General features: G+C 68.8%; 57 protein-coding genes and 1 pseudogene (2 of these 58 only partly in view). 22 read left to right on the forward strand and 36 right to left on the reverse strand.

The genetic code is table 11. From position 1 onward, the window contains the following. The 9 genes from EV653_RS35185 to EV653_RS35225 all read left to right on the forward strand — a co-directional run. Positions 1–386, forward strand: the 3' portion of a protein-coding gene (locus EV653_RS35185; protein WP_134109775.1) for a hypothetical protein. 166 nt of this gene lie to the left of the window's left edge; 386 of the gene's 552 nt are visible here — the last part of the coding sequence; the start codon falls outside the window, past its left edge; the stop codon is at positions 384–386. Continuing rightward, a complete protein-coding gene (locus EV653_RS35190) occupies positions 376–1626 on the forward strand; it encodes an ABC transporter substrate-binding protein (protein ID WP_134109777.1) in 1251 nt (416 codons plus the stop codon). The genes EV653_RS35185 and EV653_RS35190 overlap by 11 nt, the downstream gene beginning before the upstream one ends. Continuing rightward, the gene (locus EV653_RS35195; RefSeq protein ID WP_134109779.1) at positions 1626–3398 is read left to right on the forward strand and encodes an ABC transporter permease; all 1773 of its coding nucleotides are present in this window, start codon (positions 1626–1628) and stop codon (positions 3396–3398) included. Before EV653_RS35190 ends, EV653_RS35195 begins: the two co-directional genes overlap by 1 nt. Beyond that, positions 3395–4690 carry a hypothetical protein gene (locus tag EV653_RS35200; protein WP_134109781.1) on the forward strand — a complete coding sequence of 432 codons (1296 nt, stop codon included), beginning with the start codon at positions 3395–3397 and terminating at the stop codon, positions 4688–4690. The genes EV653_RS35195 and EV653_RS35200 overlap by 4 nt, the downstream gene beginning before the upstream one ends. A 9-nt stretch (positions 4691–4699) precedes the next feature. Beyond that, the gene (gene radA, locus EV653_RS35205) at positions 4700–6100 is read left to right on the forward strand and encodes a DNA repair protein RadA (protein WP_134109783.1); all 1401 of its coding nucleotides are present in this window, start codon (positions 4700–4702) and stop codon (positions 6098–6100) included. A gap of 133 nt (positions 6101–6233) precedes the next feature. Beyond that, the gene (locus tag EV653_RS35210; RefSeq protein WP_134109785.1) at positions 6234–7181 is read left to right on the forward strand and encodes a beta-ketoacyl-ACP synthase III; all 948 of its coding nucleotides are present in this window, start codon (positions 6234–6236) and stop codon (positions 7179–7181) included. Positions 7182–7361: 180 nt separating this feature from the next. After that, a complete protein-coding gene (gene disA / locus EV653_RS35215) occupies positions 7362–8456 on the forward strand; it encodes a DNA integrity scanning diadenylate cyclase DisA (protein ID WP_202871980.1) in 1095 nt (364 codons plus the stop codon). A 121-nt stretch (positions 8457–8577) separates the two neighbouring features. Further along, positions 8578–9150 carry a PadR family transcriptional regulator gene (locus EV653_RS35220; protein ID WP_134109787.1) on the forward strand — a complete coding sequence of 191 codons (573 nt, stop codon included), beginning with the start codon at positions 8578–8580 and terminating at the stop codon, positions 9148–9150. Further along, positions 9126–10637: a DHA2 family efflux MFS transporter permease subunit gene (locus EV653_RS35225; RefSeq protein WP_134109789.1), complete on the forward strand. Its 1512-nt coding sequence runs from the start codon at positions 9126–9128 to the stop codon at positions 10635–10637. The genes EV653_RS35220 and EV653_RS35225 overlap by 25 nt, the downstream gene beginning before the upstream one ends. On the opposite strand, the gene EV653_RS35230 is transcribed toward EV653_RS35225, so the two are convergent. Beyond that, on the reverse strand, positions 10638–11300 hold the full coding sequence (locus EV653_RS35230) for a hypothetical protein (protein ID WP_134109791.1): 663 nt from the start codon (positions 11298–11300) through the stop codon (positions 10638–10640). 24 nt (positions 11301–11324) lie between these two features. Here EV653_RS35230 and EV653_RS35235 point away from each other — a divergent pair, with 24 nt between their 5' ends. Then, positions 11325–12227, forward strand: coding sequence for an A/G-specific adenine glycosylase (locus EV653_RS35235; RefSeq protein WP_238160664.1), 903 nt, complete (start codon positions 11325–11327; stop codon positions 12225–12227). Between the two features lie 45 nt (positions 12228–12272). Here EV653_RS35235 and EV653_RS35240 read toward each other — a convergent pair whose 3' ends face one another. From EV653_RS35240 to EV653_RS35265, 6 genes are all read right to left on the reverse strand, one after another. After that, on the reverse strand, positions 12273–13220 hold the full coding sequence (locus EV653_RS35240) for a DivIVA domain-containing protein (protein ID WP_134109795.1): 948 nt from the start codon (positions 13218–13220) through the stop codon (positions 12273–12275). Between the two features lie 72 nt (positions 13221–13292). Continuing rightward, complete coding sequence (locus EV653_RS35245; protein ID WP_134109797.1) at positions 13293–15275, reverse strand: kinetoplast-associated-like protein; 1983 nt, start codon at positions 15273–15275, stop codon at positions 13293–13295. Between the two features lie 278 nt (positions 15276–15553). Then, positions 15554–18103: an ATP-dependent Clp protease ATP-binding subunit gene (locus tag EV653_RS35250; protein WP_134109799.1), complete on the reverse strand. Its 2550-nt coding sequence runs from the start codon at positions 18101–18103 to the stop codon at positions 15554–15556. Between the two features lie 341 nt (positions 18104–18444). Then, positions 18445–18774, reverse strand: a complete 330-nt coding sequence (locus EV653_RS35255) for a histone-like nucleoid-structuring protein Lsr2 (protein ID WP_134109801.1) — start codon at positions 18772–18774, stop codon at positions 18445–18447. A gap of 228 nt (positions 18775–19002) precedes the next feature. Continuing rightward, positions 19003–20523: a lysine--tRNA ligase gene (gene lysS / locus EV653_RS35260; RefSeq protein WP_134109803.1), complete on the reverse strand. Its 1521-nt coding sequence runs from the start codon at positions 20521–20523 to the stop codon at positions 19003–19005. A 9-nt stretch (positions 20524–20532) separates the two neighbouring features. After that, complete coding sequence (locus EV653_RS35265; RefSeq protein ID WP_134109805.1) at positions 20533–21756, reverse strand: MFS transporter; 1224 nt, start codon at positions 21754–21756, stop codon at positions 20533–20535. A gap of 58 nt (positions 21757–21814) precedes the next feature. Here EV653_RS35265 and EV653_RS35270 point away from each other — a divergent pair, with 58 nt between their 5' ends. From EV653_RS35270 to EV653_RS35285, 4 genes are read left to right on the forward strand one after another with little or no spacing between them, the layout of a single operon-like run. Further along, a complete protein-coding gene (locus EV653_RS35270) occupies positions 21815–22384 on the forward strand; it encodes a helix-turn-helix domain-containing protein (RefSeq protein WP_202871981.1) in 570 nt (189 codons plus the stop codon). A 56-nt stretch (positions 22385–22440) separates the two neighbouring features. Further along, positions 22441–22887, forward strand: a complete 447-nt coding sequence (locus tag EV653_RS35275) for an NfeD family protein (RefSeq protein WP_134109809.1) — start codon at positions 22441–22443, stop codon at positions 22885–22887. Then, a complete protein-coding gene (locus tag EV653_RS35280; protein WP_238160665.1) occupies positions 22875–23765 on the forward strand; it encodes an SPFH domain-containing protein in 891 nt (296 codons plus the stop codon). The genes EV653_RS35275 and EV653_RS35280 overlap by 13 nt, the downstream gene beginning before the upstream one ends. Positions 23766–23811: 46 nt before the next feature. Then, positions 23812–24471, forward strand: a complete 660-nt coding sequence (locus EV653_RS35285; RefSeq protein ID WP_134109811.1) for a DedA family protein — start codon at positions 23812–23814, stop codon at positions 24469–24471. Here the strand turns inward: EV653_RS35285 and EV653_RS35290 are convergent. Continuing rightward, positions 24457–25746 (reverse strand): hypothetical protein, encoded by a 1290-nt coding sequence (locus tag EV653_RS35290; RefSeq protein WP_238160725.1) that lies wholly within the window; start codon positions 25744–25746, stop codon positions 24457–24459. The genes EV653_RS35285 and EV653_RS35290 overlap by 15 nt on opposite strands. Positions 25747–25903: 157 nt before the next feature. Between EV653_RS35290 and EV653_RS35295 the strand changes: the two genes are divergently transcribed. After that, positions 25904–26464 carry a carboxymuconolactone decarboxylase family protein gene (locus EV653_RS35295; protein ID WP_134109814.1) on the forward strand — a complete coding sequence of 187 codons (561 nt, stop codon included), beginning with the start codon at positions 25904–25906 and terminating at the stop codon, positions 26462–26464. On the opposite strand, the gene EV653_RS35300 is transcribed toward EV653_RS35295, so the two are convergent. From EV653_RS35300 to EV653_RS35325, 6 genes are all read right to left on the reverse strand, one after another. Further along, complete coding sequence (locus tag EV653_RS35300; RefSeq protein ID WP_238160666.1) at positions 26452–27891, reverse strand: multicopper oxidase family protein; 1440 nt, start codon at positions 27889–27891, stop codon at positions 26452–26454. The genes EV653_RS35295 and EV653_RS35300 overlap by 13 nt on opposite strands. A gap of 29 nt (positions 27892–27920) precedes the next feature. Further along, positions 27921–28352 carry a hypothetical protein gene (locus tag EV653_RS35305; RefSeq protein ID WP_134109816.1) on the reverse strand — a complete coding sequence of 144 codons (432 nt, stop codon included), beginning with the start codon at positions 28350–28352 and terminating at the stop codon, positions 27921–27923. Positions 28353–28420: 68 nt separating this feature from the next. Continuing rightward, the gene (locus EV653_RS35310; protein ID WP_134109818.1) at positions 28421–29185 is read right to left on the reverse strand and encodes a type III pantothenate kinase; all 765 of its coding nucleotides are present in this window, start codon (positions 29183–29185) and stop codon (positions 28421–28423) included. Further along, a complete protein-coding gene (gene nadC, locus EV653_RS35315; RefSeq protein ID WP_134109820.1) occupies positions 29185–30039 on the reverse strand; it encodes a carboxylating nicotinate-nucleotide diphosphorylase in 855 nt (284 codons plus the stop codon). The genes EV653_RS35310 and nadC overlap by 1 nt, the downstream gene beginning before the upstream one ends. A 131-nt stretch (positions 30040–30170) precedes the next feature. After that, positions 30171–30998, reverse strand: a complete 828-nt coding sequence (panC, locus tag EV653_RS35320) for a pantoate--beta-alanine ligase (protein WP_134109822.1) — start codon at positions 30996–30998, stop codon at positions 30171–30173. Then, positions 30995–31879 carry a Rossmann-like and DUF2520 domain-containing protein gene (locus EV653_RS35325; protein WP_134109824.1) on the reverse strand — a complete coding sequence of 295 codons (885 nt, stop codon included), beginning with the start codon at positions 31877–31879 and terminating at the stop codon, positions 30995–30997. Before EV653_RS35325 ends, panC begins: the two co-directional genes overlap by 4 nt. 82 nt (positions 31880–31961) lie before the next feature. Here EV653_RS35325 and EV653_RS35330 point away from each other — a divergent pair, with 82 nt between their 5' ends. Further along, positions 31962–32516: a 2'-5' RNA ligase family protein gene (locus EV653_RS35330; RefSeq protein WP_134109826.1), complete on the forward strand. Its 555-nt coding sequence runs from the start codon at positions 31962–31964 to the stop codon at positions 32514–32516. Then, positions 32513–33148 (forward strand): annotated as a pseudogene (locus EV653_RS35335) (SAM-dependent methyltransferase); the annotation flags it as partial. The gene EV653_RS35330 and the pseudogene EV653_RS35335, both read left to right, overlap by 4 nt. A gap of 104 nt (positions 33149–33252) precedes the next feature. Here EV653_RS35335 and EV653_RS41830 read toward each other — a convergent pair. Continuing rightward, the gene (locus tag EV653_RS41830; protein WP_134109828.1) at positions 33253–34653 is read right to left on the reverse strand and encodes a PH domain-containing protein; all 1401 of its coding nucleotides are present in this window, start codon (positions 34651–34653) and stop codon (positions 33253–33255) included. Positions 34654–34664: 11 nt separating this feature from the next. Beyond that, the gene (locus EV653_RS35345) at positions 34665–35153 is read right to left on the reverse strand and encodes a PH domain-containing protein (RefSeq protein WP_134109830.1); all 489 of its coding nucleotides are present in this window, start codon (positions 35151–35153) and stop codon (positions 34665–34667) included. Between the two features lie 26 nt (positions 35154–35179). On the opposite strand from EV653_RS35345, the gene EV653_RS35350 reads away from it, so the two are divergent. Further along, complete coding sequence (locus EV653_RS35350; protein WP_134109832.1) at positions 35180–36373, forward strand: NADH-quinone oxidoreductase subunit D; 1194 nt, start codon at positions 35180–35182, stop codon at positions 36371–36373. A gap of 4 nt (positions 36374–36377) precedes the next feature. Here EV653_RS35350 and EV653_RS35355 read toward each other — a convergent pair whose 3' ends face one another. The 16 genes from EV653_RS35355 to dacB form a co-directional block, all read right to left on the reverse strand. Continuing rightward, positions 36378–37094: an NADPH-dependent F420 reductase gene (locus EV653_RS35355; protein ID WP_134109834.1), complete on the reverse strand. Its 717-nt coding sequence runs from the start codon at positions 37092–37094 to the stop codon at positions 36378–36380. A 4-nt stretch (positions 37095–37098) separates the two neighbouring features. Next, positions 37099–37881, reverse strand: a complete 783-nt coding sequence (locus tag EV653_RS35360; protein ID WP_134109836.1) for an inositol monophosphatase family protein — start codon at positions 37879–37881, stop codon at positions 37099–37101. 47 nt (positions 37882–37928) lie between these two features. Continuing rightward, the gene (locus tag EV653_RS35365; protein WP_134109837.1) at positions 37929–38321 is read right to left on the reverse strand and encodes a hypothetical protein; all 393 of its coding nucleotides are present in this window, start codon (positions 38319–38321) and stop codon (positions 37929–37931) included. A 22-nt stretch (positions 38322–38343) separates the two neighbouring features. After that, positions 38344–38700 (reverse strand): hypothetical protein, encoded by a 357-nt coding sequence (locus tag EV653_RS35370; RefSeq protein ID WP_238160667.1) that lies wholly within the window; start codon positions 38698–38700, stop codon positions 38344–38346. Positions 38701–38795: 95 nt separating this feature from the next. Beyond that, positions 38796–39314, reverse strand: a complete 519-nt coding sequence (locus tag EV653_RS35375; protein ID WP_238160668.1) for a DUF3180 domain-containing protein — start codon at positions 39312–39314, stop codon at positions 38796–38798. Between the two features lie 2 nt (positions 39315–39316). Further along, entirely contained in the window at positions 39317–39874 is a 558-nt protein-coding gene (folK, locus tag EV653_RS35380) for a 2-amino-4-hydroxy-6-hydroxymethyldihydropteridine diphosphokinase (protein ID WP_134109843.1), read from the reverse strand. After that, positions 39871–40263 (reverse strand): dihydroneopterin aldolase, encoded by a 393-nt coding sequence (folB, locus tag EV653_RS35385; protein WP_134109845.1) that lies wholly within the window; start codon positions 40261–40263, stop codon positions 39871–39873. The genes folK and folB overlap by 4 nt, the downstream gene beginning before the upstream one ends. Then, a complete protein-coding gene (locus EV653_RS35390; protein WP_238160669.1) occupies positions 40260–40736 on the reverse strand; it encodes a nuclear transport factor 2 family protein in 477 nt (158 codons plus the stop codon). The genes folB and EV653_RS35390 overlap by 4 nt, the downstream gene beginning before the upstream one ends. Beyond that, positions 40733–41530 carry a dihydropteroate synthase gene (gene folP, locus EV653_RS35395; RefSeq protein ID WP_134110962.1) on the reverse strand — a complete coding sequence of 266 codons (798 nt, stop codon included), beginning with the start codon at positions 41528–41530 and terminating at the stop codon, positions 40733–40735. The genes EV653_RS35390 and folP overlap by 4 nt, the downstream gene beginning before the upstream one ends. 103 nt (positions 41531–41633) lie before the next feature. Continuing rightward, a complete protein-coding gene (locus EV653_RS35400) occupies positions 41634–42770 on the reverse strand; it encodes a S1 family peptidase (RefSeq protein ID WP_134109847.1) in 1137 nt (378 codons plus the stop codon). Between the two features lie 133 nt (positions 42771–42903). Next, entirely contained in the window at positions 42904–43476 is a 573-nt protein-coding gene (folE, locus tag EV653_RS35405) for a GTP cyclohydrolase I FolE (protein WP_134109849.1), read from the reverse strand. Positions 43477–43545: 69 nt separating this feature from the next. Beyond that, positions 43546–45585 (reverse strand): ATP-dependent zinc metalloprotease FtsH, encoded by a 2040-nt coding sequence (gene ftsH / locus EV653_RS35410; protein WP_134109851.1) that lies wholly within the window; start codon positions 45583–45585, stop codon positions 43546–43548. 175 nt (positions 45586–45760) lie between these two features. After that, on the reverse strand, positions 45761–46312 hold the full coding sequence (gene hpt, locus EV653_RS35415; RefSeq protein ID WP_130443709.1) for a hypoxanthine phosphoribosyltransferase: 552 nt from the start codon (positions 46310–46312) through the stop codon (positions 45761–45763). A gap of 5 nt (positions 46313–46317) precedes the next feature. Then, on the reverse strand, positions 46318–47334 hold the full coding sequence (gene tilS, locus EV653_RS35420) for a tRNA lysidine(34) synthetase TilS (RefSeq protein ID WP_166679670.1): 1017 nt from the start codon (positions 47332–47334) through the stop codon (positions 46318–46320). 16 nt (positions 47335–47350) lie between these two features. Then, positions 47351–48445, reverse strand: coding sequence for a zinc-dependent metalloprotease (locus EV653_RS35425; protein WP_134109855.1), 1095 nt, complete (start codon positions 48443–48445; stop codon positions 47351–47353). A 39-nt stretch (positions 48446–48484) separates the two neighbouring features. Next, positions 48485–49843, reverse strand: a complete 1359-nt coding sequence (gene dacB, locus EV653_RS35430; protein ID WP_134109857.1) for a D-alanyl-D-alanine carboxypeptidase/D-alanyl-D-alanine endopeptidase — start codon at positions 49841–49843, stop codon at positions 48485–48487. Positions 49844–49893: 50 nt separating this feature from the next. Between dacB and EV653_RS35435 the strand changes: the two genes are divergently transcribed. Beyond that, positions 49894–50382 (forward strand): inorganic diphosphatase, encoded by a 489-nt coding sequence (locus EV653_RS35435; protein ID WP_134109859.1) that lies wholly within the window; start codon positions 49894–49896, stop codon positions 50380–50382. A 25-nt stretch (positions 50383–50407) separates the two neighbouring features. Here EV653_RS35435 and EV653_RS35440 read toward each other — a convergent pair whose 3' ends face one another. Next, the gene (locus EV653_RS35440) at positions 50408–50839 is read right to left on the reverse strand and encodes a MarR family winged helix-turn-helix transcriptional regulator (RefSeq protein WP_134109861.1); all 432 of its coding nucleotides are present in this window, start codon (positions 50837–50839) and stop codon (positions 50408–50410) included. An 87-nt stretch (positions 50840–50926) separates the two neighbouring features. On the opposite strand from EV653_RS35440, the gene EV653_RS35445 reads away from it, so the two are divergent. From EV653_RS35445 to EV653_RS35455, 3 genes are read left to right on the forward strand one after another with little or no spacing between them, the layout of a single operon-like run. Continuing rightward, complete coding sequence (locus EV653_RS35445; RefSeq protein WP_134109863.1) at positions 50927–51889, forward strand: quinone oxidoreductase family protein; 963 nt, start codon at positions 50927–50929, stop codon at positions 51887–51889. A 19-nt stretch (positions 51890–51908) separates the two neighbouring features. Beyond that, on the forward strand, positions 51909–52799 hold the full coding sequence (locus EV653_RS35450) for a LysR family transcriptional regulator (RefSeq protein ID WP_134109865.1): 891 nt from the start codon (positions 51909–51911) through the stop codon (positions 52797–52799). 46 nt (positions 52800–52845) lie between these two features. After that, entirely contained in the window at positions 52846–53553 is a 708-nt protein-coding gene (locus EV653_RS35455) for an SDR family oxidoreductase (RefSeq protein ID WP_202871982.1), read from the forward strand. Positions 53554–53566: 13 nt separating this feature from the next. Here EV653_RS35455 and EV653_RS35460 read toward each other — a convergent pair whose 3' ends face one another. From EV653_RS35460 to EV653_RS35470, 3 genes are all read right to left on the reverse strand, one after another. Further along, positions 53567–54994, reverse strand: coding sequence for a C40 family peptidase (locus EV653_RS35460; protein ID WP_134109867.1), 1428 nt, complete (start codon positions 54992–54994; stop codon positions 53567–53569). A 248-nt stretch (positions 54995–55242) separates the two neighbouring features. Continuing rightward, positions 55243–56055, reverse strand: coding sequence for an endonuclease/exonuclease/phosphatase family protein (locus EV653_RS35465; RefSeq protein ID WP_134109870.1), 813 nt, complete (start codon positions 56053–56055; stop codon positions 55243–55245). Between the two features lie 64 nt (positions 56056–56119). Further along, a protein-coding gene (locus EV653_RS35470; RefSeq protein WP_134109873.1) for a WD40/YVTN/BNR-like repeat-containing protein crosses the window boundary here: on the reverse strand, positions 56120–56288 show its final stretch. The gene runs 905 nt beyond the window's last position; 169 of the gene's 1074 nt are visible here — the last part of the coding sequence; its start codon lies off the right edge, out of view — the gene reads right to left on this strand; it ends in the stop codon at positions 56120–56122.

The raw sequence follows: 56288 nt of genomic DNA on the forward strand, positions 1-56288 counted from the left end.
GCGGACCGGTCCGGTTGGTACCCGCTGAAGGCGGGCTGCTCCCCCACCTGACCGTCCTCGGCAACGTGATGCACGGCCATCGCACCACGCATCAGGTCACCACACAGGCTGCGCGGGACGAGAGTCTCGTCAAGGTGATCGGCTGTGGTCTCGAGGACGTCCAGAACCGCTATCCGCACGAGATCACCCCAGGGCGTCGTCGGCTGGCCGGCGTGGCCCGGGCGCTCGGCGCGTACCCGCGAGCGATCGTGCTGGAGGACGCGACCGGCCTGCCTACCTGGGGATCGCTCCTGTCGATCCGTCCTAACCCTGACCTCGCCTCGGTCGCACTGCTGCTCATCACGACCAGCACGACACGCATTACCGGGTTTGACGATGCCGAGTAGCCGCAGAGCGTTCCTCGGCGCGGCTGGAGCGCTCCTGCTGACCGGGTGCTCGAGTGACGTGCTGGGACTGCGGCGTGCGGTCCGGGTGGCGGTCAGTTGGAGTGGGCAGGAGTTGCGGGCCTTTCACAAGGTCCTCGATGGTCTGGGAACGCTCGAGTACCCGGTAGAAGTCGTACCGCTCGGCGACGACATCTCCACCGCGTTCGGTGCACGCTCCACGCGACGTCCGGACATCGTCATGCTCCCGCAGCCCGGACTGGTCCCCCGTCATCTCGACGACCTCGAGCCGATGCCCGACGACCTCGCCCCACTCGGGCGGGCCCGACTCTGGGACGAGCTCCTCACACACAACGGCACGACGTACGGCGTGCCGTTCAAGACGGCGCACAAGTCGGCGGTTTGGTATCGGCCGTCGGTGTTCGAGCAGGCCGGCGTACAACCGCCTCGGTTGTGGTCGGAGTGGCTCACGGTGAACCGGACGCTGACGCAGGCGGGCATCACACCGTTGTCGCTGGCGGCAGGTGACGGCTGGGTGCTCACCGACTTCCTGGAGAACGTGCTGCTCGGTATTGCGCCCAGCGTCTACGTAGGTCTCGCGGCGGCGACCGATCCACGTCCATCGCGGCAGCCGCAGTTCGGTGCGGCACTACGGCTGTTGGGGACCATGTGGTCAGCGCCTGGAGCACTGGCGGGCGGAGTGAAGGAGTCGCTCGTCCAGCAGTTCCCAGACGCGCTGATCGAGGTGTTTGGCCATCGCAGAGCAGCCATGGTGCTGGCATCCGACTTCGCTGAGCCGGTTGTCCGCTCGTTTGCCGCAGACCCCGATGACATCGGTCTCTTCACGTTTCCCCCGATGAGTCCGGGAGCTGCAGCACCTGTAGTGGTCGGCGGCGACGTGATGGTGCTACCGAAGCCGACCAGGGACGACGCCCGCGATCTCGTACGCCGTTTGTCCGCGCCGGCCGCTGCTGACCCGTGGATCAAGGAGGGCGGCTTCCTGGTCGACGGACGGGTCTCCGGGTACACGCCTGAGCTCACTCGACTTGCCATGCAGCTGACCAAGCCCGGTGAGCAACTCCAGTTCGACCTGTCGGACCAGCTCGGTCGACTCGGCGACATCAACGGGCTGTGGCGCGTGCTGACCGACTTCCTGGTCCAGGTCGGCGGGCGCGGCGCTGCCGTCGTACCGGGGGCTGTGGACGACGCGATCAACGAGCTGCGCACGGTGGAGGAGAGCTGATGGGGCTGCAGACCAACGGCTTGTCCCTGGAGATCGTCGGCCGGGAGATCTCCGGTCGCCCGGTCCCCGGCAAACCGCGCCGGCCGGCCGGACCGTACCTGCTGGGGTTACCGGCGTTGGTGCTCAGCTGCCTGCTGCTGGTGCCGATCGGAGTGACAGTGGTGGCGGCGTTCCGAACGCCGGCCGGGTTCGGCTTCGGCAACTTCGCGGTGATGACCGACCCCGGCGCATTGCGTGCCGTAGGCAACAGTCTGCTCTGGGTGCTGGTTGCCTTCGGGATCGTGGTGATCGGGTTCTTCCTTGCCCTGTTGAGCTATCGGCTGCCCGCGGTGACGACGTTCCTGCAGCCCGCACTGGTCATTCCGTTCGCAGTGTCGGTCCTGGTGTCCGGAGCGACGTTCCGGCTGCTCTTCGACCCGACACCCGAGCGTGGGACAGTCACGGCTGTCTGGACGTGGCTGTTCGGGACGAGCCCGGTGTGGCTCGGGCCTGGTCTGTTCTGGCTCGTGCTGGTGTCCGCGTTCGGCTGGACCTGGCTGGGGTACGTCGTGTCGCTCTTCCGCGCCGGTCTGGATGCGATCCCCGATGATGTAACCAGAACCCTCACGGCAGAAGGCGTTCGGGGCTGGCGTCGCCTGCGTGCGCTGGAGATCCCGTTGCTGCGGCCGATCACCGGCGTGGTCACGCTGACGGTGGTCATCGCTGCGGTGCGGGTCTTCGACCTCATCTTGATCGTCGTACCCGGGTCGATGCAGCGGTCCGCCGACGTGCTCGGGCTGAACTGGTGGCGAGCGACCACCAGTGGTGACGACCCAGGACGTACGGCGGCGCTCGGTGTCGTGCTGTTCGCGATCGTCGCCGCGGTGGGGCTGATCGGCGTACGGGGATTGCGTCGGCGGCGATGGGCGATGCCGGTCACCGTCGTACGTCCGGACCCGTCGCTGGGGCGACCAAAGCCCCGTCGTTCCGTACGCCGGTTCGGCTGGCTCGTCGGACTCGCAGTAGCACTGGTGTGGATCTTCCCGGCCGTAGTACTCGTGATCACTGCGTTGCACTCCCCCGCGGAGGCCGGTGTGCGTGGCTGGTGGTCGGCGTCGGGGCTCGGGTTCTCGTCCTTCGCTGCAGCGGCGAATGTCGGGCTGTTCCGGGCCCTCCTGTCCACCCTGATCATCGCGAGCGCTGCTACCGCCGTGCTGCTCGTGATCGCCGTACCGACGGCCTATCTGGTCGCGTGGGGCGGTCTGCCGATGCGCGTCGGCCGGACCGTGATGGCAGTGTTCGTCGTACTCGCAGTGACACCAGTGCAGATGTACGCCGCTCCGCTGCGCGACGCGATCGACGCCGCTGGACTGGCTGGTTCCCGGATCGCACTAGCATTGGTTCACGCGGCTGCCGGTCTCCCATTCGCCGTTCTGTTGCTGCGGTCCGCCTTCGCGTCTGCCCCACCTGCGTTGGTGTCTGAGGCGCTACAAGGCCCAGTCCGGCAGAGTGCCGTACTGGCGACTGTGCAGCGGACGTACCGTCCCGCGCTGATCGCTGTCGCGGTGCTGGAGTTCGCACTGGTGTGGAACGACTTCATCGTCGGGTTCCTGATCAGCGGCCCCGGTACGACGCCGTTGTCGCTCGTGCTGTGGGGCGAGGCTCGACAATTCTCCGCATCGAGCGGACCGGTCGCGGCTGCGGCGGTCGTCGCTTCGATCGTGCCTGTGGTCCTGATGCTGTCGTTCTGGCGGACAGTGGTGCGCGGGCTGACGACAGGCAGCCGGCCATGAGCGAGCCGGAGGAGAAGGCGCCGGAGAAACAGGAGTCGCCGTACCAGACGCGCGGCTTCCGCTTCGTCATCGGCACTGTGGCATCCGCACTGCTCACCGGGCTCGCGTCGGAGATGCTCAACCAGAGCCTCGACAGCGGCGGCTGGGTGCAGTGGATCGGTCTTGGCGTGACCGTGCTGCTCGGCGCCATCACGATCATCCAGTACGGCCCGGCGATCCGGCGTTCCTGGCAGCACAGCGGCGAGAGCGCTCCCGAACTGCACACGACCGCCGAGGAGGCCGAGCAGTGGATGATCGCGCTCGGCTCCCACGCCGGCGGTATGGCGGCGGCCGAGTGGTACGCCCTCAACGAGGAGTGGCTCCGCGAACTGCTGATGGCCGAGAAGCCGCACGTCGACACCATCGACGACTTCGCTCGCATCTGCGACGCCCTCGAGGCCTGGTACGTACGACGGGCCGATCCGGATGCGCTGCTCCAGCTCAGCGACCTGTTGAGTGCCGCAGCCGAGGTGTGCGGTCGCCGTGACCTCGCCGAGCTCGCTGCGGCGCGCGCGGCAACGGCGTACCGGATGCTGGGTGACCTGGACACGGCCAGCACCCGGCTGGGCATCTCCGACAACATCGCGACCCACACTCGTACTGCGGCCGCGATGACCACGCGACGACAGGTCGAACGAGCGCTGCTGTCCCTTGCCCGCGCGGACCGCTCACCGGCCGGGAACGACCGCGACGAAGCAGTGTTGAACGCTCGCGAGCGGCTGGACGAGGCACGACTCAAGAGGCCCGGTCCGGACCTCGCGGCCGATATCGCGATCGCCGTCAATCTCGCCGTCGTACACCTGTACCAGCAGGACGCCGAGGGTGCGCTGGACCACCTGCGACCGGCCGTCGCCCGAGCAACAGCCGCGGGCGATCTGAGCGGCCAGGCGCACGCACTCGAGCTCATGGGCGTGGCCGCGTGGATGCAACGCAATCCGCACGAGGCCGTCAGCCGCTGGGATCACGCCGCCCACCTGTACGCCGAGATCGACGAACGCGAAGGCCACGCCCGCTGCCTGCAACACCTCGGCTCCGCGGAGGTCGTCGCCGGTCGGATGACCGCCGCGGTCGAACTTCTCGAGCAGAGCGCGATGCTGCGCAGAACCGAGAGCGACATCCTCGTCAAATACCTCGACGCGGCGCGGCAGACCTCCGACGTGCCGGTCGTGACCGACGATGCGCCCCGCCGTACGGCCAACTGGCTGAGGCGGCGCCTTCGGTCGTTGAAGGGATTTGTCGGACGGTCCGTTTAGGTTGGTGCCATGGCGAAGGTGGCGACACAGGCTAAGGGCAAGCCGGCGTACGCGTGCTCGGAGTGCGGGTGGACCTCCGCGCGCTGGATCGGGCGCTGTGGCGAGTGCCAGGCCTGGGGCACGGTCGCCGAGGTCGGTGCGCCGAAGGCCGCGCGGATCACGGCAGGTCCGGTGTCGTCGCCCGCGATGCCGATCGCCAAGGTGTCCGCGATCGAGGCCGAATCGCGCCCGACCGGCATCGGCGAGCTCGACCGCGTGCTCGGCGGCGGCGTCGTGCCGGGCGCGGTGATCCTGCTCGCGGGTGAGCCGGGTGTCGGCAAGTCCACGTTGCTGCTGGAGGTCGCGGCGCAATCCGCGCGCGGCGGCCAGCGGACTCTCTACGTTTCCGGCGAAGAGTCAGCGGCTCAGGTGCGCCTGCGCGCCGGCCGTACGGACGCTCTCGTCGACGAACTGTTTCTTGCGGCGGAGACCGATCTGTCCGCCGTGGTCGGGCAGATCGACGCGGTCGAGCCGGCGTTCCTGGTGATCGACTCGGTGCAGACGATGGCCCACCCCGAGGTCGACGGCGCACCGGGTGGCGTCACGCAGGTCCGCGAGGTCACCGGCGCGTTGGTCCGGCTCGCGAAGGAGCGGCACATCGCGGTCGTGCTGGTCGGCCACGTGACCAAGGACGGCGCGATCGCCGGTCCGCGGATGCTCGAGCATCTCGTCGACGTCGTGCTCGCCTTCGACGGCGACCGTCATTCGGGGTTCCGGATGGTGCGCGCGACGAAGAACCGGTTCGGCCCGTCGGACGAGGTCGGCTGCTTCGACATGGTCGACACCGGGATCGTCGAGGTCACCGACCCGACCGGGCTGTTCGTGTCCGAGCACGCCGAGCCCGTCGCCGGGACCTGTGTGACGGTGATGATGGAGGGCCGGCGCCCGCTGCTGGCCGAAGTACAGGCACTGGTCGGGCCGTCCGCGGCGCCACAACCGCGCCGGACCACCTCGGGGCTGGAGTCTTCGCGAGTCGCGATGGTGCTCGCCGTGCTTGGGAACCGGGCCGGGCTGAAGCTGACCGACAAAGAGGTGTACGTCGCGACCGTCGGGGGTGTGAAGATCACCGAGCCGGTCGCGGACCTGTCCGTCGCGATCGCGGTCGCGTCCTCGGTGATGGACAAGCCGATCCACCCCGGGCTGATCGCGATCGGCGAGGTCGGCCTGGCGGGCGAGGTCCGGCGGGTCGGCGGTCTGGAGAAGCGGCTCGCGGAGGCGGCCCGGCTCGGGTTCACCAAGGCGATCGTCCCGGCCGACATCCCGAACCGGGGCAAGGATCTCAAGCCGATGGACATCCAGAAGAAGTACGGCTTGCGTACCTTCGCCGCGCCGGACCTGCCCTCCGCGCTGATGGCTGCCGGTCTCGCCTGAGGGCTGTGTGTTCCCCGCCACAGGACGGACAGGGGATCACCAGACTCCCGGTCGGGAACGTACCCTGGGTGCGCCCCCACGCCGGGTTCATCGTCGAACCTGGGTATCACCCGGATGACTGCAGGAGCACCTGATGACCGGATCAAGAGTTGTCGCGCTCGGCCACTACCAGCCGGAACGGGTGCTCACCAACGACGAGCTCGCCACCATGGTCGAGACCAACGACGAGTGGATCCAGAGCCGGGTCGGCATCCGCGAGCGCCGGATCGCGGCCCCGGACGAGTCCGTCGACGAGATGGCCTGGCGCGCCGCCGACAAGGCGATCGCGAACGCCGGCCTGGACATCGCCGAGATCGACTACGTGGTCGTCGCCACCTGTACGGCGATCGACCGCTCGCCGAACATCGCCGCCCGCGTCGCCGCCCGGCTCGGCCTCGGCAACCCGGCCGCGATCGACCTCAACACCGCGTGCTCCGGTTTCGCGTACGCGCTGGCCACCGCCGACCAGGCGATCCGGGCCGGCGCCGCGACGAAGGCCGTCGTGATCGGCGTCGAGAAGCTCAGCGACTGGACCGACTGGACCGACCGCACGACCTGCGTGCTGATCGGCGACGGCGCCGGCGCTGCCGTCGTGGTCGCCGACGACACCGATGACACAGCCGGGATCAGCCCGGTGGTCTGGGGCTCGGTGCCGGAGATGTCGGACGCGGTCCGGATCGAGGGCCGCGAGGGCCCGTTCCAGCAGGAGGGCCTGAGCGTCTTCCGCTGGGCCACCACGCAACTGCCCGAGATCGCCCAGCAGGTCTGCGAGAAGGCCGGCCTGAAGCCCGAAGACCTCGGCGGCGTCGTCCTGCACCAGGCCAACCTGCGCATCATCGAGCCGCTCGCGAAGCGGCTCGGCGCGACCAACGCGGTGGTCGCCAAGGACGTCGTGGAGTCCGGCAACACGTCGGCCGCGAGCATCCCGATCGCCCTGTCGAAGCTGGTCGAGAAGCGCGAGATCCCGTCCGGCGCGCCGGTGCTGCTGTTCGGATTCGGCGGCGGCCTCTCGTACGCCGGACAGGTCATCCGCTGCCCCTGACGCGGCAACCGACGGACCGCCGTCCCGCGTGATCACGCGGGAATCCAGTACTGCACGGACCGGATGCACGGGCGGGTGCACGCGCAACCGCCAGTGCGGACCGCGCGACATCGCGCGCGTCCGGCCGAGCAGCAGATATCCGCACAACTGCATCCGCGTAACCGCATAGACTCAGGTTCCGTGGCACCGAACTCGGACAAGAACAGCACCGGCGCCCGCCTGCGTGCGACGCTCGCGGCGGTCGCGCCCGGCACCGAACTGCGCGAAGGCCTGGAACGGATCCTGCGCGGCCGGACGGGCGCGCTGATCGTGCTCGGCCACGACAAGGCCGTCGACGCGATCTCCACCGGCGGCTTCGAGATCGACGTCGAATTCACCGCGACCGGATTGCGCGAGCTCAGCAAGATGGACGGCGCGATCGTCCTCGACCGCGAGGCAACCCGGCTGATCCAGGCCGCCGTACACCTGATGCCGGATCCGGCGATCGTCACCCAGGAGACCGGCACCCGGCACCGGACCGCCGACCGGGTGGCACGGCAGACCGGGTTCCCGGTGATCTCGGTCTCGCAGTCGATGCACATCATCGCGCTGTACGTCGACGACCAGCGGTACGTGCTCGAGGACTCCGGCGCGATCCTGTCCCGCGCGAACCAGGCCCTCGCGACCCTCGAGCGGTACAAGCTGCGTCTGGACGAGGTGTCCGGCACACTGTCCGCGCTCGAGATCGAGGACCTGGTCACGGTCCGGGACGTCGCCGCGGTCGCGCAGCGGCTCGAGATGGTCCGCCGGATCGCCACCGAGATCGACGGGTACGTCGTAGAGCTCGGCACCGACGGCCGCCTGCTCACACTCCAGCTCAACGAGCTCGTCGCCGGGGTCGCCGGCGAACGCGAGCTGGTCGTCCGCGACTACCTCCCGCCGGCCACGGGTCGCCGGGCCAAGACGGCCGACGACGTACTGCTCGAGCTCGACGCGGTCAGCCCGACCGACCTGCTCGACATCGGCCAGGTCGCCCGCGCCCTGCAGCTCGGCGGCGCCGAACAGCTCGACGCCGCGGTCACCCCGCGCGGCTACCGGCTGCTGGCCAAGGTCCCGCGCCTGCCCGGTGCGGTGATCGACCGGCTGATCGACCACTTCGGCCACCTGCAGAAGTTGCTCGCGGCAAGCATCGACGACCTGCAGACGGTCGAGGGCGTCGGCGAGAACCGCGCCCGGACGGTCCGCGAGGGCCTGTCCCGGCTGGCCGAGTCCAGCATCCTGGAACGCTACGTCTGACCACTGAAAGTAACTCGACGCCTCCGGTTCGTGAAAGAACCGGAGGCGTCTTGCGTTTCGGCGTGGATCGGCTAATACTCCACATGGAACATTTGGCGCGGAACAATCCAGCTGGAGGATCATGGCCGACCTCACCCCGCTGGCGATCTCGGTGCTGGCGTTGCTCGAGGAGAAGCCGATGCACGCCTACGAGATGTACCAACTGCTCGTCAGCCGGCATAACCACCGGATCGTGAAGGTCCGGCCCGGTTCGCTCTACCACACGGTCGAGCGGCTGGCCGGGCAGGAGTACGTCCGTGCGATCGGCACCGATCGGGCCGGGAACCGCCCTGAGCGGACGACGTACGAGCTCACCCCGGCCGGTCGGGACGCGATGGTCCGCCGGGTCGAGAGCGGTATCGAGACCTTCGTCTACGAGTACCCGGTCTTCCCGGTGTTCCTGGCCGAGGCGCACAACCTCGACGCCGAGGACGCCGTACTGCGGTTCCGCCGCCGGATCGAGGAGATGGACTTCTGGCTGGCCGACGTGGACAAGGCGATGGCCGCCGCCAAGGCCCGCGACGTACCGGAGCCGTACTGGCTGGCCGGCACCTATGTCCGAGCACAGGTCGCGGCGGAACGCGACTGGCTCACCACCATCATCGAACGTATCGAGAGCAAGGACCTGGAATGGCAACCGGACAAGACGCAGTGAGGCCCGAGGTGCGGCCGTGGCCCGCACTGTGGGCGTTGGTGCTCGGCTTCTTCATGATCCTGGTCGACTCGACCATCGTCTCGGTCGCGACACCGGCGATCCTCGAGGACTTCGGGTCGGACGTCGGCACCGTCGTCTGGGTGACGAGCGCCTACCTGCTGGCGTACGCCGTGCCGCTGCTGATCACCGGACGCCTCGGCGACCGGGTCGGCCCGAAGAAGATCTACCTGACCGGACTGGCGTTGTTCACGCTCGCGTCGGTCTGGTGCGGGCTGACCAACTCGATCGAGATGCTGATCGTGGCCCGCGTCTTCCAGGGTCTCGGCGCCTCGATGATGACGCCGCAGACGATGGCCGTCATCACCCGGATCTTCCCGCCGGACCAGCGCGGCCGGGCGATGAGCCTGTGGGGCGCGACCGCCGGCGTCGCGACGCTGGTCGGCCCGATCCTCGGCGGCGTGCTCGTCGACGGGCTCGGCTGGCAGTGGATCTTCTTCATCAACGCGCCGGTCGGCGTGGTCGGCTTCTTCCTGGCGCTGCGGCTGGTGCCGGACCTGCCGACGCACCGGCACAAGTTCGACCTGATCGGCGTCGCACTGAGCGCGGTCGGCCTGTTCCTGCTGGTGTTCGGCATCCAGGAGGGGCAGAAGTACGACTGGGGTCAGATCAAGGGCCCGATCACGGTGTGGTCGCTGATCATCTCCGGCCTCGTCGTGCTGGCGATCTTCATCTTCTGGCAGTCCCGCAATCGCGGCGAGCCGTTGCTGCCGCTGGGGCTGTTCAAGGACCGCAACTTCTCGCTGGCGAACGTCGCGATCACCACTGTCGGGTTCGCGATCACCGCGATGGCATTCCCGCTGATGCTGTACGCACAGGCGGTCCGCGGGCTGTCGCCGACCAGGTCGGCGCTGCTGCTGGTGCCGATGGCGGTCATCTCCGGTGCGCTCGCGCCGTTCGTCGGCCGGCTGGTCGACCGCACGCCGCCGCGGTTCATCGCCGGGTTCGGGCTGCTGTGCTGCTCGGTGTCGATGTTCTGGCTGAGCCAGGTGATCGAGCCCGACGTCGCGATCTGGGAGCTGCTGCTGCCGATCGCACTGCTTGGTGTGGCCAACGGTTTCATGTGGGCGCCGATCGGCACGACCGCGACCCGGAACCTGCCGCTGCACCAGGCGGGCGCCGGCGCGGGCGTCTACAACACGACACGTCAGGTCGGCGCGGTGCTGGGCAGTGCGAGCATCGCCGCACTGATGGAGGCGCTGCTGGCACACAACCTGCCTCCGCTGCCAGGTGGTGCCGCGGCTGGTGAGGGGTTCACGGGCAAGCTGCCGGAGGCGGTGCGCCAGGGGTTCAGCGACTCAATGGCGCAGTCGCTGCTGCTGCCGGCCGCAGTACTGCTGATCGGGTTGGTTGCGGCGCTGCTGTTCGTGGCGCCGTCGCACCTGCAGAAGAAGACCGAAGGCGCGACTCAGCAGACCAAGGTGGTCTGATCAGACGACCTGGAAGGCCTGTGCGCTCGACAGGTGGCCGTCGTACTCGGCTTTGACGACGTACGTTCCGGGCTTGGCGACCGGTTGACCCGGTAGACAGCCGGGCCCGGAGCGGTGCCCGTTCCACGGCACCGTGACGGCAGCCTGCTTGCCCTTGGCAACGACCAGCGTGGCGGTCTGGATCACCTTGCTGCATTGACTGGTGCTCCAGATCAGGTCCTTGCCCGACGTGACGGTCACGGTCAGCGTGTCGTTGCTGATCGTTGCCTTGCACCCGTCGTCGTCCGGGGTCAGCTGGACCACGAAGTTCAGCGCTGAGCCGGAGACGATCTTCCGGTTGCCCGGCAGCGCGTCGATCCGTACGTCGGAGCCTTTGCAGGCCAGGTCCGCGGGTGGCGTGGTCTTCGTCGGCTCCGGAGTAGGCGTCCGCGTCGGCGTTGTACTCGGTGAGGTACTCGGTGAGGTACTCGGGGCCGAGGCCGGCGGGGCGCCGGACGGGTTCGGCTGCGGGTCGGTCGCGGCGGTGTTCTGCGCGTCGCCGTCGCCGGAGAAGAGCCGGGAGATCAGAAAGACCAGCACGACTACGACCGCGAGCACCAGTCCCCGGCGGAACCAGTACACGCTGGCGGGCAGGTGCCCGACCGGACGGAGCAGGCTGCTCATGAAGCGCACTCTAATATCGGGCCTGTGCTCGACCAGTCAGGCTCGCCGTCACTCGCCGCCACCGCTCTGCACGAACCGGTGCTGAGTTGGTACGACGCGAATGCGCGCGTGCTCCCGTGGCGGGAGCCGAGCGCGGGGGCGTGGGCGGTGATGGTCAGTGAGTTCATGCTGCAGCAGACGCCGGTGAACCGGGTGCTGCCGGCGTACCGGAGCTGGTTGGAGCGGTGGCCGAAGCCGGTGGACCTGGCCGCAGCGGCCCCTGGTGAGGCTGTAAGGGCCTGGGACCGGCTCGGGTACCCCAGGCGCGCCCTGCGGCTGCACGCGGCGGCTCAGGCGATTGTGGAGCGTCACGGCGGTGAGGTGCCGGACGACCACGCCGCACTCCTCGCACTGCCGGGCGTCGGGACGTACACGGCCGCTGCGATCGCGTCGTTCGCCTTCGGCCAGCGTCATGCCGTCGTCGACACGAACGTCCGCCGGGTCCTCGCCCGAGCCCTGACCGGTGTCGCCCAGCCGAGCATCTCCCCCACCGCCGCAGATCAGCGTCTGGCGGCCAGCGCACTCCCTGCTGACGAGCCGACGGCCGCCCGCTGGGCCGTCGCCTCGATGGAGCTGGGCGCACTCATCTGCACCGCGCGTACGCCGCGCTGCGCCGACTGCCCGATCCGCTCGCAGTGCGCCTGGGTCCGCGCCGGCAGCCCGCCGTACGACGGCCCGCCGCGCCGCGGCCAGACGTACGAAGGCACCGATCGCCAAGCCCGCGGCCGGCTCCTCGCCGTACTGCGGGCAGCGTCGGCGCCGGTGCCCAAGGACCAGCTGGACGCCTCCTGGCCGGATGCCGTGCAGCGCGAACGTGCGCTGGACGGATTGGTTGCCGACGGCCTCGTCGAACCGCTCGCCCGTAAGCGTTACCGGCTACCCGAATAGCAAGAGGCCGGCTCGACGACTCGAGCCGGCCTCTTAGGTATCGCTTCAGTTCTTCTTGCTGCCTGCGGCTTCTTCTTCGTCGTCGGCCAGCAGGTCGAGCGGCATCGCCGGGCTGCCGGACAGCGTCGCCAGCATCTGGCGGACGTTGGTCAGCTGCGCGTTGATGCTGTCGCGACGCTGGGTCGCGGCGGCGAGCTCACGCTCGGACTCGGCGCGGATGCGCTCGGCCTTGTCCTTCGCGGCGGCGACGATCTCCTGGGCCTGCCGGTTGGCGTCGGCCAGCTGCTGCTGCGACAACCGCTCGGCCTCCGAACGCGACCTGTCGGCCTCCCGCTGCACCTGGGCGGCGCGGTCGGTGACGGCGGCCAGCTGCTGCTCGGCCAGCGCGGTGCGAGCAGCGAACTCCTGCTCGACCTTGCCCCGGCGCTCGGCCAGGGTGGTCTCGAAGGCGGCCGCGGCCTGAGCGGACTTGGCCCGCTCCTGCTCGTACAGCGCCTGGGCCTCGCTGCGGCGCGCGGTGGCGTCGCGCTCGGCCTCGTCGCGCATGTCGTCGGCCTGGGTCCGGGCCTCTTCGAGGATCCGGGCGGCCTCGGCGTCGACCTCGCTCTTCCAGTCCAGGGAGTACTGCTCGGCCTCCTTGCGGACCTTCTTCGCGTGCGCCTCACCGTCGGCGACGATCGCCTCCGCATCGGTGCGGGCGCGGGTCACCAGGTCACGGGCCTCGTCGTCGGCCAGCGACAGGATCTTCGCGACGCGCTCACCGAACTCGGTGAAGGTGGGCGTGCGGTCCTTGGAGTCCTCCTGGGCGGAGATGACGGCCGCTTCCGCTGCGTCCGTGCGGGACTGCAGCTCCTGCACATGACGCTGCAGCTGCTCCGACTGCTGCTGCAGCGCAGTCAGAGAGGTGGTCAGCTCACGGATGTGCTGGTCCACCTGGGCAGGCTCGTAGCCACGCAGAACGGTACGGAACGGGGTTGGGCTTTCACTGCTCATGTTTTCCGATGCTCACTTCGATGGGTGGGTGGATCACACATTGTCACTGACGAGGATCTGACTGTCACGTCCTCATCCTGATTCCCCCGTGGAACCCTCACTGGAGGACATTCCACCACCTGGGCGGAACCCCGGTACAGCGAGTGCCTCGATCACACCCGAAAGCTGGGTGAGCTCCTTGGTGATCTCATCACGGCGCTGGTTCAACGCCGCGACCCTCGCCTCGGCTTCGGCGAGAAGTTTTCGGGCCTGTGCGCGCAGACTATCGGCGTGGTCGCGCGCCTGCGCCTCGAGCTGCTGGGCTTCGCCCCGCGACCTGCGGATCAGCTCGTGCGACTGACGCTGTGCCTCGGCCAGGTCGTTGGCCGCGCGCTCGCGCAGATGCTGGGTCGCGGCCTCTGCCTCGGCCTCACGACGGTTGGCCCGCTCGATGATCTCGCGGGCGTCGTTCGCGGCCGCGGCCTTCAGCCGGTCGGCCCGGGCCTGCGCCTGGGCGGTGACCTTCTCGGCCTCCTGCTTGGCGGCGGCCAGCGTCGCCTCGGCCTGCTCGCCGGCGGAGTACAGCGTCGTCTCGGCGAGCGCGGTGAGCTCGGCGTTCTCCTTGGCGATCGCGTCCTGGGTCTGCTTCAGGCGGCTGGTCGAGCGGCCGACGACGCGGCGCAGATGCGCACGCTTGCGCCGCATCAGCTCGGTCGCGTCGGCGGCGGCCGCGGCGCGGATCGCCTCCGCTTCCTTCTCCGCGGCGCCGATCAGGTCGTCGACGGTCTTCTTGCTCCACAGCGTCTGCTTCTCGGCCTCGGCCATCGCCGCCTCGGCCGCCTTGTTCGCGTCCTCGACGATCCGCTGCGCCTCGGCGGACGCGGTCCGCCGGTCGGCTTCGATCGAGTCGACGACGAGCTTGGCCTGGGCCCTCGCGTCGGCCATCAGCCGCTCGTTACCGGCCTCGGCCTCGGCCTTGCGCTCGGCGATCTCGGCGACGGCCTCGGCCCGCAGCTTGTCGATCTCCAGCGAGATCGCGGCCAGCTTGGCCCGCTCGGTCTCCTCCAGCTCCGCGGTACGGCGCTCGAGCTCGGTCCGGTTCTCGCCGCGCAGCCGCTCGATCTCGGCATGCGCCTCGCCGATCTCGCGACGGGCCTTCTCCCGGGCCGCCTCGACCTCGCGCTCGACCGCGGCCCGCAGCTCGGCCGCCTCGGACTCGGCCCGGGCGATCAGGGCGGCCTCGTTGCGCGCGGCGGCCTGCGATACCAGCCCGGCCTGCTCGCCGGCGTCGGAGACCAGTTGCTGCGCTTCCTTGCCGGCCCGCTCGACGGTGGCCTGCGCCGACTCCCGGGCGAGCTGGGCCTCTTCGAGCAGCTCGTCGGCCTCTTCCTTCAGCCGAGCTGCTTCGCTCTCGGCAGCCGCGATCCGGCGCTGCGCAGCGGCCTGCGACTCGGCCCGCAACTGGTCGGCGCTCGCCTGGCTCTCCAGCTGCAGCTTCTCGGCCGCTGCCTCCGACTCGGACCGGCGCTTCGCGACCTCGTCGGCGACGGCGGCGCGGAGCTGCTCGGCGGCAGACTTCGACTCGGTCTTCAACCGCTCCGCGAACGCGGTGGCCTCGGACCGGACCCGCTCGGCTTCGGCGTTCGCATCGGTGGTCAGCTTGTCGGCCCCGGCGGCGGCATCCTGTCGGACCCGATCGGCTTCGGCGGTGGACTCGGCGCGCAGCCGGTCGGCGGCTTCCTCGGCCTCGGAGCGGATCCGCTCGGCCTCGGCCTCGGAGTCCGTACGGAGTTGCTCGGCGGCCCGCTCCGCGTCGTTCAGGACCCGCTGGGCGGCCGTCATCGCGTCGGTCCGGAGCTTCCGGGCGGCGGCCTCGGCCTCGGCCTTCAGGCGCTCGCTCTCGGCGCGGATCCGGGTGGCCTCTTCGCGGGCCAGGTCGTTCTCGTGCTCGGCCTGCTCGCGCAACGTGTCGGCGATCCGCTGGGCCCGCTCGAGCACGCCACCGGCCTGCCGCACGCCAAAGGAACCGGTGTCAGCGACCGGTTCCTGGGTCAGGGGCAGACGCGGAGCGTCCATGCGACGAGATGATTCCATCCCCGGCCCCCTTTCCGACAGTCCGGGTCCGAACAGCGTGCTCACAGGGTTACAACGCGGTAGACAGGCGGTAGGTAACTGCTTCATCAGCAGTTGCGCGATCTTCCCATCGATACGTTGGCGGGCGCGACCCACTCCCGTATCGAACTGGTCACGCTCCGCAGGACGATACGACCAATCAGTAGCCTCCGCGCAAATCGAGCGTGTCGCCGGACATGCAGAAGGCCCCGCCGGAGCGGGGCCTTCTGGGTTGGCGTTTGTTACGAGTCCTGGACGCCGGAAGCCGGACCGGTGCCGCCGCCGGCGGTCAGGTCGGTCAGCTCCAGGTCGGACGCCGAGGACTTCTCGTTGCCCTTGAAGGTGAAGAACTCGGTCACGCCGTCGTCGTTGACCTTGCCCTCCGGGATCGCGTCGACCAGGACGATCTGGCCGGGACGCAGTTCCCCGAACAGGATCTTCTCGGCCAGCACGTCCTCGATGTCACGCTGCAGAGCGCGACGCAACGGACGGGCGCCCAGCACCGGGTCGAAACCACGCTCGGCGGCCAGCTTCTTGGCTGCCGGGGTGAGCTCGATCCCCATGTCCTTGTCCTTCAGCCGCTGCTCGATCTGAGCCACCATCAGGTCCACGATCCGGACGATGTCGTCCATCGTGTGCTGGTGGAAGACCACGATCTCGTCGACACGGTTCAGGAACTCGGGCCGGAAATGCTGCTTGAGCTCCTCGGTGACCTTCGCCTTCATCTTCTCGTACGAGCCGCTGACGTCGTTCGCCTGGGAGAAGCCGAGGCTCACCGACTTGGCGATGTCCTTGGTGCCCAGGTTCGTGGTCATGATGATCACGGTGTTCTTGAAGTCGACCACGCGGCCCTGGGCGTCGGTCAGACGACCCTCGTCCAGGATCTGCAGCAACGAGTTGAAGATATCCGGGTGGGCCTTCTCCACCTCGTCGAACAGCACCACGGAGAACGGCTTGCGGCGGACCTTCTCGGTCAGCTGGCCACCCTCTTCGTAGCCGACGTACCCGGGAGGCGAACCGAACAGCCGGGAGGCCGTGTGCTTCTCCGAGTACTCCGACATGTCGAGGCTGATCAGCGCGTTCTCGTCGCCGAACAGGAACTCGGTCAGTGCCTTCGACAGCTCGGTCTTACCGACACCGGACGGGCCGGCGAAGATGAACGAGCCGCTCGGGCGACGCGGGTCCTTCAGCCCGGCGCGGGTCCGCCGGATCGAACGGGACAGCGCCTTGACCGCGTCCTCCTGGCCGATGTAGCGCTTGTGGAGTTCCTTCTCCATGTCGAGCAGCCGGGACGACTCTTCCTCGGTCAGCTTGAACACGGGGATGCCCGTCGCGGTGCTCAGCACCTCGGCGATCAGCTCCTCGTCGACCTCGGCGACGACATCCATGTCGCCGGCCTTCCACTGCTTCTCCCGCTCGGACTTCGCGTTGATGAGCTTCTTCTCGTCGTCACGCAGCCGCGCGGCGCGCTCGAAGTCCTGCGCGTCGATCGCCGACTCCTTCTCCCGGCGAACGGTCGCGATCTTCTCGTCGAACTCGCGCAGGTCCGGCGGAGCCGTCATCCGGCGGATCCGCAACCGGGCCCCGGCCTCGTCGATCAGGTCGATCGCCTTGTCCGGCAGGAACCGGTCCGAGATGTAGCGGTCGGCCATCTGCGCGGCGTTCACCAGCGCGGCATCGGTGATCGTCACCCGGTGGTGCGCCTCGTACCGGTCGCGGAGGCCCTTGAGGATCTCGATCGTGTGGGCGATCGAGGGCTCGGCCACCTGGATCGGCTGGAACCGGCGCTCGAGCGCGGCGTCCTTCTCGACGTACTTGCGGTACTCGTCGAGGGTGGTCGCGCCGATCGTCTGCAGCTCACCACGGGCGAGCATCGGCTTCAGGATGCTCGCGGCGTCGATCGCGCCCTCGGCCGCGCCGGCCCCGACGAGGGTGTGGATCTCGTCGATGAACAGCACGATGTCGCCGCGGGTGCGGATCTCCTTGAGCACCTTCTTCAGGCGTTCCTCGAAGTCACCGCGGTAGCGCGAACCGGCTACCAGGGCGCCCAGGTCGAGGGAGTAGATCTGCTTGTCCTTCAGCGTCTCCGGGACGTCACCACGGACGATCTGCTGGGCCAGACCTTCCACGATGGCGGTCTTGCCGACACCCGGCTCACCGATCAGGACAGGGTTGTTCTTGGTCCGCCGGGACAGCACCTGCATGACCCGCTCGATCTCGGTCTCGCGCCCGATCACCGGGTCGAGCTTCGCCTCACGAGCGGACTGGGTGTAGTTCCGGCCGAACTGGTCGAGCACCAGGGAGCTGCTGGGGGCGCCCTCGGTGGGCGCGCCGGCAGTCGAGGTCTCCTTGCCCTGGTAACCGCTCAGCAGCTGGATGACCTGCTGCCGGACCTTGTTCAGGTCCGCACCGAGCTTGACCAGGACCTGCGCGGCGACACCCTCACCCTCGCGGATGAGGCCGAGCAGGATGTGCTCGGTGCCGATGTAGTTGTGGCCCAGCTGCAGGGCCTCGCGCAGGGAGAGCTCCAGCACCTTCTTGGCGCGGGGGGTGAACGGGATGTGCCCGCTCGGGGCCTGCTGCCCCTGGCCGATGATCTCCTCGACCTGGGAACGAACGGCCTCGAGCGAGATACCCAGGCTCTCGAGAGCCTTGGCGGCGACCCCTTCACCCTCGTGGATCAGGCCGAGCAGGATGTGCTCGGTCCCGATGTAGTTGTGGCTGAGCATCCTGGCCTCTTCCTGAGCCAGGACGACTACCCGACGGGCGCGGTCCGTAAATCGTTCAAACATCGCCAAAGCGCTCCTTGCCTCAGAGGAGTCGGACGTGCCGTGGTGGCCGACCCCCGTACATGCATGCTAGTCCCCGGTGCCGACAGGCTCGCTCTCGGCGAACATCCGATCACGCGTCCGTCGACTTCCCGGGTGGCATCACAAGGGGACAACCGCACTGATCACCAGCGTGTTCCCGCGTGGACCCGATCAGACAGCATGTTCGCCACCAGCGAATTTCCCCAACTAGCTGCCCGGTCAGTCATCAGCCCCGACACGCCGTGTCCCACTCTGTGAAACAACCGGAATGCGGACGGTCCCGGCGCCCAATGAAGGGGGCCGGGACCGGCGGTCCGGAAAAGTTACTTGGCTTCGTTGTACGCCGCGCGCACCTCGGCGGAGATCCGGCCCCGCTCGCTGACCTCGTAGCCGTTCTCCTTGGCCCAGGCCCGGATGTCGGCGGAGTCCGACGCCGAGCGGCCGCGGCCCCGCGTGCGGCCCGCGCCACCGCGGCGGCCGGAGACCCGGCGCCCCGAGCCGACATAGGCGGCCAGTGCGTCACGCAGTTTCGCGGCGTTCTTCTTGGACAGGTCGATCTCGTACGTCGTTCCGTCCAGCCCGAAGGTGACGGTCTCGTCGGCCTTACCGCCGTCGAGATCGTCCTCGAGAACCACCTGAACCCTTTGCGCCATCGATGACAACCTTTCCGCGCCCGCCATCGGGCACAATCCCCCTGCCGAATTGTTTGCACCTGATTTGTACCGCACAAACCGGGTTCGTGTCATTCATCGACGCCGCGCAGCGATCGTAACTATGAGTATTCAACCCGTCCGAAACCGGCTGGACCAGAATCAATTGACCCCGGATTTGCCGAACGAGTCCGTTGTGCTATGCAACGATCTGCGGGGGGATTCGGAGCGTCATTCCGGCCGCAGCAACGGGAAGAGAATCGTCTCCCGGATACCGGTCCCGGTGAGAAGCATCACCAAGCGGTCCAGGCCCATCCCCATGCCACCGGCCGGCGGCATCCCGAATTCCATCGCCCGGAGGAAGTCCTCGTCCAGCTCCATCGCTTCCGGATCGCCGGCCGCGGCCAGCAACGACTGCGACACCAGGCGATCGCGCTGGATCACCGGGTCGTTCAGCTCGGAGTACGCCACCCCGAGCTCGACCCCGTTGAAGAACAGGTCCCAGGCCTCGACCAGGCCCGGAATTTCCCGGTGCGGCTTGGCCAGCGGCCGCGCCGACTCCGGATAGTCGCGGACAAAGGTGGGCTGGATCAGCGTGTGCTCGCAGAGCTTCTCGAACAAGTCGACCGCGATCTCACCGGCATTCCGGCCCGGCTGCAGCTCGACGTCGTGCTGCTCGGCCAACTTGGTCAGAGTGGCCAGGTCGGTGGTCACGTCGACGCTCTCGCCGACGGCTTCGGAGAGCAACCCGAAAAGCGTCGCGTGCTGGAACGGCTGCTCGATGTCGATCGTCGAACCGTCGCGCCCAGTGATCGTCGTACGACCGATCGCACGGCCCGCGTTCCGGATCAGCTCCTGGATGAGTTCGGCCATCGAGTCGTAATCGCCGTACGCCTGATAGGCCTCGATCATCGAGAATTCCGCCGAGTGGGTGGAGTCCAGCCCCTCGTTGCGGAACGTGCGGCCGATCTCGTAGACCCGGTCGACGCCGCCGATCATCGCGCGCTTGAGATCGAGCTCGAGCGCGATCCGCAGCTTCATCTCCTGGTCGAACGCGTTCAGGTGGGTGCTGAACGGACGGGCCGCGGCGCCGCCGTTGGTCAGCTGCAGCACCGGCGTCTCGACCTCGACGAAGCCGTGCTCGTCGTACGTCGCGCGCAGCGACTTCAGCACGGCCGCCTTCGCGCGGACCATCTCGCGGGCCTCGGGCCGGACGATCAGGTCGACGTACCGCATCCGGACGCGGGCCTCTTCGCTGAGCGGCTTGTGCTCGTTCGGCAGCGGGCGCAGCGTCTTGGCGGCCATCTGCCACGCGGTCACCTGCACCGACAGCTCACCGCGCCGGCTGGTGATCACCTCACCCTGAACAGCCAGCAGGTCGCCGATGTCGACGAGCTGCTTGAACCGGGCCAGCTCCTCCTCGCCCAGGTCGGCCAGCGACAGCATCACCTGCAGCTCGGTCCCGTCGCCCTCCCGGAGCCGGACGAAACACAGCTTGCCGGTGTTGCGCAGGAAGATCACCCGGCCGACCACCGAGACCTGCTCCCCGGTCCGGGTGTCGGGCGCCAGGTCCTGGCCGTCGTACTTCGCCCGCAGGTCCTTCAGCAGGTGCGTCCGCGGTACCGAGATCGGGTACGGCGGGACGCCTTCGGCCAGCAAACGGTCACGCTTCTCCCGGCGAACCCGCATCTGCTCGGGCAGGTCATCCTGTCCGCTGTCGGGGTTCACCGGGTCCACGTGCGTATCAGTCATGGCTTAAGGCTAGTGACTGACCGCCTCCAGCTCCGAATCCTTTGTTCCGTCCTCGACCCTGGCGAGGAGCACGCCGACCGCCACCGAGGCCACCGCGCACGCCACCCCGCCGGTCACGAACGTCCCGCGGGGACCGAGCAGCGCACCCGCCAGACCGCCCAGCAACATGGCCAGGATGCTGAAGGACCGGACCGTCCCGTTCAGGGCGGCGATCACCGAGCCGCGGACCGCCTCGGCCGAGCGCATCACAAGGAGCGCACTGGTCGCCGCGTTCAGCAACCCGCTACCGACGCCGATCGCGGTGGCCCCGATCATCAGTGTCACGAAGTTCCCGGCCAGGCCCATCAGCACGCTGGACCCGCCGATCGCAGCCATTCCGGCGACGACCGCCATGGACCGCGCCCGGTCGTCACGCAGCCGGCCGCTGTACCAGGCGCCGAGGATGGCACCGGCGCCGGTCGCCGCGCCTGCTGCGCCGTACAAGCCCGGGCCGAGGCCGAGCTCGCCGGTGATCAGGAAGACCTCCACGACATTCACCGCTTCACCGGCAACCACGAACACCCAGAGCGCCGGCACCAGGATCCGCAGTACGTCGTCGCCGAAGATGGCTCGCAGCCCGGCCGACACCCCGCCACGCTGGTCGGCGGTGGCCGGCTCCGGGCGGCGGCGGGTCTGGACCAGCCGGGCGACGAGGACGAGGACCAGGAAGGTCCCGGCGTCGACGAGCAGCGCACCACGCGTCCCGGCGGCACCGACCAGCACCCCGCCGGCCGCCGAGCCTGCCAGCGTCGCGACGCCGATCAGGGCCTGACTCGTCCCGGTGGTCCGGCCAACGAGTTCCTCGCCGACGATCCGCGGAATCAACGCTCCCCACGCAGGACCGGCGACGGCCTGTCCTACTTGGAGGACGCAGACCAGGAGCAGCGTGTGGACCAGGTCGTGCACGAAGGCGAGGCCGACACCGGCCACGACCTGCAGCAGACCCGACCAGACCAGGACCGTGCGGGAATCGAACCCGTCCACGATCCGCCCGGCGAACGGGATCATCGCGACCGTCGGCACGGCGAACGCGAGCAGCAGGGCCGTGATCGCGGCCGGGCCGTGGCCGTCGGACACGCGCAGCATCAACGCGATCAGGGCGATCGAGTCACCTGCGTAGGAGAGCGCACGGGCCGGCAGCACCAGGCGGATGTCGCGGTGCGACCAGATCGAAGTCTGAAGGGTTTGCTTCATAGATGTGAAGTTAATGCTTCATATTCCGATTCGTCAAGGGGTTCGCTACGCTGACGTCGTGGCCAAGCAGAAGCCCGTCGTGGTGATCTCCGATCCGCAGGCGATCCGCGCCCTGGCCCACCCGGCCCGGCAGCGGGTGATCGACGAGCTCTACAACGGCAAGGTGCTGACCGCGACCGAGTGCGCCGAGATCGCCGGCCTCACGCCGTCCGCGATGAGCTACCACCTGCGGGCGCTGGAGAAGTGGGGCATCATCGAGCGCGCCGAGGAGTCCGCAGACGGCCGGGAGCGGCCGTGGCGGTCGAAGGCCGCGAGTCTCCGGATCGACTCCACCAGCGCGGGAGCAGGGCGGCTGGCGGGCCACGCGATCATGCGCACCGCGATGAACGGCGTCCTCGAGCAGTTCCAGGACCTGTCCGAGGACGACCCGTGGGACGACGTCAGCACGCTGAGCCGGTCCCGGTTGTGGCTGACCCATGAGGAGGCCGTCCGCTTCAGCAAGGAGCTGAACGACGTGGTCGACCGCTTCAAGAAGAAGCGCACCCAGACCGACCACCCGGCCGGCGCCCGGCAGATCAGTTCGCTGTACGCCGTCGTACCGATCGACAAGGCGCCCGAAGAGAGCTGAACCGTTAGCTACACAACGACGTATCCAGGAGTACCTTCGAACTAGAGGTACTTGTGATGCAGTCCTGGGTGCTATGGGTGATCGTCGCCGCCGTCCTCGGCACGGCTGAGTTGATGGCAGCGACCTTCGACCTGCTCCTGCTCGCCATCGCGGCGCTCGCCGCGGGTGCGATCGCCGGGATCGGGCTCGGGATCGGCTTCCAGGTACTCGCCTTCGCAGTCACGGCCGCCACGCTGGCAATCCTGGTCCGGCCGGTGGCACGCCGGCATCTGACCGGGCACCCGCATCTGCGCACCGGGGTGGCCGCCCTGATCGGACGGGAGGCCGTGGTGCTCGCTCCGTGCGACCGCGACGCCGGCCGCGTCCGGATCGGCGGGGAGGAGTGGAGCGCCCGTTCGTACGACCCCGACCTGCACATCCCCGCGGGCACCCGGGTCGACGTTTTCGCCATCGAGGGGGCCACCGCCCTCGTCCACCCTCAGGAGGAGCCATGGCCGAACTGATCATCGGAATCGTCGTCGCACTGCTCGCGGTCGTGCTGGTACTGCGGACCGTCCGGATCGTCCCGCAGGCACGGGCGAGCAACGTCGAGCGCCTCGGCCGGTACCTGCGCACGCTGGAGCCCGGACTGAACGTCGTGATCCCGTTCGTCGACCGCCCCCGGCAGCTGATCGATCTGCGCGAGCAGGTGATCTCGTTCGAGCCGCGCTCGGTGATCACCGAGGACAACCTGGTCGTCGACATCGACACAGTGCTCTATGTGCAGGTCACCGATCCCCGCGCGGCGGCGTACGAGATCGCCAACTTCGAGCAGGCGATCGAGCAGCTCACCGTCACCACACTGCGCAACGTGATCGGCAGCCTGGACCTCGAGAAGGTGCTGACGTCCCGCGAGCACATCAATTCCCAGCTCCGCGGCGTACTGGACGAGGCGTCCGGCAAATGGGGCATCCGGGTGAACCGGGTCGAGCTGAAGGCGATCGACCCGCCGCCGTCGATCAAGGAGTCGATGGAGAAGCAGATGCGGGCGGACCGGGAGAAGCGGGCCGCGATCCTCACGGCAGAGGGCGTGCGGCAGTCCCGGATCCTGACCGCCGAGGGCGAGCGGCAGGCGGCGATCCTGCGGGCCGAGGGCCAGGCGAAGGCGATCGACACGGTGTTCGAGGCGATCCACCGCAACGACCCGGATCCCAAGCTGCTCGCGTACCAGTACCTGCAGATGCTCCCCGAACTCGCCAAGGGCCCCGGCAACACGTTCTGGGTCATCCCGTCCGAGGTCACCACCGCACTGCAGAACGTCACCAAGGCGTTCAGCGGGGAGCCGGCGCCCCCGGCGATCCCGTCGGAGAACGGCCACAACCCTGAAATCCCCCGGGCATAGTTGCCCCGTCACCAAACCGGTTGTCGCTCGATGTCACTATGGGCACATGGGGGAACCTCTGTTGCTCGCGCAGGCGATCGCCATCCCGACCGGGGTGGCGGTCCTCGCTTACCTGGTGGTCGGACTCGTCATCGGCATCGAGAGCATCGGTGTGCCGCTGCCGGGTGAGACCACCCTGGTGGCGGCCGCGCTGCTCGCCTCACAGCACCATCTGCGGATCGAGTTCGTGATCCTGGCGGCGGCCACCGGCGCCATCATCGGCGACTCGATCGGGTACTTCGTCGGCCGCAAGGCGGGCCGCCGGTTGTTCGAACGGCTCGGCCGGCGGTTCCACCACTTCTCCGAGGACCGGATCGCCCGCGCCGAGAAGTACTTCCACAAGTACGGCGTCTGGACGGTGTTCTTCGGGCGGTTCGTCGCCCTGCTGCGGATCTTCGCGGGCCCGATGGCCGGCATGCTGCGGATGCACTACCCGCGCTTCCTGGCCGCCAACGCCGCCGGCGGTATCGCCTGGTCGGTCACCATCGGCGTCGTCGCCTACAAGGTCGGCGACAACGCCGACAAGATCTTCGGCCGGGTGTCGCTGTGGGCGCTGGCCGGGATCGCGGTCGTCGTGGTGACGCTGTACGTCGTCCACAAGGTCCGCACGCGGCGCAAGCACACCGACGTACTGGAGCCGGCTCCGGCCGAGTCAGCGGACGTGTAGCTGCAGGCCCGGGGTGGTGACACCCTGCATCGGACGGCCGAACATCATCGCGCCCGGGACCACGAACCGGTAGACGAAGTCGCCCGGCTGCCCGGCCTTGAACGCCAGTGCGGTCTGCCCCTGGCGCATCGCCATCGCCTTGAGGTTCGCCCAGGTGCGGGTCTGCCGGTTCCAGGCCTGCAGCATGACGACCGTGTTCAGGGCCGGCTTGACCGTCGCCGAGATGGTCACCATCGAGCCGGCTTTCTTGGCCGTGTCCCCACCGGCGAACCCGGCCGACGCGAGCCGGACGACACTCTTCGTGTACGCCGGTTTGCTGGTCGAGGTCCCGGTGATCATGCCGGCCTTCGTGTACACCGGCACGGTGATCTTGTACGGCCGGCTCCCGGTGGTCGGCACGCCGATGTCGTAGTACCCGCCGGCCGTCGTGGCACCACGCGCCGCCGGGGTCCACCGCGAGCCCGGCGTGACCTGCGTGAGGACCACGATCGGCACCCCGGCCGGTGTCGCCCGTTGACTCGTGCACGGGCTGTCCAGGTCACAGCCGACCTGGTGCAGGATGACCCGCCCGCGGACCCGGATCGGCACGCTGAACTGCGCCAGCGGTGGCACCGCTCCGCTGATCGAGCTGGTCAGGCCGAGGACCTGCCCACCGATCCGCGTGCTCCACTCGTTCGTCGTCCGGAGCTGGAAGGCGTACGGCGGCTTGATGCTCTTGATCACCTGCCGGTTCGACGTCGTCGCCGGGCCGATCACCTTCAGCAGCTGACCGGGCCGTCCGACCATCGGCACGTACCGCTGCGTCTTCGTGCCCTTGACGTCCAGCGGGTCGTTCGGGGTGAAGTCCTGCGGCGCGACCGGCACCGACCATCTGATCAGCACCCCGCGCCCTTGCGGAGCCACCGCGGCCGCGCTCGGCCGCACCGGGCCGTCGGTGTCGAACACCGGCGACTTGGCGAGCTTGCTGGTCACGCCGCCCTGCGAGGTCCCGGTCGCCACTGCGACCTTGTAGTTCCCGTCTGGCGGGAACGCCGAGGTCGGGATCTCCCAGTGGTTCGGGTCACCGGCCGGGATGTACTTCACGTACGACGGGCTCTCGCTCAGCACACCCTCGATCGTGATCCGGTTCGGCTGGTTGGTGTCCTTCCAGGTCACCAGCACCGCCGCCCGGCCCTTGGGCGCCCAGGCCACCGCCACATCGCTCGGCGCCGGATCCGAGGCACACGCGGTCAGCGAGGTCGCACCCACGACCACTGCCAGCGCCACGGCGAGCATCCGCCGCACTCGAACCACCTCGTCTCAGCTGCCTCACTGTGCCAGTGTCACGACCGACCGGTGAACCATACCCAGTCCGCGGTACCCAATCCGCACGGCCGTTGCCGGATCGGTATCACGCTCCTACCGTGAGAGGAGCCACAGAGGGGGGAACACGATGGCGTTCATCGACACACCGACGGAACCGGAGTTCTTCGAGGCGAACCGGGCACCGGCCGGGCACGTGCCCAACTTCGTCCGGACCTTCGCCGCACGCCCAGCCGTCTACGACGCCTGGAAGCAACTGAACGGCGCGATCAAGGAGTCCATGGACCTGCGCCGCTACGAACTGGCCACGCTGGCCGCCGCGACCGCGCTGAAGTCGAGCTACTGCAGCCTCGCCCACGGGCAGGTGCTGGCCGACAAGTTCTACACAGCCGAGGAGGTGGCGGCACTCGTCGACGAGCCGCCGAACAACCCGGTCGACGAGGCAGTGATGGCCTTCGCGCGGAAGGTCGCGCTGGGAGCCGACACGGTCACCCAGGCAGACGTCGACGGACTGAAAGCGGTCGGCCTGACCGATGCCGACGTACTCGACGTTGCCCTGGCCGCCGCAGCGCGTGCGTTCTTCTCCAAGACGTTGGACGCCACCGGCACGCAGCCCGACTCGGTCTTCAACAACCTGCCCGACACCCTCCGCACGGCGCTGACCGTCGGCCGCCCGATCTACTCGGGGTGATTGTTCGGTCCGCCGCCGAGGTGGAACTTCGTGCTGACACCGTTGTACATGAGGTGCGTGATCAGGCCCTGTGACGCGTGCGGCAGGTTGTGGCAGTGGTCCATCCAGATGCCCGGGTTGTTCGCGACGAAGGCCACCTCGTAGGTCTCCTTGTCCTCGACGTTGAGGGAGTCCGTCCACCACGGGCTCCCGGTCGCCTTCACCCCGTTCCGACCGAGTACGACGAGGTGATGGCCGTGCAGGTGCATCGGATGGACCTGACCCGACGTGTTCTTGATCGTCATCCGGACGATGTCGCCCTCGCTCACCACGAACATCGGCACGTCCGGGTACTGGTGGCCGTTGATCGTCCACCACCGCAGCCCGGGCTTCCCGTCGAAGAAGCCGATCGTCCGGCCGATGTCGTACCGGAACACCCGGGTCGCCCTCGCCGGATCGAACCCGATCGCCTTCGTTGACCCGTACGTCAGCAGATCCACCCGGTCCTTCGGCTCGGTCCCGCTCGGCGCGTCACCGTTCCCGATCACCAGCGTCGTCGGTCCGCCGCCGAGTGCGATGCGCACCGGCTGGTTCGTGCGGATCTCCAGATCGACCCGCCCGCCGGCCGTCACGAGCACCTTCTTCCCGCTCACCTCGGTCGGCGCGTTGACGTCGGTCCCGTCGACCGCGACCACCTTGTACGGCGCGCCGTCGACCCAGATCGCCATCGGCCCGTTGTCGGTGTTGATCAACCGCACGCGTGCCGTCGGTCCCGGTGCCTTCACCCGCCGTTCGCCGTACTCGCCGTTGACGGTGCGGACCTTGTCGTAGGTGTGCACGACGGCGATCACGTCATCCGCTGCGGGCTGGACGATCAGCACGCCGTACAAACCCTTCTGCACCTGCTCGTGCGCGATCTGGTGCGAGTGGTACCAGTACGTGCCGACGTCCTTCGCCACGAAGCGGTACACGTACGACTGCCCCGGGCGGACGGCGTCCTGGGTGACACCCGCGACACCGTCCTCGGCATTCGGTACGTCGACACCGTGCCAGTGCAGCGTGATCCCGTCGGCCACGTTGTCGTTGTGCAACGTGACCTGGATCAGATCGCCTTGTTTTGCGACGATCCGCGGCCCGGGCGACGTGTGGTTCAGCGTGTAGCCGTCCGTCTGACCCCGGCCGGGAATGTCGAAGCGCTCCTTGCGGGCGACCAGATCCACCGCGACATCGGGCTTCTGCTCGGGCGGTCCGGTCAGTTCGCTGACGTCGACGCCGTGATGCAGATGCTCCGACACCGGGCCGCCGCCGAAGTCGGCGTACCCCATCGACATCGGCGACAGGTCGTTCGGGACCAGGCTGCGGGTCCAGAAGAACACGATCGGGGTCAGTACGACGATTGTCGCGAGCAACGCGATCAGAACCCGGCGCGGCGGCGGCCGCAGCTTCACGGCCGCCGCCCGTCAGTTGCCAAAGGCATCTAAGCGGTCGCCTCGGTCGTGGCCGCCGGCGTGGGAGCACCGGCAGCGCGTCTCGCCGCCATCCCGGCAACGGCAAGCAGCACCAGCGCATTCGCACCGTGCAGCGCACCGACCACCGGCGCGGCGAACGCCGCGAAGGCGAAAGCGATCTGCAGCACGACCAGGCCGAACACGTACAGCGCCCATTTGACGCCGCCCTGGACGTGGGCGAAGAACGAGACGATCAGCAACAGCAACGCGAACAACGGGATGGCCGTCGACCCGACGATGCTGTGGACGTTGTGCCCCCAGTTGCCGTCGTAGTTCTTGTCGATCACCAGACCGTCGTCCACGTCCTTCAGCGCCGTGAACCAGCCGACCGCGATGGCCATCGCCTGAACCACGACACCGATGGCGATCAGACCTGCGAGTACCCGATAGACAGCTCTCATGGTTTCCCCCCAAAGTAGCTGGACTCATCGTGATCCAGATCACCTCGAGGGCACAAGGGGTTAAAGGGTCAGCCGTGGTTCCGGGCGTACGCCTGGTACAGACCGTGCAGCGTCAGCAACGGTTCGTCGCGGACCGGCGTGGTCAGCTGGCCGACCAGCAGCGGAGCCAGCGCGCCGGTGAGGACGACCGGACTGTCCGCGTTCAGAGACTGTTCGGTCCGGATCCGTGCGACCAGGCCGTCGACCAGCGCGGCGAAGCCGTGAATCGCACCGGATTGCAGTGCCTCGACCGTGTTCTTCGCTACCACCGATCGCGGCCGGACCAGCTCGACGCGGCGCAGCTGCGCGGCGGCAGACCCGAGCGCGTCGGTCGCGGTTTCGATGCCTGGGGCAATCACTCCGCCGATGAAGGCGCCGGCCGGGTTGACCACGTCGATCGTGATCGCCGTACCGACATCGACGACCAGGCAGGGCGCGCCGTACGTGTGCACCGCCGCGAGCGCGTTCGCGATCCGGTCCGTGCCGACCTCGCGCGGGTTGTCGACGAGCACCGGCAGTCCGGTCTTCACGCCCGGCTCGACAACGACGCTCGGCACGTCCCGGTAGTACCGCGCGACGACGTCCCGCAACTCGTGCAGAACGTGCGGTTCGGCGGAACACACGGCGATCCCGGACACCGGCGACTCACCGGCGAGCAGGCCCTGCAACAGCACGGCCCACTCGTCCGCCGTACGCCGTGGGTCCGTGCCGACCCACCAATGCCGCTTGACCGTGCCTTCGAACACCAGGCCGACCAGCGTCCTGGTGTTCTCGACGGCGACGGCCAGCAACATCAGGCCTCCCGGAGGTCCAGGGCGATATCGAGCACGGGAGCCGAGTGGGTCAGCGCACCGACCGCGAGGAAGTCGACCCCGGTCTCGGCGACCGCCCGGGCCTTGTCCAGCGTCAGTCCGCCCGAGGCCTCGAGCCGCGCGCGGCCGCCGACCTTCTCCACGGCTTCGCGCAGCAGCGGGATGTCCATGTTGTCGAGCAGGATCAGCTCGGCGCCGGACTCCACGGCGATCAACGCGTCGTCGACCGAGTCGACCTCAACCTCGATGGAGATATCCGGGTACGCCTTGCGCACCAGCCGGTACGCCTCCGCGACGCCGCCGGCCGCGATCACGTGGTTGTCCTTGATGAGCGCCGCATCCGAGAGCCCCATCCGGTGGTTCTTCCCGCCGCCGCAGCGGACGGCGTACTTCTCCAGGGTGCGCAGCAGGGGCATCGTCTTGCGGGTGTCGCGGATGACCGCGCCGGTGCCCGCGACTGCGTCAACCCAGCGCCGGGTCAGTGTGGCGACACCGCTCAGGTGGCACAGCAGGTTCAGTGCGGTGCGCTCGGCGGTGAGCAGCTGACGGGTCTTGCCGCGGATCGTCATCAGGATGGCGCCGGCCCGCACGGACGCGCCGTCCCGAACGGAGTACTCGATCTCGAGCTCGTCCGGTGCGGCGACCAGCCGCAGGACGAGCTCGGCGATCTCCAGCCCGGCCACCACTCCGTCGGTGCGCGCGACCAGCTCGGCGACCGAGATCTGGTCCGGATCGATGGTGGCCGTGGTGGTCACGTCGACGCCCCCGGCGAGGTCCTCCTCGATGGTTGCCCGCACGAGGTCAACGACCCACTCCCGGTCGACTGTCTCATCCATGCCGGTGATTCTCCTCGGAAACGTGGGGAACGAACGTGGCCTGCGGCACAGCCCGCTCGGCCAGGCAGCCGGGTTCAGGCGCGGCCGACCGTTGGGGGACCGCGGTCATTCGGCGACCGTATCAACCGATTTCATCGAAGGGTGATGGAAATGTTGTCAATGAGACGGGTCAGACCGACCCGGGCGGCGATCAGCATGCGCGCCTCCCCCGGCCCGATGACAGGACCCAGATCGGGCGCGCGGAGGGCCAGGTAGTCGATCTTCACCGACGGAACAGCCTCCAACTCGGCCTGGGCGGCGGTCATCACCGCATCCGGGCCGTTCATCCCGGCCTTCGCACCGGCGCTCAGCGCGCGGTACAGCACCAGCGCCTCGTCACGCTCGGTCTCGCTCAGGTACCGGTTGCGTGAGGACATCGCGAGCCCGTCCGGCTCGCGCACGGTCGGCACCGGCACGATGTCGACGTCCATGTCCAGGTCGCACACCATCTCGCGGATCAGCGTCAGCTGCTGGTAGTCCTTCTCACCGAACAGCGCCAGATCGGGCGCGGTCAGGTGCAGCAGCTTCGACACCACGGTCAGTACGCCGGAGAAGTGCCCGGGCCGAAACACCCCTTCCAGCTCGTCGGCCAGCGGCCCCGGGTGCACGGTGATCGACGGCTCGTTCGGGTACAGCTCGTCGCGCGACGGGTTGAAGACCAGGTCGACACCCTCGTTCTTCGCGATCGCCAGGTCGCTGGCCAGCGTCCGCGGGTACCGGTCGAAGTCCTCCGACGGCCCGAACTGCAACGGGTTCACGAAGATCGTCAGCACCACGCTGCCGTCCGGTCCGACCCGCTCGCGAGCCTCGGCCAGCAACGCCGCGTGGCCCTCGTGCAGGGCGCCCATCGTCATCACGACCGCCCGGGGCCGGATCGCGGCCGCTGCTCGCAGTTCGGCCTTGGTCTGGGTGAGTCTCATCGCGGTGTCTCCCCTGTCCGATCCTGCCCTGGGACCCCTGCCCGGTGCCCGTCCAGCACCTGCGTGAACCGGCGGGCCGTCTCCGCGTCCAGCCGCCCGTCCGCCTCCACGATCTCCACCGTCGCGCGGGCCAGCTCGGCGTACGTCGTCGCCGTGCGGTCCCGCAGTACCTGTAGTCCCTGTAGTGCTGTCAGATGTGCTGCCACCGTGTCGACGTCGCCGCGGGCGATCGGCCCGGTGAGCGCATGATGACCGGATCGCAGCGTGTTGTCGAGGGTTGCGGCCAGCAACGGCTGTAGCGTCGCCACCGGATCGGCCACGCCGGCCTCCCGCAGTACGCCGATCGCCTGGGAGACCAACGTGGTCAGGTGGTTCGCACCGTGCACCAGACCGGCGTGGTACAGCGCTCGCTGCTCGTCGGCTACCCACTGCACCTGTGCACCCAGCGACTTCACCAATCGCTCGACAACCGGCCTGGCCGCGTCGGGAGCGGTTGCGGTGAACATGACGTCGTCCAGCTGCACCGGACCGCCGGGAAAGGTCATCGAGGGGTGCAAGGCGACCGGTGTCGCAGCCAGACCTTCGAGTGGGCTCAGCCCGTGCGCGCCGGACAGGTGTACGACGTACTGCGCGCCGGTCAACGGCAGCGTGTGCGCCACGTCCCGGATCAGGTCGTCCGGTACGGCGACCAGTACGACGTCGGCGCGCTGGGTGACCTCGTCGGCGGTCAGCACCGGCACAGCGGGCAGTAGCTGGGCAACGCGGTCCCGGGACGCGTCCGAACGCGCCGTCACTCCGACCAACCGATACCCGGCTGCCGCCAAGGCTGCTCCCACGGCGGTCCCGGCCCGGCCGGCTCCGATCAAGCCGATCCGTTCCATCACTCACTCTCTTCTCGTTCCAGTCCCGCGGCGGGGTACCAGACGATCTACTTGTCAGAGTAGGTGATGAGAGCATGGCTCGGTGAGCGATGCGTGGGCAGCACGGAGCGGATTGACGGCGATTCTGATCACAGTGCCCGAGCTGGCGGCGTATACCGATCGTTGGCGTTCGGTGTCACGGTCGACAGCTCGACCCCAGGTGCCACTGACGGAGCTGATCCCACCGCATGTGACTGTGCTGGTTCCGTGGGTTGCCGAGCCCAGCGACGCCGACATTGCTCGCCTACGGTCCGCTGTTTCGTCCATCGAGCCTTTTGAGCTCAGCTTCCCGACCGCTGGTCAGTTCCCGAACGGCACGGCCTGGCTGAAGCCGGAACCGTTCGACACCGTCCGCTCTTTACTTCACAGCGTGTTCGCAGCCTTCCCGGAGTGCCCGCCGTACGGCGGTGAGTTCCCGGACGTGCATCCGCATCTGACGATCTCGTCGTCCACGCAGGGCGGCCCGGCCGTGGTCGCCGAGGCGCAGGCCGCTCTGGCCGCGACACCGGCCCCGACTATCCAGCTGACTGAGCTGGGACTGTGGCGTGAGGACACGGACGGGGCATGGCACCAGTTCGGCGCCGTACCGCTCGGATGAGCTTCCGAGCAGCTTGGCAGCAGGCCCTCTACGGCCCCGACGGCTTCTACCGCCGGGAGCGCCCGGCCGCCCATTTCCGTACGTCGGTGCACGCGTCGACGCTCTTCGGGCAGGCCATCGCCCGCCTCGCTCATCTGCTCGATTTGGACGAGGTCGTGGACATCGGCGCCGGGTCCGGCGAACTGGGCAAGGTACTCCGCGCCGACGGCCTCACCGTCCTGGACATCGAACTGGACGACGAGCTCCCCGAGCGCCTGTCCGGGTTGGTGATCGCCAACGAGTGGCTCGACAACATCCCGTGCGAGGTCGTCGAGTGGGACGACGAAGGCATGCCGCGTTACCTGCTCGCCGACGCCACTCCAGGGCCCGTTGTCAAAGGCAACGATCTGGCCTGGCTCGACCGCTGGTGGCCCGGTACGCCGGGTGATCGGGCTGAAATCGGAGCCGCTCGTGACGAGTCCTGGGCCGGCGTGATCGACCGCCTTGCGCCGGGGAGTGTCGCCGTTGCGATCGACTACGGTCACCTGAGAGCAGCCAGGCCGCCGTACGGGACACTGACCGGCTTCCGCAACGGCCGTGAGTGCGACCCGGTACCGGACGGCACCTGCGACATCACCGCCCACGTAGCCCTGGACTCCCTCGGCGGCACGATCGTGAGCCAGCGTGACGCACTGCGAGCCTTAGGCGTCAGCGCAACCAGACCCCCGCTCGACCTGGCGCAAGCAGAGCCGATGCGCTACCTGTCCGAGCTGTCCTCGGCCGGTGAAGCAGCTGAGCTACTGGACCCGTCCGGCCTCGGCGGGTTCGGCTGGGTCTGGACCGCGAAAGGCGCCGACACCGTACGCCGGGCCTCCCGCGCCCTGTCCGCCTGAGCCTGCACGAGCGCGGCAGCCTCCACCTGGTCGCGGTGCAACGCAATGGCGTCCGTCGGCCCGAGCGGGGTATCCACATGCACGTTGGCCAGTCCCAGCCGGCGCTGCAGCGGTCCCTGCTCCATTCGCACGGATTGCGTCTTGTGGTGCAGCACGATCGACGTACGGCGACTCACCCAGCCTCGCGTGGTGACCATGACCTGGTCGTCCACGCCGTACGTCAGGTAGCGCCAGCCGATCGGACGCAGCCACTTGGCCCGCTCCGGCGCCACGTGCATCTGGATACCGGCCAGATCGAATCCAGGCAGCACCCGGGAGAGCACGTAGGCCACCTCGGTACGCTCACCCACCGGCAGCAACTGCGCGCCCTCGTGGTCGTTGTCACCGTCGTCCTTCTGACCAGCCACGCCCGCGATGTCCAGCTCGACCCGCGCCCAGCCGATCAGCCGCCAGATCACCGGCTCGGTGATCAGCAGGCCCTGCACCCGCCCCGGCGGGATCGTCTGCCGCTGTACGTCGAACAGCCCACGCTTGGTCCGCAGACCGTGGCTGGTGTCGGACAGGGTGAATCCGTGGTTGCCGACGACCTGCTTCCAGATCGGCTGCACCACACCGAGCAGCAGCGGCAGACCGGCGAACAGACCGATGTGGAAGTTCAGCACCATGGTCGCGACGATCAGCCAGATCAGTGCGCCGGCACTACCCACGACGGTCGACGACAGCAGGGTCGCACCGAGCAGGCGGGTGGTCGGGACAGTGAGCAGCGGCGGAGCCTCGGCCTGTTGCTCGCTCTCCTGCTGCTCAGCGGCCTGCTGGCCCTTCGCACGGACGAGCAGCGTCGTACGGAGCTCCTGCGCCTCGTCGTACCTGAAGTAGCTCAGCCTGCCGTCGCTCTTGCCGCCCCCGGCCACATCCATCCGCAGCTCGGCCATGCCGAACAGCCGCGCCACGAACGGCTGCGCGACGTCGATCGCCTGGATCCGGTCGAACCGGATGATCCTGGTACGCCGGAACAGGAAGCCGCTGTCCACGCGGACCGCATCGCCGGTGAGCTGCCACTTGGTGAACCACCAGGACAGTGCGCCGAGAGCGATGCCCCCGACCAGGACGGCGGCCAGGCCGATGCCGGCGAACGTCAGGTTCTGCCGCAGACCCTCGTTGTTGACCAGCGCGACGGCCGCGACGACGAAGTACCCCCAGCCCTTGACGAACGGGGTCAGTGGGTGGAGCCGCTGCCCTACCACCTCAGCGGTTTGCTGTGTCATCGGTTCCTGGGTCACAGGCCCCACGCCTGCGCCTGACCGAGAGCGGACAGCCGGTCACGCAACCGACCGGCCTCGTCGGGGTGCAGCCCCGGGATCTTCGCGTCAGTCGCCGGCGTGGCGGTGTGCAGCTCCACGGTGGCCATCCCGTACGCACGCTCCAGCGGGCCGGCCGTCACGTCGACGAACTGCATCCGGCCGTACGGCACGACAACCAGCTCGCGGAACATGATCCCGTGGCTGACCAGCAGCTCGTCCTCGCGTTCGGCGTACCTCCAGGACCGCTGGTTGCGCCCGATCAGGATCCACGCCCAGGCGAGCGCGAGCGCGATCACCACCACCGCGAGCACGCCGTACAGCCAGCCCAGCGTCAGTCCGAGCGCGAGCAGCGCGACGATCGCAGCCAGTCCCGCCACGATCGACGCGTTCAGCCGACGGAGCGTCGCCAGCTTGGGCGAGACCCGCGTCCAACTGACATCCGAGGGTGCGAAGAGGTCATCCACGTACCCAGCCTGTCACGATAGGGGGCATGAGCACGGAAAGAGTCGTCGGAGTCGGGACCGGAGCTGCCGGATTCGACCCTGCTTATGAGCGTGGTGGAGCCGGATCGGACCTGCCGACCACCGACATGGTGCTCAACATCGGTCCGCAGCACCCGGCCACCCACGGGGTACTGCGGTTGCGGCTCACGCTCGACGGCGAACGGATCGTGAGCTGCGAGCCGATCATCGGCTACATGCACCGCGGCGCCGAGAAGCTGTTCGAGGTCCGCGACTACCGGCAGATCATCGTGCTGGCGAACCGGCACGACTGGCTGTCGGCGTTCGCGAACGAACTCGGCGTCGTGATCGCGGTCGAGCGGATGATGGGACTCGAGGTGCCGGACCGGGCGGTCTGGCTGCGGACCCTGCTGGCGGAGCTGAACCGGGTGCTGAACCACCTGATGTTCCTCGGCTCGTACCCGCTCGAGCTCGGCGCGATCACGCCGGTGTTCTACGCGTTCCGCGAGCGCGAGACGATCCAGGCGGTGATGGAGGAGCTGTCCGGCGGCCGGATGCACTACATGTTCAACCGGGTCGGCGGACTCAAGGAGGACCTCCCGTACGGCTGGCTCGGTCGCGCGGCCGCCGCCTCCGCCGCGGTCCGCAAGCGCCTGCCCGATATCGAGGAGATCATCCTCGGCAACGAGATCTTCCGGGCCCGCACGATCGGCATCGGCAAACTCGCCCCCGAGCTCATCGCGCAGTACGGCGTCTCCGGCCCGATCGCCCGCGCGTCAGGTGTCGACGCCGACCTCCGCCGCGACGAGCCCTACCTCGCGTACGGCGACCTGCAGGACGTACTCCGCGTGGTCACCCGCCCCGAAGGCGACTGCTACGCGCGCTTCTCCGTGCTGCTCGAACAGGTGAAGGTCTCGCTCGACCTGGTCGACGCCTGCCTCGACAAGCTGTCTGCGATGCCGGCCGGACCGGTGAACGTACGGCTGCCGAAGATCCTCAAGGTCCCGGAGGGCCAGACGTATGCCTGGACCGAGAGCCCGCTCGGCATCAACGGCTACTACCTGGTCTCGCGCGGCGACAAGACGCCGTGGCGCTTGAAGCTCCGCTCGGCCAGCTTCAACAACATCTCCGCACTCCCGGCGCTGCTGCCCGGCACGATGATCCCCGACATGATCGCGATCCTCGGCAGCATGTTCTTCGTCGTCGGCGATATCGACAAGTAGCGCGTCAGAACTCGCGCCCGGCCACCGGCGGCCGGTGTGCGCCCGCGATCAGTTGCACGAGACTGGCGACCGGCAGCGGCTTGCCCGGGTCGGCGTGCCCGGCGGCGCGCTGCTTCGCCGTACTCGCCTTCGACAGGTACGGCGTCACGTACGCCGCCGTCTCCGGCTCGAACCGCCAGCTCTCGCTCAGCGGACCGACGTCGACCACGTCGAACCCCAGCGTCTGGATCAGGGTCGTGGCTGCGGCCTTCGCGTCCGCGTCGTCGCCGGCGATCGGCAACGCACTGCGATCGGTCGCATCGGCGGGCCGGGCAAGCGTGACGATGTTCCGGGCGCTGATGTTGTTGAACGCCTTCACGGTGTGGGCCTCGGGCAAGTGTTCCTGCAACAGCTGCGCCGTCGTCACCAGCTCGCGGTCGAGCCGATCGATCCGGCCGTCGCGGTGCGGGTAGTAGTTCATCGTGTCCAGCACGACCTTGCCCGCGAACGGTTCGACCGGCAGTTCGGCGTACCGACCGAGCGGGATGGTCACGAGGACCCAGTCACCGGCACGGGCAGCCTCCTCGACGGTTGCGGCGCGGACGCCGAGGTCGCGGACCTTGTCGGCAAGGCTCTCCGGGCCGCGGGAGTTCGCCATCACCACGTCGAGGCCCGCGTCGACCGCGAGCCAGGCGACCACCGAGCCGATGTTCCCGCTGCCGATGATTCCGAGTGTCGACATCGCCCTAGCTCCTTGCTGCCCTCAGCAATTCCTGTAGCGGTTCGCGGATGCCGTCGGCGACGGCGAACACGCCGCGGGACTCGGGCGCATGCTCGGTGCCGTCGAGATCGAGGACGGTGACGCCGGCCTCGCGGCAGATCGCCACGCCGGCCATCGTGTCCCACGGCTTGTTGGAGAACATGATCAGCGCGTCGAAGAACCCGTTCGCCGTCCAGGTGAGCGCGGTCGCCGCCGTACCGATCATCCGCAGCCGCTGCACGCGCGGGTACAGGCGCTGGGTGAGGGCGATTCGATCGGCGTTCACCGCGTCGGCATTCGGCCCGACGGCATAGTCGCCCACGGCAACCAATGCTTCGGTCAGGTCGGTGCACTCACTGCCCCGGATCGGCTTCCCGTTGCAGGTGGCACCGAGCCCCTCCGCGGCGACGTACGTCGTACCGAGTGCCGGGTGATCGATCACGCCGGCAACGGCCCGTCCTTCGTGGATCAGGCCGAGCGAGATCGCCCAGAGCGGTACGCCGTGGATGAAGTTGACCGTGCCGTCGACCGGGTCGAGGACCCAGCGCGTGCCGTCGGTCGCGCCGCCCTCCTCCTCGCCGAGCACCCCGATCTCCGGGGTCTCCCGCTCGAGAAACGCCCGCACCTCCCGCTCCACGGCGAAGTCCACCTCGGAGGCCATGTCCCGGTCCCCCTTGGACGTCAACTCCCCGACCGCCTGCGATTGCGTCACCACCCGCCCCCGCGCCACCGCAGCCTCAGCAACCTTCAGCAACTTCGCAAGATCCACACCCCGAACCTACGCGATGCACCCCACCCCACCCCACCCGCAGACGTTCAGGCGGTGTCCAGGGCGCGGCGACGGCGCCACGCGGCGGCCGCGGCCAGGCCGCCGATCGCCAAGGCACCGACCGCCGCTGCCTGGCCGATCTTGATCGGGCAGCCCGAGGCGCAGTCGGGGATTGCGTATGGCTGGCCGGGGTTCAGTTCATGCGTTTCGTCGGCTGAGACGTACGCCTCTGTGGCCGGGAACGGGAAGCCCTCCGGGTTCAGCAGCCGGTACCAGTACAGGTCGTCCCACGCTTTGCGCCGGCATGTCACGTTCACCGACGGCGACTCGTACGGCGTCGGTCCCAGTTGCCCGATCGGCAAATGGTCCTCGTTGTAGACCGTGACATGGCCGTTCGGATCGTTCATCGTCACAGCCGGGTAGTTCGCATCGAGCCCCATGACCGCAGTATGGGCGCAGGACTCAGGATGCGGCCAGACCTCGGAGCCTGAGGTCCACGACGGTCGGCGCGTCGGCCTGGGAGTGCTTGTCGCCGGCGGCAACGACAGTGGCGACCTCTTCGTCGATCTTGTCCAGGCGCTGGTCGATCTTGTCCAGCCGGCGCTGCATCAGGTCGACGAACTCCGCGTTCTCGACCACGCGGGCGCTGGTGATCCGCGAGTACTCCTGCGCGACCTGCGCGCGCTCGTCCGAATGGGCCAGCCGCTCGACCAGCAACTGGTGGCGGAACAGGACAGCGCCGGCGATCGCGACCAGAGCTGCACCGACCGCGGCCGCCCGGAGAATCCAGGCATTCTGCGAGAAGAGCGCGACACTCACGCCCAGGCAGACAACGATCAGAGATGCGTTGGCAACGGTGAGAACGGTGGTCCTGGTTCGACGGCGGCTACCCCTTGACCCCATGGACCGACATGTTAGGGGGTCTCGTCGGGGTCCTCGGGAATGCGACACGCGCGTTCGAGCAACAATCCGGCCGTGACGACCAGCACAGAGATCACCGCCGCCGCAGCGGCCATGATCACACGGTTACGAGGACCGGAAGAGCCCATCGCTTGCAGGAACCTTAACGCGAACCCTGCGTAAACCCCGGTACACAACGCGCCGACGAAAGCGCTGGCCTTCCCGATCATCAACAGGAACACCGCACGGGACGGTTCCATCCGCTCCCGGCGGACCTGGATCCGCTGGTGGGTGTTGCGGGCGGCGGCGAACAGCAGCGCGGCCAGGAAGGCCCAGGCGATCAGCGTCAGCCACGACACCGCCGGCGCGACCCCGCCGCCGGACTCGATCGCCTGCACCACCGTGACGCCGATCGCGAGCCCGAGGACGGCGATCGCGATCAGCAGCCGGCGTGACGTCGGCCGCACCGAGCCCGGACGTGGCGGCTCCTGCTTGTCCCGGGGTGCCTGCCCCGGCTCGGGACCGCCGGACACCACTACTGCAGCTCTATGTCGAGCTTGGTCACGCCGTCGGTCCCGACCTTGGCCAGCAGCTCGGAGACCGGGCCGTGGCCCGGCAGGACGGCGTCCCGCTCGATGTCGAGCCAGGGCGCGAGCACGAACGCCCGCTCGTGCGCCCGCGGGTGCGGGATCGTCAGCTCCTCGGTCTCGATCGTCTTCTGCCCGTAGGTGATCAGGTCGACGTCGAGGGTCCGCGGCGCGCCCGGCACGCTGCGCTCCCGGCCGAACGCCTGCTCGATCGCCTGGGCGCGCTCGAGCAGCAGGTCGACGGCCAGCGTGGTGTCGGCGAGCAGGACGATGTTCAGGTACGGGCCGGACTCCTCCGGGCCGCCGATCGGCTGGGTCTCGTACACCGGCGAGACCTCGACCACGACGACGTCCGGGGTGTCCCGCAGCGCATCAACCGCGCCCTGCAGGTTCGCCTCACGGTCGCCGAGGTTGCTGCCGAGCGACAGGATCAGCTGGCGGATCGGCTTCAGACCACCGCTCAGGGTGTCCGCGTCGATGACGTGGGGACTAGGGGTCTCAGTCACGAGGATTCTCCGGCTCTGCGCTGCACGGTCAGGACAACGTCGTCGAACGGCACCGAGATCGGCGCCGAGGGTTTGTGGATGGTGACCGCCGTCGCTGTCACCCGCTTGTCGGCGAGGCAGAGATCGGCGATGCGCTGGGCGAGGGTCTCGATCAGATCCACCGGGTCGGTCTCGATCGCCCGGTGCACCTGCTCGGCCACCACCCCGTAGTTCACAGTGTCGGCCAGGTCGTCGGAGGCCGCGGCGGACCGGGTGTCCAGCTCCAGCCGGACGTCCACGACGAACTCCTGCCCGTCGGCCCGCTCGTGCTCGAACACCCCGTGACGCCCGAAACCACGGATGCCCCGGATCTCGATCACATCAGGAGGAAATACAACGGGACCGCTCATTCCGCCTCCTCCTGTCGGCCCCCAGACGACGACAGTACCGGGGAGGCATGGTGGATCCACAACCGCCAGCCGGTGGAAGTTCGACGGAAAACGTTGGTGGCGAGCGCCTTGCCACCCGCGAAGCCGTCCTCGGGGGCACCCTCACCCGAGGACAGGACATTCTCCGTACACGTGACGTATGCCACGTCTTCATCCACCCGGACCTGCACATCGGTCAGGAAGAACTGGATGTACGGCGTGTTCGCGAAGATCATCGCCCACGCCCGCATCATCTCGGCGTACCCGGAGATCGCCGCGTTGCCCGGGTGGATGCAGACCGGATCCGGCTCCGGCAGCCAGACGGCCGCCATCAGGTCCAGGTCGCCGGCCTCGAACGCGTTGTAGAACGCGGTGTTCGCATTCAGTACGACGTCCTCGACGGTGGCACCGCGCGCACCATCGCCACCGGTGCCCTGCCGCGGTCCGTCCGTCATACCGTTCCCCATCTCTTCGCCACTCTGACCGCGTCCGCGTTCGGTGCCACCGCGTGCGCCCTGACACACCAGGCACCCGCTGCGGCGGCCAGGGCGGTCACGGCCACGCTCGCGTCGTCTCGTCGTACGGCCGGTCTGGGTTCGCCGGTCTGCTCGTCGGCGAGCAGCCTACCGAGGAACGTCTTCCGGGACGCACCGATCAGTAACGGTCTTTCCAGGACGGCGAATTCCCGCAGCCGGCGCAGGATCTCCCAGTTGTGGTTCGCGTTCTTGGCGAAACCGAGCCCCGGGTCGAGCGCGACCCGGTTCAGGTCGATGCCGGCCTGCCGCAGTACCTCGAGCCGCTCGCCCAGCTCGGCGATCACCTCGGCGACGACATCGTCGTACTCGGCCCGGTTCTGCATGTCGATCGAGTGCCCGCGCCAGTGCATGCACAGATACGGCGTTCTGCGCTCGGCCACCAGCGGGAGCATGTCCGGATCGGCCTGGCCGCCGGACACGTCGTTGATCATCGTGGCGCCCGCGTCGAGCATCAGCTCCGCGACGCCGGCCCGCATCGTGTCGACGGAGATGATCGCGCCTTCGGCCGCGAGGGTCTCGATCACCGGGAGGACGCGGCGAATCTCCTCCTCGGGCGACGGCCGGACTGCGCCCGGCCGCGTCGACTCACCGCCGACGTCCAGAAGATCGGCGCCTTCGGCCAGCAACTCACGTCCGTGCTTGATCGCCGCGGCCGGCTCGAACCACTCACCGCCGTCCGAGAACGAGTCCGGCGTCACGTTCACGACGCCCATGACGAGACACCGGTCGACCACCGGCAGCCCGTCCACGTGAACCCGCTCGAGATCCTTCACCAGACCACCGTAGTGGCCCGCACCCCCAGTCTGTCGCCTGGGCTCAGTTGGCGAGGATCAGCCGGGACTGGGTGGACTGCAGAACCTCGGCGATGGGCTGCGAGTAGGACTCGTTGGTCTGGCCGGACTTCTCCAGGCACTGGCCGTTGAGCAGGGCCGCGCCGCTGGTGATCCCCTGGGCGTAGTTGCCGGTCATGTTGGCGCCGCCGGAGTCGCCCGCCTCCACGCAGGCGGTGTGCTGGAACAGCCCGCGGACGATGCGGTTGTTGCCGTAGTTCACCGTGACGTTCCGCGCGACGATCCGCCCGCAGGTCCAGCCGGTGCTCTTGCCGGACTTGCACAGCGTCGATCCGATGGTGGCGTCCGCGAGCCCCTTGACCGCGACGTTGCCGGCGCCCCAGCCCTCGACGTACCCCTGCTGGTCCCAGCCCTCGATCACGCCGACCGAGCCGAAGTCGTTGCCGGGGAAGCTCGAGGTGTACGTGTTGCCGAGGACGTAGCCGTTCCGGGAGAACGACGGCTTGCCCGCCGTGCAGTGCCCGGCGGTGAGGAAGATCCGGGTGCCCTTGCGGGTCCGGGCGTTGAAGCCGAGCGAGCATACATACCCGGTGTTCTTGTCGACCTGGACGCCGCCGCGAAGGCTGAAGTCGTCCGCGGTCGGGCGGATCGTCCCCGTCACCTGGCGGACCGTGACCCGCTCGCCGTTCGCCATCGCGCGGGACAGGAAGCGGTTGGTGATCGAGTCGTGCGCGTCCTTCGGCACCGAGACGACCACGGTCCCCGAGACGGGATCGACGTACCACGACCGCACCTTGCCGGCGCTCGACGTCATGGCCAGCTTGTTCAGCTCACCCTGCACGGCGTTCAGCTGGCTAGCGGTGAACCGGACCAGGCGCGGGATCGCGCCGATCTGACGGACCAGCTCGGCCGTCGCGACATCCGACACGGCGACGATCAGCTCGCCGGAGTTGTCGTAGTAGCTGCCCACCACACCCGAATCGGACCCGAGCCGCGACTCCAAGGTCTCCGCCACCAGCGGGTCCTCGGTCTGCTTGGGGGAACTCTTCTGAGTAGTCCTGCTCCGCGTGTCCGCGGTGGCCCAGTTCGCTGCGACCAGCCCGCCGGCCGTCAGGACGACGACCCCGGCAAGTGCGGCGCCGACCCGGAAACGCCCCGACATCCTGTCCTCCTCACACCGGCACTCTGGTCCCCGTTGGCCGAGTGCCACTACGGAAAGTAAACGCTCAGCGACAGAATGTCCATAGTCCCGGACTCTCAAACTCCAACGAGGGCCAGGGGCCGGGGGCTACGCCTCAGCCGACGATCAGGCTCATCGCCTCCGCGCGCGTGACGGGATTGCGCAGCTGGCCACGAACCGCGGAGGTGATCGTCTTCGCGCCCGGTTTCCGGACACCGCGCATGGTCATGCAGAGGTGCTCGCACTCGATCACCACGATCACGCCGCGCGGCTCGAGGATCTCGACCAGCGATTCGGCGACCTGGGTGGTCAGCCGTTCCTGGATCTGCGGTCGTTTCGCGTACACGTCGACCAGTCGGGCCAGTTTCGACAGCCCGGTGATGCGTCCGTCCCGGCTCGGGATGTACCCGACGTGCGCGACGCCGGTGAACGGGACGAGGTGATGCTCACAGATGCTCCAGACCTCGATGTCCTTCACCAGGACCATCTCGTCGTGCTCGAGCGCGAACGTGGTCGTCAGGACGTCCTCGGCGGTCTGGCCGAGCCCGGCGGTGATCTCGGCGTACGACCGCGCCACCCGGTCCGGTGTGTCCCGCAGGCCCTCGCGGTCCGGGTCCTCCCCGATCGCGAACAGCAGCTCGCGGATGGCGTTCGCCGCCCGCTCGTGGTCGAAATTCGGTGAAGTCATCCGGCCACTGTAAATTTCGACGCCACAAACAGCGACGCCGCCACCCGGTGGGTGGCGGCGTCGCAGGTGTCACTGCTTGTTCGGCGGGGTCGGCCCGCTGCCGTAGTCCGTCGGCCGGATGGCCTCGTCCGGACCGACCGAACCGCCCGGCAGCACGTCGTGGAGCGAACCGTTCTGCTCGGCGCGGCCGTTGCTGCCGGTCGGCATCACCGGCGGCTGGTCCGACGGCACCCGGGTGGACGAGCCGGTCCAGGCCGGCCGGCGCTCCCGCATGATCACCGGCTCGAAGATCCGGGCGATCTGGTGCTTGTCCAGCGTCTCCTTCTCGAGCAGCTCCTCGACCAGGTGGTCCAGCACCGCGCGGTTGTCGACCAGGATGTCGAAGGCCTCCTGATGCGCGTTCAGGATCAGCTTGCCGACCTCCTCGTCGACCGCGGCCGCGATCTCCTCGGAGTAGTTCCGCTGGCTGCCGAAGTCGCGGCCCAGGAACGGCTCGCTGCCGTCCTGGCCGAACTTGATCGCGCCGAGCCGCTCGGTCATGCCGTACTGCGTGACCATCGCCCGGGCCAGCGCCGACGCCTTCTCGATGTCGTTGCTCGCGCCGGTGGTCGGGTCGTGGAAGACCATCTCCTCGGCGGCGCGGCCACCGAGCATGTAGGCCAGCTTGTCCAGCATCTCCGACCGGGTGGTCGAGTACTTGTCCTCGTCCGGCATCACCATCGTGTAGCCGAGCGCGCGGCCACGCGGCAGGATCGTCACCTTCTGCACCGGGTCGGAGTGCGGCAGCGCGGCGGCGACCAGGGCGTGCCCGCCCTCGTGGTACGCCGTGAGCACCTTCTCCTTGTCCGACATCAGCCGGGTCCGGCGCTGCGGGCCGGCGATGACGCGGTCGATCGCCTCGTCCAGCGCGCGGTTGTCGATGATCTGCGCGTTCGACCGCGCGGTCAGCAGGGCCGCCTCGTTCAGCACGTTGGCCAGGTCGGCACCGGTCATACCCGGCGTCCGGCGGGCGACGGCGACCAGGTCGACGTCGGGCGCCATCGGCTTGCCGCGGGAGTGCACCTTGAGGATCTTCTCCCGGCCGGGCAGGTCCGGCGCGTCGACGGCGATCTGCCGGTCGAAGCGGCCGGGCCGCAGCAGTGCCGGGTCGAGGACGTCGGGCCGGTTGGTGGCCGCGATCAGGATCACACCGCCGCGGACGTCGAAGCCGTCCATCTCGACCAGCAACTGGTTCAGCGTCTGCTCGCGCTCGTCGTGTCCACCGCCGAGGCCCGCGCCACGGTGCCGGCCGACGGCGTCGATCTCGTCGATGAACACGATCGCCGGGGCGTTCGTCTTGGCCTGCTCGAACAGGTCGCGGACGCGGGAGGCGCCGACACCGACGAACATCTCGACGAAGTCCGAACCGGAGATCGAGTAGAACGGCACGCCGGCCTCACCGGCGACTGCGCGGGCCAGCAGGGTCTTACCGGTACCGGGCGGGCCGTAGAGCAGGACGCCCTTCGGGATCTTCGCTCCGACCGCCTGGAACTTGCCGGGCTCCTGCAGGAACTCCTTGATCTCGCCGAGCTCCTCGACCGCCTCGTCGACGCCGGCCACATCGGCGAACGTCGTCTTCGGGGTGTCCTTGGTGATCAGCTTGGCCTTCGACTTGGCGAAGCTCATCACCCGGGAGCCGCCGCCCTGCATCGAGTTCATCAGGAAGATGAACACGACCGCGATCAGCAGGAACGGGATCAGCGTGGAGAACACCTGGCCGATGAAGCTCGGCTTCGGGTTCTCGACGTCGTACCGCTCGATCTTGCCGTCCTGGAACAGGGACTGCAGGTCGGCGCCGAGGGTCTCGGCCTGGCCGTCGACCCAGTGCGCCCGGAGCTTGGTGCCGTCGGTCTTCTCGACCCGGATCTCCTGGTCCGGATCGATCAGCGTCACCGACTTGATCGTCTTGTCGCTCGACGACTTGGCCTGCTGGATCAGTTGCACGACCTGGCCGGTGGCCTCGGTCTTGTACCCGGTCGAGCCGGTCAGGAGCTGCCCGATCACCAGTACGCCCAGGAAGGCGACGACGATCCAGAACAGGGGTCCGCGGAAGATGCGCTTCACGTCCATGATCGAGGCCTAAGCCCCGTCCCTCCTAGCTCGGCAGGCCCGGGTATGGCGGGCTTGTGACGGTAATACCAGTCCAAGTGTCTCGTGTCGCACAAGACAACACAGCACGAGGGTCACCAAAGGACAGTACGACCCGTTGTACAGGCCGTCACCAAGTCTGCCTTGTGGGAGCCGGTCAGGAGTAGACGTGCGGGGCCAGAGTGGCCACACAGCGCAGGTTCCGGTACTTCTCCGCGTAGTCCAGCCCGTAGCCGACGACGAATTCGTCCGGCAGCTCCAGGCCGACGTACTTCACCGGGACCCGCATCTTGGCTGCGTCCGGCTTCACGAACGCGGTGCACAGCTCCAGCGAGGCCGGCTTGCGTGACTCCAGGTTGCTGACCAGCCAGCTCAGCGTGAGCCCGGTGTCGATGATGTCCTCGACGATCAGCACGTGCCGGTTGGTGATGTCGGTGTCCAGGTCCTTCTGGATCCGCACCACACCCGACGACTTGGTCCCCGAGCCGTACGACGAGATGGCCATCCAGTCCATCTCCACGTGCCGGCTGAACGACCTGGCCAGGTCGGCCATCACCATCACCGCACCGCGCAGGACACCGACCAGCAACAGGTCCTTGCCCTCGTAGTCGGCCTCGATCCGCGCTGCCAGCTCCCGCAGCTTCGCGAGGATCTGGTCCTCGGTGTAATGGATCTTGGTCAGGTCCTTCTCGATGTCCGCCGCATCCACGGCCCTCAGCCTGTCACATCAGGACCGAGGATGATGAATCCGCCCTTGCGGATCGCCCGGATCCCCTGTGGTAGGTCGATCCAGCGCTGGCCGCGCCAGTCGGTCACCAGCGCGTCGACGGACGCGACGTGTCCCGCGGTGAGGTCCGTGGCCCGACAGCCGGCTTCCAGCGCGGCCTGCCGCAGCACCCGCGTGCGGATCGCAGCGGGCTCGTCGGTCAGTACGCCGATGTCCGCGCGCACCTCGCCCTCGGCGCGACTCAGTGCGGTCTCGGCAACATCCGCAGCCAGCAGATCGAGCGCATCGGCGTCCGCCCGCAGCAGTCCCGCCGTACGGGCCAGCGCCTCGACCACACCAGGCCCCAGGGCTTCCTCCAGCACCGGCAGCACCTCGTGCCGCACCCGCACCCGTGTGTACTGCGGATCGTCGTTGTGCGGGTCGTGCCACGGCCGAAGCCCCGACGCGATACACGCCGCCGCCGTAGTGGCCCGCGGTACTTCTAGAAACGGCCGCCGGAGCAGTCCGACCGCCGGGGCCATCCCAGCCAGCGACCGCGCCCCCGATCCGCGCCCGAGCCCGAGCAGGACAGTCTCGGCCTGGTCATCACGGGTGTGGGCCAGCAGTACGACGTCCGCTGCCAGCTCATCCGCCGCGTCCCGCAGGGCGTCGTACCGTGCAGCCCGCGCCGCAGCCTCCGGACCGCCGTCGCTGCCGACCTCCACCGCACGCACCTGGACAGGCTCGAGCCCGAGCGTCCTGCACTGCTCCGCTGCGGTCTCAGCAACGTGTGCGGAGTCCGGCTGCAGACCGTGGTCGACGACGATCGCTCCGGCCCGCAGACCGAGCTTCGGCGCCTCGAAGGCGGTCGCGGCGGCAAGGGCGAGCGAATCCGTGCCGCCGGAGCAGGCGACCAGCACAGTGGTCCCCTGAGGCAGCTCGGCGAGCGTCGCCCGCACCGCCTCCCGGGCGCGGGCTATGGCCGGGTGCAGCTTCCCGCGTCTGCGCTCGACCAGCTCCTCCATAGCGAACCCAGCCGACTCAGCCGTGGAGTCGGGCGACCCAGGCATCGGGGTTCGCGATCTCGGTCTTGGTCGGCAGCGTGTTGGGGCCGGTCCAGACCCGGTTGAAGCCCTCCATACCGACCTGGTCGACCACGCGGCGTACGAACGCCGCACCGTCCTTGTACTGACGCAGCTTCGCGTCGAGCCCGAGCAGCCGCTTCAGCAGCTGGTCCACCGGGTTGCCGCTCTGCCGGCGCGATGTGAACTTGGACCGGATGTTCTCGACCGTCGGAATGACCGTCGGCCCGACCCCGTCCATCACGAAGTCCGCGTGACCCTCCAGCAACGACATGACCGCGGTCAGCCGGTCCAGCACCGCACGCTGCTCCGGCGACTGCATCAGGTCCACCAGGCTCAGCTCAGCCTCGCCACGGACCGACCGCCCCAGCCGCTGCACAGCCTCCCGGAACATCGCGGCGTACGCCGACGCGTCCAGCTCAGCCTGGTCGAGGAACAGGGCGATCTCGGACCGCAGGTGGTCCCGCAGCCACGGAACGGCGGTGAACTGCACCCGGTGCGTCTCCTCGTGCAGACACACCCACAGCCGGAAGTCCCGCGGTACGACGTCGAGCTCGGACTCCACGTGCATGACGTTGGGAGCCACGAGAAGCAGCCGACCGGTCAGGTGCGGCCGATCCGGGTCGGGCTCCGCCGGGTAGAACGGGTCGAACTGGCCGAGCACCCGGGACGACAGGAACGCCAGCAGCGCGCCGGCCTCGATACCCGTCACCCGTGAGCCGACCGCGGACGACAGACCGGGCATCCGGTCCGCCTTCTCCCGCAGCTTGTCCGCCAGCGGTTGCAGCACGGTCCGGAAGCCGTCCGCGTTCGCCTGCACCCAGCCGGGCCGGTCGACGATCACCACCGGCGCCGTGGCCGACGTGGCCTGCAGCCCGGTGAACTCGCGGACATGGCCCTCGGACTCGGCCGCGAACTGACGCAGGTCCGCGACCACCTGGTCCGCCTGCGCGCGGCTGACCGCCGGGCCCGGGCGCAGCAGCTTCCGCGCCACACCGGTCGCCAGCTGCCAGTCGACCATCTCGGTCGTGGTCTCGCCTTCAGCCGTACTCATATAACGACCCTAGTGCTATGTCCCAACATGCGCTGCTGATCAGCAGCCGCAGTTGGCCAAGGCTGCGGTGGTTCGATCGAGGGCGGCGCGGGCGTCCAGCGTCTTCGGGACCGGAACACTGTCACTGGCGACTGCGAACACCAGCAGCGTGCCGGAGCGGTCCCGGGCGTACCCGGCCAGGCTGTGGACACCGGTCAGCGTCCCGGTCTTCGCATGGACCAGTCCGGTCCCGGTGCCGGTGCCGACGGTCGTGAATCGCTCCCGGAGGCTCCCGTTGAAGCCCGCGATCGGGAGTCCGGTCAGGAGATGCCGCAGCTCCGGGTGGTCCTTGGAGACCGCCACCCGGACCGCTCCGGCCAGCAGGTCGAGCGGGACCTTGTTCGCCCGGGTCAGACCGCTGCCGTCGTAGATGCGAGCCTTGCTGACGTCGAGGCCAAGCTTGGTGAGCGTGGCCCGCACACCCTTGACCCCACCGACGTACGAACCGCCGTTGCCGGTCGCGATGCCTACCTGCCGCAGCAGGACCTCGGCTCCGTCGTTGTCGCTGTGCTGGTTGATGTACTCGACGATCTGCCCGAGCGTCGGCGATTTCACCAGCGCCAGCGGGGCGACGCCGGCCTGGGCCGTCGCAGCCTTGACGGTCGGGGCCACAGTGATCCCGTAGGTGCCCAGCAGCTTCGAGAACGAGGTGGCGGCGGCCTGTGCCGGCGAGGGCGCGCGCTTGGCCATGCCCGGCGAGATGCGGCCTTCGTTCACCCACAGCGCCGTCGTCGGCGCGGCGATCCCTTCCGGGACATAGTTGGCCTCCCAGTTCGCGTTGACCGCCGGGCCGGTGAACAGCGACGCGTCGTACCCGAGGGAGACCCTGGTGACGCCCTGCGCCTTCAACGCCTTCGCGGTGCCGGCAGCGAGCGTCTGGAGGGTCGCACGGGCCGGGTAGTCCGGCGCCTGCTTCGCAGCGAGCAGCGGGTCACCGCCGCCGACCAGGACGATCGAGCCCTTGCCGGCGCTCACGACCTTGGTGGTGAACGTGTGCTCCGGCCCGAGCGTCGCCAGCGCCGAGACCGTGGTCAGGAGCTTCAGAGTCGAGGCAGGCGTGTACGGCGTCGCCGCGCCGACCGAGAACACCGGCTTGCCGCGCGAGGCGTCGTACACGTAGACACCGTGGTGCGGGCCGAGCGACGGGTCCTTCAGGACGGCAGCGAGCGCCCTGCCGACCCCGGCCGCCGTCGGAGCGGCGCCCTCGGTGGTCAAGGGAGCCAGGACGGGCGGTGCCTGCTCGGTGGTCTGGACTGATCCGGGTACGGCGCGTGCGCTGCTCACCAGGCCGGCGCACAGGCTCGTGCACAGCGCCGTGGTGAGCAGCGTGACGAATGCCGCACGGGCAGGTCGTGCCACCTGGCTGCTCCTGTCATCGGGTCGGTCGGAACCGTGACAGTATCTGCCGTATGGAGTTCGACGTCTTCATCGAGATCCCCAAGGGCACCCGCAACAAGTACGAGCTGGACCACAAGACCGGGCGGCTCCGGCTGGACCGGACACTGTTCACGGCCACCCAGTATCCGTCCGACTACGGGTTCATCGAGGACACCCTCGGTCAGGACGGCGACCCGCTGGACGCGCTGGTCCTGCTGCCCGAGCCGACCTTCCCCGGCTGCCTGATCAAGGCCCGGGCGATCGGCATGTTCCGGATGACGGACGAGAAGGGCCCGGACGACAAGGTGCTCTGCGTCCCGGCCGGTGACCCGCGCCAGGAGCACCTGCGCGACATCCACCACGTGCCGGAGTTCGACCGGCTCGAGATCCAGCACTTCTTCGAGGTCTACAAGGACCTCGAGCCCGGCAAGTCCGTCGAAGGCGCGACCTGGGTCGGCCGCGCCGAGGCCGAGGCCGAGATCACCGCGTCCTTCCAGCGCCTGAAGACCGAAGGCCACTAGCCCGCGCACCTGACCGGCTCAGGGGTCAGTCCGCGGATAGGCGGCTGAGTAGGGCGAGGAGGGTTTTGCGCTCCGCTGCCGTCAAAGGCTCCAGCAGGTCCGCCTCGGCGGCGTAGATGAGTTGGTCCATCGCGTCCAGCTGCTTCTCGCCGGCCGGGGTGATGGCGACGATCTTGCGGCGCCGGTCGGCCGGGTCGACCCGCCGCGCCAGGAACTTCAGCTCCTCGAGCTCGTCGAGCAGCGTGACCAGATCGCTGCGGTCGAAGCCGATCCGGTCGGCAAGCGTCGCCTGAGCAGCCTCGCCGTCGTCGGCCAGGCTCGCGAGCACGTGATAGTGCTGCGTCCGGACACCGGCCTGCGTCATGTGCTGCCGGACGAGGCGCTGGGCATGCTGGCTCGACCGTCCGAGCGCCCACAGCACCCGGTCGGCCAGCCGATGCGTCGGCGCCTTCTTCACGCCCCAACTCTATTGGCATCGTTCAGTCATGGCGTTATCGTGGGAGTCTCCTATTATTTCAAAACCCCACGATATGGAGATCCCACAATGCGCGCAGTGCGCTTCCACCGCCACGGCGGCCCCGAAGTCCTCCAGCTCGAGGAGGTCGCCGTACCTGAACCGGCCGCCGGTCAGGTCCTGATCGAGGCCGAGGCGATCGGCGCGAACGCGATCGACGCCGTACTCCGCCGCGGCGGCTCGCCCTGGGACCGTCCACTCCCGGGCACCCTCACCGGCGACGTCGTCGGCCGGATCGTCAAGCTCGGGCCGGACACCCCGCCCGGCGTGGCCGTCGGTCAGCGCGTCTCGGCGCTCACCGTGGACGCCTTCGCCGACTATGCCGTTGCCGACGCCGCCTTCCTCGCGTCGATCCCGGACGACGCCGACGCGGGCGAAGCCTCGATGATGTCGCTGACCGCGCCGCTCGCGCTTCGCGTGCTCGAGTCCGGTCACATCCCGGCGGGCGGCACGGTCCTGATCCAGTCCGCCGCCGGCACCATCGGCCACCTCGCCACCCAGCTGGCCCGCTTCTACGACCCGAAGACGATCATCGGTACGGCGTCCAGCCCGCAGAAGCTCGACTTCGTCCGCGAGCTCGGCGCCGAGCCCGTCGACATCAGCGACCCCGACTGGGCGGCCAAGGTCCGCGCCCTCGCGCCGGACGGCGTCGACGCCGTCCTCGACGCGGTCGGCGGCACGGTCTTCGAGCAGGGCCTCGAACTGGTGAAGCCGCTCGGCAGGATGGTTTCGTACGGCGCCATCACCACCGAGGTCCCCGCCGTACCGGTGCTCGGACTCCAACTCCGCATCCTCACCGGCGTCTCCCTCTACGGCTGGCAGCAGGCTCGGCCGGACGAAGCCCGCGCCGACATCGCCGAGGTCATCCGCCGATGGCAGACCGGTGAGCTCCGCCCGGTCGTCCACGCCACCTACCCGCTGACCGAGGTCGCCCGGATCCACGAGACCCTCGACGCCCGCGCCAACCTCGGACGACTCATCGCCATCCCCTGAGGCGCTCTAGAATCACCGGGTGGAGTTGCGGCAGATGCGGTACTTCGTGGGCGTCGCGGAGGAGCTGCATTTCGGCAAGGCCGCCGAGCGCCTGTACATCTCCACCCCGACCCTGAGTCAGCAGATCAAGCAGCTCGAACGCGAGATCGGCGCCACCCTGCTGATCCGTCACAGCCGCGGCGTCGAGCTCACCCCGGCCGGCCAGGTGTTCCTGGCCCGCGCCCGCGAGACGATCCAGGCGGCCGGCCTGGCGCTGAAGGACACGCGCCGGGCCGCCGGGCTGGACGAACCGGTCCTGCGACTCGGCCTGCTGAACGGCATCCCCGGCTGGTTGCCCGCCGCGCTCGAACAGCTCGCCACCGAACGCTTCCCGAACAGCACCGTCACCCTCGAGGCCGGCACCACCACCGACCAGGTCCGGATGCTCACTGCCGGCGAGATCGACCTCGGCCTGGTCCGCACCCCATTGACGTTGCCTCCGGCAATCACCTCCGAACACCTCGCGGCCGAGGAGCTCGGCGTGCTGCTGACCGCCACCCACCCGCTGGCCGCGAGACCCGAGCTCACACCGGACGACCTGGCCGGCCTCGAGCTGATCTGGATCCCGCGGGACTCGGCCCCCGAGTTCCACGACGACGCGCTGCGGGCCATCGGCCCCGGAGTACGGCTCAGCGACATCAGCATGAGCCACTCGCAACTCCGCTCGGCCCTGCTCGTCCGACGGTCGGCGATCAGCCTCGGGTCCCGTCGAGCCGCGACCGCGGACGTCGTCTGGCGGCCGATCTCAGGCCGTCCACTGGTGGCCCGGTACGCCGCCGTCTGGCGCACCGACTCGCGCAATCCGGTGCTGCAGGCAATGGTCGTTAGCCCCGGCCTAACGGTCGTTAGCCAGCACGTCGTGGCGGACTGACTCCCGCAGTGGTTGGCTCGAAACGTCAACCACCGAAGGAGATTCAGTGCAGGAACACGTAGTGATCGTCGGCGGCAGCTCCGGCATGGGATACGCGCTCGCCGCGGAACTCATTGCCCAAGGCAGCGAAGTCACGATCGCCGGCCGCTCACCCGGCAAGCTCGACGCCGTACGCCGGGAGCTCGGCGTACGGACTGTTGCCATGGACATCGGGATCGAGGCGGACATCGAGCGGCTCTTCGCCGCCACCGGCACCGTGAGCCATATCGTCACGACGGCCGCGGACGTCGGCGGCGCCTACCAGCCGATCAGCGAGTACGACGTGGACGCGGCCCGATCCGCGGTCGACTCCAAGTTGCTCGGACCGCTGCTGCTCGCCAAACACGGCGCACCGGTGCTCGAACCCGGCGGCTCGATCGTGTTCACCTCGGGCATCGCGGCGTACCGTCCCGGGCCGCGCGCATCGTTGCTCGCGGCACTCAACGGCGCGCTGGCGTCACTGGCCGCAGCGCTCGCGGTCGAGCTCGCGCCGCTCCGGGTCAACGTGGTGTCCCCCGGCTGGGTCGACACCCCGATCTGGCAGGACGTCGCCGGCGACGCGGCGCCCGCGACCCTGGCCGCGATGGCGGCGCGCCTCCCGGTCGGCCGCATCGGCCGGACCCAGGACATCGCGGCCGCCATCATCGCCCTGCTACGCAATGGTTTCATCACCGGCACCGTTCTCCACGCCGACGGCGGACACCGGCTGGTCTAGGCAGACAGAAGCGTCAGGGACGGCCGAAGAAGTTCGGCGGGATCCAGTAGTAGACGCTGGCGATCTGAACCGGCTTCCCGGTCCGCGGCGCGTGGATCATCTGCCCGTTGCCGATGTACATCGCGACGTGGTGGATGGTCGCCGGGTCGTTCGGGTCGGTGGCCCAGAAGATCAGGTCGCCGGGCCGCAGGTCGTCCTCGTTGATGTGCTGGATCTGCTCGTACTGCGCTGCGCTGTAGTGCGGAAGCTGGACGCCCGCACGCTCCCAGGCGCCCATCACCAGTCCCGAGCAGTCCCACCGCGACGGACCGGTCGCACCCCACAGGTACATGTCGCCGAGCTGCTTCAGCGCGAAGTTGATCGCGTCCCGCGCGCTGCCGCCCGAGCTGTGCCCACCGCCGTTGCCACCGTTGCCACCGTTGCCGTCGTTGCCCGGCTTCGGTTTGTGGTGCTTCGGCGGCTTCTTCCCGTGGTTCTGCTTCTGCTCTTCCTTCTCCTGGCGTGCCTCCTCGGCCGCCTCGCGGGCCCGCTCGGCCGCCTCCGCGCGGCGTTCCGCGGCCTCACGGGCGGCGATCCGGCGCTTCAGCTCGGCGGCCTTCTTCGCGGCCAGGGCGGCGGCTCGTTGTCGCGCAAGCTCCTCGAGCCCTCGCTGCCGCTGGGCAGCAACCTTCACCGAGGTGTTCTGCAGTACGGCGAGCTGCGCGATCGACTTCGTGCGCTGCACCCCGATCGCGGTCACGGCCGCGGACTGAGCCGCCTCCGCGTCCTCGGCCGCCTTCTTCGCGGCGGCCGCCTCGTCGGTCGCCTTCTTCACCTTGACGACCGCCTGGTCGGCCTGCACCTTGAACAGGTTGGTCATCACCTGGGTGGCCGAGAACCGCAGGTACGAACCCTGCATCGCGGCCGACACCGAGCGGGCCGCGCCGGCGGAGTCGAGCAGGTCCTGCGGACCGTTCGCGGTGAACAGCGGCGCGATCTTCGCCACGTCGCCGCCACCCTGGTACGACGCGGCGGCGAACCGGCCGATCTGCGCCCGCTGGGTGGCGAGCGTCTGCTCGGCCTCCTTCGCGCGGGCCGCGGCGGCGGTGGCCTCGGCCTGGGCCTGCTGCAGCCGGTAGACGGCGCCGTTGTACGCCTCGTCGGCGATGCCGGACTGGATGCCGAGCTGCTCGAGCCGCGCGTTCGCCGCGGCGAGCTGGCGCTCGATCGTCGCAACCTGGCCGGCCTTCGAGGCGGCGGCCTGCTTGGCCCGCTCGACCGCGGCCTTGGACGGGATCACCGGCGGCTTCGGCTTGGCAGCCTCGGCCGGGAGCGTGGGCATGGCCATCGTGGCGGCCAAGCAGATCGCGAGCACCCCGGACAGCAGGGCCTTACCTGCCCGACCGGTCTTCCCAGTGCTCGCGACCCGCTCGCCGGACGTGGCCCTGAGGGGCGTCCGCATCGGGATCGTTCCTTCCGCCGGTCACGAACCCCTTCCCCAGGGTTCGTGAACTTTTGGTCCTCCTGGACCACATACGTGACACTAGTTGCCTAGAGCCCCATTGGGAACAGCTTTCACACAAGTATCTTTGTTTCACCCGTGTGTCGACTTGACAAACTACAAGCTTGTAATTCCGCGAAGTCCCAGGTCGGCGCACGAAAACGCCCTCCGGCCGGAGCCGGAGGGCGTTCAGGTGACGCGTCAGGGGTTCAGCGGAGGGCGAACGAGGCGACCACCGGGAGGTGGTCCGAAGCCGGCGTCACAGGTACGTCGGCCGTCACCGGGCGCAGGCCCGCGCTGTGCAGCTGGAAGTCGATCCGCTTGGTCGGGTTGCCCGCCTCGATCGTGTAGCCCGGGCCGACACCGACCTCGGTCCACGTGTCGTCGTACACGGCGGTCAGGGTCTTGATCTCCGGCGCGGTCGGCGTCGCGTTCAGGTCGCCGACGAGCAGCGTCGGGGTCTTCGAGTTGCCGAGCAGCTCGACCACCTTCTGCGCCTGCTCCAGCCGTTCGGCGTTGTTGTTGCTGGTCAGGTGCGTGTTCGCGAACCGTAGGTCGGCCCCACGAACCTTGATCTTCGCGACCGCGAGACCGCGCTGCTCGCCGGTCGGATACAGCGGCAACAGCGTGTTCTCGAAGTCCTTGATCGGGTACTTCGACAGGATCGCGGTCCCGTACTGACGCCGCGGCTCGCCCGGGTTCACCGGCGGCAGGTCGAGGTTGGCGGCGTACGCGTAGTGCATGTTCAGCCGCGCGGCGAACCAGGCCGGCTGGTCGACCCAGTTGCTCCGCACATCCCAGTGCCGGTCGACCTCCTGGAGCCCGACCACGTCGGCCCCGGACTGCTCGATCAGTACGGCGATCCGCTCGAGATCGAGCACACCGTCGATCCCCGCACCGTGATGGATGTTGTACGTCATCACCGTCAACGGCCGCTCCGGCCGCCCGGCGTCCGGTTGCGCGGCGGCAACGGTCGGCACCGCCATCAGTAACCCCACCAGGACCGTTAGCAATTTACGCATGCACCCATCCTTCCGGAAAACCGGCGACACCCGCACAACGAACGAGTGTCGCCGGTCTGAACGGTCAGTGCACCAGGCGGCCGACCGCGCCCTTCGCGCCTGAGGCCCAGCAGCCGGCCTGGGAGCCGTGGCCGGCGCACTCGACGCTGTCGAAGCTGCCGTCGTAGAACTGCTTCCAGCTACGCCCGCCGTCGAAGCTCACGTCGCTCCCGGACGGGCCGACCGCGACGACG

The organism is Kribbella pratensis (genome assembly GCF_004365355.1).
Lineage (GTDB): Bacteria > Actinomycetota > Actinomycetes > Propionibacteriales > Kribbellaceae > Kribbella.

Bases quoted from the DNA above. Each gene is read 5' to 3' on its own strand.
- EV653_RS35190 (WP_134109777.1), top strand. From the start codon at position 376: ATGCCGAGTAGCCGCAGAGCGTTCCTCGGCGCGGCTGGAGCGCTCCTG.
- EV653_RS35195 (WP_134109779.1), top strand. From the start codon at position 1,626: ATGGGGCTGCAGACCAACGGCTTGTCCCTGGAGATCGTCGGCCGGGAG.
- EV653_RS35200 (WP_134109781.1), top strand. From the start codon at position 3,395: ATGAGCGAGCCGGAGGAGAAGGCGCCGGAGAAACAGGAGTCGCCGTAC.
- radA (WP_134109783.1), top strand. From the start codon at position 4,700: ATGGCGAAGGTGGCGACACAGGCTAAGGGCAAGCCGGCGTACGCGTGC.
- EV653_RS35210 (WP_134109785.1), top strand. From the start codon at position 6,234: ATGACCGGATCAAGAGTTGTCGCGCTCGGCCACTACCAGCCGGAACGG.
- EV653_RS35220 (WP_134109787.1), top strand. From the start codon at position 8,578: ATGGCCGACCTCACCCCGCTGGCGATCTCGGTGCTGGCGTTGCTCGAG.
- EV653_RS35225 (WP_134109789.1), top strand. From the start codon at position 9,126: ATGGCAACCGGACAAGACGCAGTGAGGCCCGAGGTGCGGCCGTGGCCC.
- EV653_RS35230 (WP_134109791.1), bottom strand. From the start codon at position 11,300: ATGAGCAGCCTGCTCCGTCCGGTCGGGCACCTGCCCGCCAGCGTGTAC.
- EV653_RS35240 (WP_134109795.1), bottom strand. From the start codon at position 13,220: ATGAGCAGTGAAAGCCCAACCCCGTTCCGTACCGTTCTGCGTGGCTAC.
- EV653_RS35245 (WP_134109797.1), bottom strand. From the start codon at position 15,275: ATGGACGCTCCGCGTCTGCCCCTGACCCAGGAACCGGTCGCTGACACC.
- EV653_RS35250 (WP_134109799.1), bottom strand. From the start codon at position 18,103: ATGTTTGAACGATTTACGGACCGCGCCCGTCGGGTAGTCGTCCTGGCT.
- EV653_RS35255 (WP_134109801.1), bottom strand. From the start codon at position 18,774: ATGGCGCAAAGGGTTCAGGTGGTTCTCGAGGACGATCTCGACGGCGGT.
- lysS (WP_134109803.1), bottom strand. From the start codon at position 20,523: ATGACTGATACGCACGTGGACCCGGTGAACCCCGACAGCGGACAGGAT.
- EV653_RS35265 (WP_134109805.1), bottom strand. From the start codon at position 21,756: ATGAAGCAAACCCTTCAGACTTCGATCTGGTCGCACCGCGACATCCGC.
- EV653_RS35275 (WP_134109809.1), top strand. From the start codon at position 22,441: ATGCAGTCCTGGGTGCTATGGGTGATCGTCGCCGCCGTCCTCGGCACG.
- EV653_RS35280 (WP_238160665.1), top strand. From the start codon at position 22,875: ATGGCCGAACTGATCATCGGAATCGTCGTCGCACTGCTCGCGGTCGTG.
- EV653_RS35285 (WP_134109811.1), top strand. From the start codon at position 23,812: ATGGGGGAACCTCTGTTGCTCGCGCAGGCGATCGCCATCCCGACCGGG.
- EV653_RS35290 (WP_238160725.1), bottom strand. From the start codon at position 25,746: ATGCTCGCCGTGGCGCTGGCAGTGGTCGTGGGTGCGACCTCGCTGACC.
- EV653_RS35295 (WP_134109814.1), top strand. From the start codon at position 25,904: ATGGCGTTCATCGACACACCGACGGAACCGGAGTTCTTCGAGGCGAAC.
- EV653_RS35305 (WP_134109816.1), bottom strand. From the start codon at position 28,352: ATGAGAGCTGTCTATCGGGTACTCGCAGGTCTGATCGCCATCGGTGTC.
- EV653_RS35310 (WP_134109818.1), bottom strand. From the start codon at position 29,185: ATGTTGCTGGCCGTCGCCGTCGAGAACACCAGGACGCTGGTCGGCCTG.
- nadC (WP_134109820.1), bottom strand. From the start codon at position 30,039: ATGGATGAGACAGTCGACCGGGAGTGGGTCGTTGACCTCGTGCGGGCA.
- panC (WP_134109822.1), bottom strand. From the start codon at position 30,998: ATGAGACTCACCCAGACCAAGGCCGAACTGCGAGCAGCGGCCGCGATC.
- EV653_RS35325 (WP_134109824.1), bottom strand. From the start codon at position 31,879: ATGGAACGGATCGGCTTGATCGGAGCCGGCCGGGCCGGGACCGCCGTG.
- EV653_RS41830 (WP_134109828.1), bottom strand. From the start codon at position 34,653: ATGACACAGCAAACCGCTGAGGTGGTAGGGCAGCGGCTCCACCCACTG.
- EV653_RS35350 (WP_134109832.1), top strand. From the start codon at position 35,180: ATGAGCACGGAAAGAGTCGTCGGAGTCGGGACCGGAGCTGCCGGATTC.
- EV653_RS35355 (WP_134109834.1), bottom strand. From the start codon at position 37,094: ATGTCGACACTCGGAATCATCGGCAGCGGGAACATCGGCTCGGTGGTC.
- EV653_RS35365 (WP_134109837.1), bottom strand. From the start codon at position 38,321: ATGGGGCTCGATGCGAACTACCCGGCTGTGACGATGAACGATCCGAAC.
- folB (WP_134109845.1), bottom strand. From the start codon at position 40,263: ATGAGCGGTCCCGTTGTATTTCCTCCTGATGTGATCGAGATCCGGGGC.
- EV653_RS35390 (WP_238160669.1), bottom strand. From the start codon at position 40,736: ATGACGGACGGACCGCGGCAGGGCACCGGTGGCGATGGTGCGCGCGGT.
- folP (WP_134110962.1), bottom strand. From the start codon at position 41,530: ATGGGCGTCGTGAACGTGACGCCGGACTCGTTCTCGGACGGCGGTGAG.
- EV653_RS35400 (WP_134109847.1), bottom strand. From the start codon at position 42,770: ATGTCGGGGCGTTTCCGGGTCGGCGCCGCACTTGCCGGGGTCGTCGTC.
- folE (WP_134109849.1), bottom strand. From the start codon at position 43,476: ATGACTTCACCGAATTTCGACCACGAGCGGGCGGCGAACGCCATCCGC.
- ftsH (WP_134109851.1), bottom strand. From the start codon at position 45,585: ATGGACGTGAAGCGCATCTTCCGCGGACCCCTGTTCTGGATCGTCGTC.
- tilS (WP_166679670.1), bottom strand. From the start codon at position 47,334: ATGGAGGAGCTGGTCGAGCGCAGACGCGGGAAGCTGCACCCGGCCATA.
- EV653_RS35425 (WP_134109855.1), bottom strand. From the start codon at position 48,445: ATGAGTACGGCTGAAGGCGAGACCACGACCGAGATGGTCGACTGGCAG.
- EV653_RS35435 (WP_134109859.1), top strand. From the start codon at position 49,894: ATGGAGTTCGACGTCTTCATCGAGATCCCCAAGGGCACCCGCAACAAG.
- EV653_RS35445 (WP_134109863.1), top strand. From the start codon at position 50,927: ATGCGCGCAGTGCGCTTCCACCGCCACGGCGGCCCCGAAGTCCTCCAG.
- EV653_RS35460 (WP_134109867.1), bottom strand. From the start codon at position 54,994: ATGCGGACGCCCCTCAGGGCCACGTCCGGCGAGCGGGTCGCGAGCACT.
- EV653_RS35465 (WP_134109870.1), bottom strand. From the start codon at position 56,055: ATGCGTAAATTGCTAACGGTCCTGGTGGGGTTACTGATGGCGGTGCCG.